This is a genomic window from Eubacterium sp. AF16-48, assembly GCF_003479405.1.
GTDB classification, from domain to species: domain Bacteria; phylum Bacillota; class Clostridia; order Lachnospirales; family Lachnospiraceae; genus Eubacterium_G; species Eubacterium_G segne.
The window spans coordinates 288,358-346,028 of record NZ_QUHB01000001.1 but is presented as its reverse complement, the minus strand read 5'-3'; the positions used below and the strand labels follow the sequence as shown (position 1 = coordinate 346,028).

The following is a 57,671-nucleotide window of genomic DNA, read 5'->3' as shown; positions in this document are numbered from 1 at the left end:
CTTAGAAAAATGTATTTGGATTTTTTTAAGTCAAAGGATCATTTTGTAAGAGGAAGCTATTCATTAGTTCCTCACAACGATAACAGTCTTTTACTTATAAATGCAGGAATGGCTCCACTTAAGCCTTATTTTACAGGACAGGAGATTCCACCAAAGAGAAGAATGGCTACATGCCAGAAGTGTATAAGAACAGGTGATATTGAAAATATTGGAAAAACTGCGAGACATGGTACATTTTTTGAAATGCTTGGTAACTTCTCTTTTGGTGATTATTTCAAAACAGAAGCTATTCACTGGTCATGGGAGTTCCTGACAGAGGTAGTTGGCTTAGAGCCTGACAGATTATATCCTTCTGTATATTTAGATGATGATGAAGCCTTTGATATTTGGAATAAAGAAATCGGAATTTCAAAGGATAGAATATTTAAGTTTGGAAAAGAGGATAATTTCTGGGAGCACGGAGCAGGTCCTTGTGGTCCATGTTCTGAAATTTACTATGACCGTGGAGAAAAATATGGATGTGGAAAGCCGGGATGTACTGTCGGATGCGATTGTGACAGATTTATTGAAATCTGGAACAATGTATTTACGCAGTTTGAAAATGACGGCAAGGGAAATTATACAACATTAAAGAATAAAAATATTGATACAGGAATGGGACTTGAAAGACTGGCAACAGTTGTTCAGGATGTAGACTCAATTTTTGATGTTGATACAATTAAAGCACTTAGAGATAAGGTTTGTGAAATTACCGGGAAAGAATACAAGAAGGAATATAAATGGGATGTGTCCATCAGAATTATAACAGACCATATCCGTTCAGCAACATTTATGATTTCAGACGGAATTATGCCTTCAAATGAAGGACGTGGATACGTTTTAAGAAGACTTATCAGACGTGCTGCAAGACATGGAAGATTGTTAGGAGTTAAGGGACAGTTTTTGGCAAAACTTTCAGAAACAGTTATTGAAAGCTCAAAAGACGGTTATCCTGAACTTGAAGAAAAGAAGAGCATGATTTTCAAGGTTCTTACAGAGGAAGAAAACAAATTTGATAAGACTATTGATACAGGACTTAGCATTTTAGCCGACATGGAAGAAGAAATGAAGGCAAAGAATGAAAAAACTTTGTCCGGTGAAAATGCATTTAAGTTATATGATACTTATGGATTCCCACTTGACCTTACACAGGAAATTCTTGAGGAAAAAGGATTTGATGTGGACGAAGACGGCTTTAAGAAGGCAATGGAAGTTCAGAGAGAAACAGCCAGAAAGGCAAGAAAAACTACTAACTACATGGGTGCTGACGAGACAGTATACGAAAGTCTTGATACATCACTTTCAACACAGTTTGTAGGTTATGATAAATTAATTGAAGATTCAGTTATTACTGCTCTTACAACAGAAAAAGAAGTTGTACAGGCATTAGCTGATGGCGACAAAGGTACTATTGTTGTGGAACAGACACCTTTCTATGCTACAATGGGTGGTCAGGTAGGTGACAAAGGTATCATTAAAACAAACGAAGGAACATTTGTTGTTGTTGATACAATTAAGCTTCACGGCACCATGGTAGGACATGTAGGTTATGTTAGTGAAGGTATGATTCAGGTAGGCGATAAGGTAACTTTAAAGGTTGATAGTGCAAACAGAAATGCAATAGCTAAGAATCATAGTGCAACCCACTTACTTCAGAAGGCATTAAAGCTTGTTTTAGGAAATCATGTTGAACAGGCAGGTTCATATGTTGATGCTGAGAGACTTAGATTTGACTTTACTCATTTTCAGGCTATGACACCGGAGGAAATTGAAAAGGTTGAAGCCTTAGTTAATGAACAGATTGAAAATGGACTTGATGTAGTTACTGAAGAAATGAGTCTTGAAGATGCCAAAAAGACAGGAGCAATGGCATTATTTGGTGAAAAGTATGGTGACAAAGTAAGAGTAGTATCTATGGGAGACTATTCTATTGAACTTTGTGGTGGTACTCATGTATCAAATACAAGCACAATTTCATATTTTAAGATTATATCTGAATCAGGAATTTCAGCAGGTGTAAGACGTATTGAGGCTTTAACAGGAACAGGTCTTATGAAGCACTATGCAGATGTTGAAAAGAAACTTCACGAAGCTGCAAAGGTAGCTAAGACAGAACCAAACAATTTGGTTAAGAGAATAGAAACATTAAATGAAGAAATTAAGGCTTTATCTTCTGAAAATGAAAAGTTAAAGGCAAAAATGGCAAACGCATCAGTTGGTGATGTTATGAGTCAGGTTGTTGAAGTAAATGGTGTTAAACTTTTAGCAACAAAGGTTGCTGACGTTGACATGAATGGATTAAGAAATCTTGGCGACCAACTTAAGGATAAGATGGGCGGCGGAGTTGTTGTTTTAGTGTCAACTACAGGCGACAAGGCTAACGTAATTGTTATGGCAGATGACGATGCTATATCAAAGGGTGCCCATGCAGGAAATATGATAAAAGAAATTGCCAAACTCGTAGGAGGTGGCGGCGGTGGTCGTCCAAACATGGCACAGGCAGGTGGAAAGAACCCGGCAGGTGTAGATGAAGCCGTAGCTAAGGCAAAGGAAATTCTTGAAGCACAGATTGGATAGATACTTTTCAGGCTTTAACCTGGAATATCGTGAAAAAGCTATTGACTGTAAAGAAAAATATGGTATAATATTTTAAGTGTTTAGGCACAAATACCTACAGTTTTAGGAATCTATAACTGAAGGGAGGTCAGGAAGAGAATGTCAAGCGTTATCGTTAAAGAAAACGAATCAATCGACAGTGCATTACGTCGATTCAAGAGAAATTGCGCTAAAGCTGGTATCCAGCAGGAGATTCGTAAGAGAGAACATTACGAAAAGCCAAGCGTAAAGCGTAAGAAAAAATCAGAAGCAGCTAGAAAGCGCAAATATAATTAATTATAAAAAAAGTGCTGTTGCGACAGTGATTTACATCACGACTGCAACGCACTTTTTTTCTATGTTCTAACAGCATAAAGATTTCATAGTATATATTGGGGGGATAATATATGTTTAACGTTGATAATGAATATGATATTCCAAGGGATGTAATTAATAATGAATGTTTATGCCAAATTACCGGAAGACGGGAAGTTATAGTTGAAAATTATAAAAGAATTAAAAATATCAGTGAAGAAGAAATTGAAGTAATATGCAAAAAATATAATATCCGTGTTATGGGAGAAAAACTCATCATAAGTTATTATAACAGTGATACCATGGTAATAGGCGGGTGTGTAAATGAAGTTCTCTTTTGTTAATTTGTTTTTTTCATGTTTTGAAGGAAAAAAATTCCACTACATAGTTATAAAAATTAATGAAAATCACATTTACAGATTTATAAATAATACAGGGAAAATAAAATTAAGGGATATACATTCAAAAGATGGAATTACGGAAATAACATTTAATTATAAAGATAAAAACAAAGTTCTTGATATTGCTGAAAAAATGGGAATAAAGATACTGGATATAAAAGAGAAAGGAACATATACATATATTACAAGGCTGCCTGTGATAAAGTCAGTGACATTTATTTTGGCAGTTTTTACATTGTTATTAATTATTAATTCTCACTTTATCTGGAATATTGATGTGGAGGGAAATTACAGTTATACATCAACTCAGATTATGAGGTTTTTAAAAAAGATGGATATAAAAGAAGGAATGAGAAAGAACCGGATAAACAGTGATGAAATAGAGAAAGAAATAAGAAGAAAATACAATGACATAAGCTGGGTTTGCGCAGAAGTAAAGGGAACAAATCTTATTGTCCATATAAAAGAAAACTATATCACTGAAATTTCCGCAAAAGAAGACAAAACTTATGACCTGATTGCTAACAGGGACTGCACCATAAAGTCCATTTTAGTGAGAAAAGGAAAAGGAGTGGTAAAAGCCGGTGATAAAGTAAAAAAAGGAGATGTTCTGATATCCGGTATTGTAGATGTTTTTAATGAATCCGGGGAAAAAATATTTACAAAATTATGTAATGCAGATGGTGATGTTGTGGGAATAACTAATCTCTCTTATAATGATAAAATTTCCGATACATATTTTGTTAAAAATATTAAGCATAAAAGGACTTACTATGCACCTTTAGTAGCGGGATACACGTGGAATATAAAAGAAAATGACAAAAATGAAACTGTTGTAAAATCGGAAAGAAATTTTAAAGCATTTGGAAATTTCTATTTGCCCTTTGGGATGGAAAAATATGTGGTTACAAAGTTTGAAAAAGAGAAGAGAAATTACACAAAAGAAGAAGCTAAGAAAAAACTATATGATAGATTCAATTACAAAATGTCCATATTAGAGCAAAAAGGGTACAAAATATTAGAAAAAAATGTTAAAATAGACAAGAAAAAAAATCATTATGTTTTTTCGGGGACGATTAAGTGTTTAGAACCTTTAGGAAAGGTTTCTTATATTGAAAGCGAAAAAATAAATGAGATTGAATCAGAGAATAATAAAGAAACCACAAAATCTGATTAAGAAAAATCATGAAGGGAAAAATATGAGCGTAATAGAAAATATAATAGATATTCCAATGGAACATGAAAAGAATGTTTTCGGACAGTTTGATTACAATATAAAGAAAATCGAAAAAACATTACATGTTACCATAATTTCAAGAGACGGACAGCTTAAAATTATTGGAGGGGAAGTGGCAGCTAAGAGAGCACGTCATGTATTTGAACAATTAATGGAACTGTCAAAGCGGGGCAATGAGATAACAGAACAGAATGTTGACTACGCTTTATCTTTAAGCTTTGACGAAAAAGAGTCTGTAATGCTGGAATTAGATGATGATATTATTTGCAGAACGGTTATGGGAAAGCCTGTTAAACCCAAAACATTAGGACAAAAATCCTATGTAGACCAGATAAGAAAGAAAATGATAGTGTTTGGCATTGGCCCGGCAGGAACCGGTAAAACTTATCTTGCAATGGCAATGGCAATAAACGCCTTAAAAAACAATGAGGTAAACAAGATTATTCTTACAAGACCGGCTATTGAGGCGGGAGAAAATCTTGGATTTTTACCGGGAGATTTGCAAAGCAAAGTAGATCCTTATTTAAGACCTTTATATGATGCACTATATCAGATAATGGGAGCAGAAAGCTTTATCAGTAATAGCGAAAAGGGAATTATTGAGGTGGCACCTCTTGCCTATATGCGTGGCCGTACTTTAGATAACGCTTTTATTATTTTAGACGAAGCACAAAATACAACTCCGGCCCAGATGAAAATGTTCCTTACCCGTATTGGATTTGGCTCAAAGGTAATTGTAACAGGAGACAGAACCCAGAAGGATTTGCCAAGGGACACGGTTTCGGGTCTTGAAGTTGCCCTCAGGGTACTTAAAAATGTAGACGATATTGGATTTTCATTTCTTGACAATAATGATGTTGTAAGACATCCTCTGGTACAAAAAATTGTAAAGGCTTACGAGGAATACGAAAAAAAAGGAAAGGGTAAAAAATAGACATGTCAGTTTTTATAGAAAATGAATATGGTAAAAATATTGATATTGATTACGATACAATAATAAAAAAGGTAGCGGAAGAAGCAATTGACTTTGTGAAATGCCCCTTTGAATGTGAGGTTAATGTTACCATTGTGGACAATGACAGCATTAAGGAAATAAATAAAGCTCAAAGAGATATTGATAAAGAAACGGATGTTTTATCGTTCCCGTTAATTGACTATGATTCTCCTGCTGATTTTACCAATGTTGAAGACGATATTAACTATTTTAACCCGGATTCAGGGGAATTAATGCTGGGAGATATTGTAATATCCTACGACAGGGTTATAAGTCAGGCTTATGAGTATAATCACTCAAAAGTAAGAGAAATTGCTTTTCTTACGGCTCATAGTATGCTACACTTATTCGGTTATGACCATATTAAGGAAGATGAGAGAGAGGATATGGAAAACAAACAGAATATTATTCTTAATAATTTAGGGATTACAAGGGAGATTTAAAATGAACAAAAATAAAAAATTAATAGTAACTTTGGTTATTGCAGGTATAATTACGGTGGCAGTAGGCGGAGTGGCACTGCTTGCCATGTTTGTTATACCTAACAAAAAAGTAGAAAAAACAGAAGTGACAGAAACAGAAGAGACTACTGTACAAACTGTTGAAACCACAACGGCAGATCCTTATGTAGGTAAAACTCCAAGTTTTTTAACGGGAGAATATGTAAAGGATAAAACAGCAAAAAGAAGACCTGTGGCATTAATGTATAACAACATTATAAACGCCATGCCACACTCAGGAATAAGCAATGCAGATGTTTGCTATGAAGCACCGGTAGAAGGTGGAATTACCCGAATTATGGGAGTTTTTCAAAATTATGATAAATTAAAAAAGATGGGTTCAGTTAGAAGCTGTCGTATTTACTACTGTGCTTTTGCTTTAGAGTGGGATGCTATTTACAGCCATTATGGTCAGTCACAGTATGCTTTGGGATTTTTAAAAAGTGACAAAATAGACAATGTAGGCGCCCTTAATGCGGAAAATTATTTTTACCGTACCACAGACAGAGTGGCACCTCACAATGCTTTTACATCAGGAAAGAATTTAAATAACGCAATAAAAGCTCTTAAATACAGAAAAGAATACAAAAAAGGCTACAAGGGTCATTTTAAATTTGCAAATTTTGGTGAGAAGGTAGACCTTAACAGTAAGAAAACAGCTAAAACCGTGGAAATGGGATATGTTATAAATAAGCCGTGGTACAAGTTTAAAAATGGTCAGTATTACAGATATCAGTATGGAGAAAAACATATTGATGACCAGAACAATAAACAGCTTCATTGCTCAAATATAATAATTCAATTTGTGGATTCCACATTATATCCTGACAATAAGAGTCTTAATATTACATTAAACGGTTCAGGAAAAGGCTGGTTTATTACCAACGGAAAAGCAGAAAAAATTACATGGAAAAAGGACAAGCAAATGTCCGGACAAACAAAATACTTTGATGAAACAGGAAAAGAAATTGTTTTAAATACAGGAAAAACATGGGTGCAGATAGTTCAGAATGAATATGCAGATAATGTTGTCATCAAATAGAATAAGGATAAATAAATGAGTAACAAATCAAAAAGTAACAGTTTTATAATTCAGGGAAGCATTTTAGCATTTGCAGGAATATTAGTAAGAGTAATAGGTCTTATTTACAGAATACCCCTTAACAGAATTTTAGGGGAAAGCGGAATGGGATATTACGGCACGGCATTTGAGATATACAATGTTCTTATTTTGCTGTCATCCCAGAGTATGCCTCTTGCAGTGTCTAAAATAGTTTCAGAAAAGTTAGAAAAAAAGCAGTACAAAAACGCCCACAAGGTGTTTAAAGGTGCTTTAATTTACGGTATCACAATAGGTGTTATATTTGGAATGCTGGCGTTTTTTGGTGCTGACTGGATTTCCGTTAAAATATACAAATTACCTCAGGTTGCAATTCCTCTTAGAATATTGGCACCTACTCTTACGGTAGCCTGTGTTTTAGGTGTTTTAAGAGGGTATTTCCAGGGAATGGGAAATATGATACCAACCTCAGTATCACAGATTTTTGAACAGATTGTAAATGCTGTTGTAAGTGTTATTGCAGCCTATGAATTAGGTGCATATGGATATTCATTGTCGAAAATGGCTGATGAATCTGAAACATTTAGGGCTTCATATTCTGCTGCCGGTGGTACCTTAGGTACATTATGTGGTGCTGTTACTGCACTTATTATAATGATTATTATTTTGTACCGTCATTTTGGAAGCATTAATTCAAATATCAGAAAAGATATAACCAAGTCCGTGGACAGCTACGGTACCATAACAAAGGTGATTGTTTTTACCATTACACCGGTACTTATAAGTACAACAATATATAATATAGGAAACCTTTTGGACAATCCTATATTCCAGAATATAATGTATAGTATTTCGCCTGAAAGCACTGAGGCACAGCGAAGTGCGGTATATGGAAATTATACGGGAATTTACAGAACCCTTACAACAATGCCTATTGCCATTGCATCGGCATTATCCACTGCAATAGTTCCTTCACTGGTTCGTTCATATGTTGCAGAGGATAAGTCCGTAGTAAAAAACAAAATAGATATGGCACTTAAATTCTCCATGATAATTGCCTTCCCATGTGGTATGGGATTGTCGGTGTTGGGAGTGCCTATTAATAAGCTCTTGTTTGGAAGCAGCGGAGACGGTGCAGCACCTATGATGGTGTTTAGTATTTTCACAGTAATAGCATTTTCACTGTCTACCATTAGCAATGCAATACTTCAGGGAATAGACAAACTTAAGGTGCCAATTAAAAACTCAGCCATTTCTTTAGGCTTACATTTAATTATTTTGCCTTGTCTTTTAATTGTGTTTAAATTAAATATTTATGGGGTGGTTATTGGTGATATTTTGTTTGGAGCAACTGTTTCTGTGTTAAATGCCATGTCAATTAAAAAGTATTTAAATTACAGACAAAACATGTTTGAAACCTTTGTAAAGCCTTTTATTTGTGCAGGAGTTATGGGAGCAGGCTGTTTTGGAATATATAAGTTATTTAATGGTTTAATTAAAATTAATGCTATAAGTACAATAATTGCTATAATGGTTGCAGTGGTTATATATGCTCTAATGCTGGTAATTACGAAAACAGTAACAGAGGATGAACTTTTATCCATGCCAAAAGGGGCAATGATCGCTAAACTTATGAAAAAAATTCATATGATATAAAAAATCGTATAAAAAATACAAAATATGTAAAAAATATATGCAAGGAGTGATTTATTATGAGCAAACGAGCATATATTTTTTGTTTAGTGGTTTTTATAATTGGATTTTTGGCTGCTTATATCGTGGGAGTGGAAATAGGCACTAAGGAAGGTGACAATTTAAAGGAAAAGGTTGTAAATGTTTCACCGAATAACAAAAGTGATTCAAAGGAAGTGGAAGGCTACTGGGTTAAAGATTTAAATGATAAAATTGTTGTTTATAAAAAAGATGGAAAAACCGTTGTAGCTGAAACGGATATTGTTGTGTCAAGGCTTCCCGAGGCAGACAGAAAAGTCCTTGAAAATGGAATTTATATTGAAAATGCCGAAAAACTGTTTAAGTTTTTAGAGGCAAACACCAGTTGAAAAAAGGAATTAAAATGAAAGTAGTGATAATAGGAGCCGGAGCCGCCGGACTTATGGCGGCAATTACGGCAGCTGAATGTGGTCATAAGGTAACGGTTATAGAGCACGAAAACAAGCCGGGAAAGAAAATAAACGTAACCGGTAATGGAAAATGTAACATTACAAACAGTGCTCTTACACCGGATAAATATTATGGCAATAAAGATTTTATAAACAACGTAATAGAAAGATTTAATTATAAAGATGCTCTTAATTTTTTTGAAAATATGGGAGTTTATTGTTATGAAAAAAACGGCTTTTATTATCCTTTAAGTAATCAGGCTGTTACGATTACTAATGCACTTTACAATGAAGCATTGTCTTTAGGGGTTACAATAAAAACAAATAATAATGTGAAAAGTGTAACAAAAAAAGATGATGGCTTTGTACTGGATATAGGAATTGATTTGTTTTGTGACAAATTAATAATTGCAACAGGGGGAATGGCGGCACCTAAAACAGGTAGTGACGGTAGCGGATATGAATTAGCAAAAGCCTTAGGTCACACCATTGTTAAGCCTTGTCCTGCACTTACAGCCTTAGTATGTGATGAAAAGTTAAAAAAGGCATCAGGTGTAAGAGTGAAGGCAAAGGTACAAATTAAAGATAAAAACATAAAGGATTTAGGGGAACTTCAGATTACAGACTATGGAATATCCGGTATTCCGGTATTTAATATAAGCAGAAGTGTTAATGAGAAAGAAAATGTAATTATTGATTTTGCTCCTGATTATACATATGACGAAGTGAAAATATTATTGGAAAAAATCCTTAAAAGAAGAGATAAAATGCCGGTATTAACGGCACTTAACGGATTGTTTAACGAAAAGCTGGCAGCCGTATTTCTTAAAGAAATAAAACTGCAAAGTAATGTTAAATGTACTGATGTTATAGATAAAATTACTATGTTATGTGATACTATAAAGTCCTTTGAAGTTACCGTAAAACGAAAAAAAGGATTTGATTTTTCTCAGGTAACATCAGGAGGGGTTAATACTTCTGAAATTAATAAAGATACAATGGAATCCCTTATTTGTCCTAATCTTTATTTTGCAGGAGAAATAATTGATGTTGACGGAAGATGCGGTGGTTATAATCTTCAGTTTGCCTGGAGTAGCGGATATATAGCAGGAGAAAGTATAAGTAAATGAAGTTTTTAAAGGTTTCAAATATAAAGTTGAGTATAGATGAAAAGGAACAGAAGGCATTTGAAAAAGCTATAAAAATAGCAGGAATACATAGTGACGACGTAATAGAAAAAAAGATATTAAAATATTCCATTGATGCCAGAAAAAAGCCGGAAATCAACAAGATTTATACGGTTTTATTTAAGGTAGAAAACTATAATAAAACAAGAAAAAACGTTACGGTGACAGATAAGGAAAAAAAGTATGATTTTGCTCCCACAGGAACCTGCTCCATAAACAAAAGACCGATAATTGTGGGATTTGGGCCGGCAGGAATGTTTTGCGGATATATGCTGGCAAAGTATGGTTACAAGCCTATAATTATTGAGCGTGGAAGCAGAGTGGATGAGCGCATTAAAAAAGTAAATGCTTTCTGGAATGGTGAAAAACTGGATACTTCCTGTAATGTGCAGTTTGGAGAAGGTGGCGCAGGAACTTTTTCAGATGGAAAGCTTAACACAGGTATTAAAGATAAAGAAAACAGAATCGGTTTTGTATTAAATACCTTTGTTAAATTTGGCGCTAATCCTAAAATTGAATATGATGCAAAACCACATATTGGAACGGATGTTTTAAGCGAAGTTGTAAAAAATATGCGTCATGCCATTGAAGATATGGGAGGGACCTTTTATTTTGACACTACAGTTAGTGAAATCCTGTTAAAAAATGGCAGGGTTAATGGGGTTAAATTGTCAAATGAAGAAGTAATTGATACGGATATTTGTTTATTGGCAATAGGACATAGTGCCAGAGATACTTTTGAGATGCTTAACAGACTAAACATCCCTATGGAAGGAAAGCCTTTTGCCATGGGAGTAAGGGTTGAACATCCCCAGAAAATGATAAATAAAAGCCAGTATGACTTTGAAGACAACAGGTTAGGAGCTGCAAATTATAAGCTTACTTACAAAACAAAAAAAGACCGTGGAGTATATTCGTTTTGTATGTGCCCCGGTGGCTTTGTGGTAAATGCTTCATCAGAGGAAAAGGAGATAGCAGTAAACGGCATGAGCTATTCTAAAAGAGACGGCGAAAATGCCAATAGTGCTATAGTTGTGGCATTATCACCAAAGGATTTTAGAAGCAGTCATCCATTGGCAGGAATGTGGCTTCAAAGAGATATAGAAAGGGCTGCCTATAAACAGGGAAAGGGCAATATTCCCCTGCAAACATATGGGGATTTTAAGAAAAAAATAAAGTCAGAGAAAATTGGAAAGATTATTCCTCAAATTAAGGGGGGATACACTATGGCGGACATTAATAAGGTATTGCCGGATTTTGTGTGTGAAGCCTTAGTGGAAGGCATTGATTATTTTGGAAAGGTAATTGATGGATTTAACAATGAAGATACTGTTTTATCAGCACCGGAAAGCAGAACTTCGTCTCCTGTAAGAATTATCAGAAATGATGATTTTGAATCAGAAATCAAGGGGCTATATCCAATAGGAGAAGGTGCAGGATATGCCGGAGGAATAACATCTGCGGCAATAGATGGAATTAAGGCATTTGAGGCATTGGCAAAAAAATACAGACCTTTGCAATAATGACTTTTTTGAAAAAATGTAGTATTATATAAAGATGTGTTAAATGTAGAAACATTGTTAAGGAGAGGCATTATGAATATACGTTTTTTGGCGCAGTCAGAATACTTTAACGGATTACATTTAAAAGATGATATTATTTTGGAAAAGGAATATGAACAGGGTCCTTTTACTAATCTGCCAAAGGTGAGATATTTTCTGTATTATCTTGAGGAAAATGTAAGAAAGGAAGTTATGCCATATACTGACAAGGTAGATGTTTTTAATATTACCAATTGTCAGTATGAATCAGATTATCTGTATTTTACTGAGTACACTGATATGTTAGACGGCGGCTACACTTTTAATATTATAAGATATAATATAACAGACCATACTCATACAAAGATTATTTCTCTAAAGGACAATATTAATTTGTATCCTGACAATAAGCAGATAAAAATCTTTATTTTAGATGAGTCAAATCTGATTATTCAAAGAGCTCTTCCAAAGGTAAGTGCCAATGGACTGTTAAAGGAATTTTTTGATTTTACCTTGGTTTTATTTGATTTTGTTAAAAATAAGCAGATTGTAATTGAAGACGAAAATCTGAAAAATAACGGTATTGAGTTTGTCCTTCCATACAATGAGACAAACTGCATAATGAAAACGGGATATTCGGTTTTTGAAAACGACAGACATTTAAACCTTGAGAAGGAAGAGGCAGCTGTTGAGAACCTTATAATTGTAAACATTAAGCAGTTTATCAGTGATTTAAAGTTAGAACAGCAAAATATGGTTATGAATTCCATAGACCAGGCTTACTATGATACAACGGTAATTAATGCAAAAATCATTGATAATTTTTTGATTTATTCAAAGTTTAACTATGAAAAAAATGATGAAATAATTGTTTTTTACGATTTAACTTCAAAAAAGGAAGAAGAGAAAATTTATACCTGCATTAATAAAACCACAACAGGGGAGTATCTTCTTAAAAATGCAACAGTTATAGATAATAAGCCTTATATGATTAAGAAAAATTCTTCAGGCACCCAGTTCTTTAACTTAATTACAAATGATGTGGATGCAACATATCCTGAGGATTTAAATATAAAATTTGTAAATAACAACACGGTTATTTCAACATTTGCAGATAGAACTTTATTTGGCAAGGAAATTAAGTTAGTGGGAATACATAAGTTCCCGTCAAAGAAAATTATTTTACAGGAAAGGGGAGAATATATAGGCAGTGTTGCTTCTAACAACGAGACTACATATATATTCCTAAAATAAAATGGACAAAAACAAAATTAACAGAATTAATGAATTATATAAAAAGTCAAAGACAACAGGACTTACTGAGGCTGAAAAGGAAGAACAGCAGAAACTTAGAACAGAATATAGAATGGCAATTATTGGTAATTTAACAGGAGAGCTTAATACTATGAGCATTAAGTATCCTGACGGAACAATTAAAAAAGTACAGCCTAAAGGGGATGGACATTAATTTAAAATGACAACAAAAGACTCTTTACGAAAAGAAATACAAAATAAAAGAAAAGAAATGCCTAAAAATCAGGTAGACATATTAAGTAAAAAGATATGTGAAAGGTTAATAGACAGTTCCGTTTACAGGGAAGCTAGGTCAGTGTTTTGCTATAATTCTATAAGAAATGAAGTGGATTTATCATTTCTTATAGAAAAGGCAATTGCAGATGGAAAGAGGGTTTCTCTGCCCAAGGTTCTTGATAAGGCAGGCATTATGAAGTTTTATGCCATTGACAGGTTATCAGGGCTTAAAAAGGGGGCTTATGGAATATTTGAGCCTGATGAAAAAAATGAAGAAACTACGGCTGATTTAATATTAGTTCCGGGAGTGGTTTTTTCTGAAAGTGGTGACAGAATAGGTCAGGCAGGAGGCTTTTACGACAGATACCTTAAGGATTACCCTATTAAGTCTGTGGGAATATGCTATGATTATCAGATTTTTGAGGAAATACCCACAGAGGACCATGATGTGAAAATGTATCATATTATTAGCGAAAAAAGATTTATAAATATTAATTAAAACAGGAGATTAGAATGAGTTTTACTAACGAGACGGAAAAGCAGAAATATTATATACAGAAATGTAAGGAATTAGTGAAAATAAAAGAACAGCAATATGGCAGAAAACTTTCAGCATGTGTTGTCACTTTCGGCTGTCAGATGAATTTTAAGGATTCAGAGAAACTGATGGGTATACTTAGTGAAATAGGTTACGAAGAAACTGACGATGAACATGCTGATTTGGTGTTGTATAATACCTGTACCGTAAGGGAGAATGCCAATTTAAAGATATATGGAAGGTTAGGCTATCTTTCAAAGATAAAAGAGAAGAATCCTGAAATGATTATAGGTTTGTGTGGATGTATGATGCAGGAGCCGCAGGTAGTTGAAAAGTTAAATAAAAGTTACAGATTTATTGATATAATTTTTGGAACCCACAACATATTTTTGCTGGCACAGCTTTTATACGAGAGACTTATAAGCGGACACAAGGTTGAAGATATATGGGATGGAACAACGGAAATAGTTGAGGAGCTTCCAACAGTGAGAAAGTATGACTTTAAATCCGGTGTAAACATTATGTACGGCTGTAACAATTTTTGCAGTTACTGTATTGTTCCCTACGTAAGAGGCCGGGAAAGAAGCAGAAATCCAGAAGATATTATTGATGAAATTAAGCAGTTAGTAGCTAACGGTGTTGTGGAAATAATGCTTTTAGGTCAAAATGTTAATTCATATGGAAAGACTCTTGAAAATCCCATAACCTTTGCACAACTTTTACAGCGGATAGAGGATATTGAGGGACTTAAGAGGATTAGATTCATGACTTCCCATCCAAAGGATTTGTCAGATGAATTAATAAAGGTTATGGCGAAATCAAAGAAAATATGTAAGCAGATGCATTTGCCCCTTCAGTCTGGAAGCAGCCGTTTACTTAAAATCATGAACCGACATTATAACAAGGAACAATATTTAACCCTTGTGGAAAAATTAAGAAAAGAAATACCGGATATTGGTATTACAACAGATATTATAGTGGGATTTCCGGGAGAAACAGAAGAAGACTTTGAAGAAACCCTTGATGTTGTAGAAAAGGCACAGTATGATTCAGCCTTTACATTTATATATTCTAAACGTTCCGGAACACCTGCTGCAAAAATGCCTGACCAGGTGCCGGAGGATGTTGTAAAAGATAGATTTGACAGACTTTTAAGTTTGGTAAATAGCATCTCAAAAGAAAAAACAAAAGCTTTAGAAGGTAGTGTTCAGGAAGTTTTGGTAGAAGAAGTAAATAAAAAAATTCCGGGATATGTTTCAGGAAGATTAAGCAACAATTCAGTTGTACATTTTCCGGCTGATGTATCTCTAATCGGAAGTCTTGTAAATGTTAAATTAGAAGAAGCAAAAGGTTTTTACTATATGGGAGAAATGGTGGATTAATATGGCTTTACCACAGATGATGCAGGACGTATGGGATAATCACTTAAGTGAACTTACGCCTATGATGAAAATGTATTTAGAAACAAAAAAGCAGAATGATGACTGTATAATATTTTATCGTTTAGGGGATTTTTATGAAATGTTTTTTGACGATGCAATAACAGCATCAAAGACCATGGAAATTACCCTTACGGGAAAAAGCTGTGGATTAAAGGAAAGGGCACCTATGTGCGGTGTCCCATATCATGCAGTGGATACTTATATAAATAAGTTGGTTACAAGAGGATATAAAGTCTGCATAGTTGAACAGACTGAAGACCCGGCACAGGCAAAGGGTCTTGTTAGAAGAGAGGTTGTAAGAATTGTCACACCGGGAACTAACTTAAATACCACGGCAATGGATGAGGGAAAGAATAATTATCTTATGTCCATTGCTTATGTAGGGGGAAAATTTGGTATTTCAATAGCAGATGTAACTACAGGAGATTACTATGTTACGGAAGTGGCAACTGAAAGAAATGTTTTAGATGAAATAAACAAGTTTACCCCTAGTGAAATAATATGTAATCACTCATTTTTAATGTGCGGTATGGATATAGAAGATATAAAAAATCGTCTATCCATATCTGTTTTTGAGTTAGAGGAATGGTATTTTGATGAGGAAAACTGTTCAGATATTCTTAAAGAACATTTTAATATAATAGACTTATCAGGGCTTGGTATTTCTGAAATGAGTTTAGGAATTATTGCCTCAGGCTCACTTCTTAAATATCTTTATGAAACTCAGAAAAATTCCCTTTCACATTTGTCTAAGCTTATCCCGTACTCTACTAGTACCTTTATGATTTTAGACACTTCCACAAGAAGAAATTTGGAACTGTGTGAAACTTTAAGGGAAAAGCAAAAAAGAGGTTCCCTGCTGTGGGTTCTTGATAAAACAAAAACTGCCATGGGAGCAAGAACTTTAAGAAATTATATTGAGCAACCCTTAATAGATAAAGAAGAAATTATAAACAGACAAAAGGTGATTGAGGAGCTTAACAATTCCCTTATTACCCGTGATGAACTTAGGGAATATCTTGCTCCTATTTATGATTTGGAAAGATTACTTAGCAAAATTTCCTACAGGTCTGCAAATCCAAGGGATTTAATTGCATTTAAAACATCATTGGAAATGTTACCTCATATTAAGAACATCATAAAAGATTTTAAGTCTCCACTGTTTCTTGATATATTAGGCAGATTAGATACATTAGAGGACATAACAAAGCTTATTGCTGAATCAATAAATGATGACCCTCCTATTAATATTAAAGAAGGTGGAATAATCAGAAGTGGCTACAATGAGGAAATTGATAAATTAAGAAGTGCCAAAACAGAGGGTAAAACATGGTTAGCTCAGCTTGAAGCAGATGAAAAGGAAGCTACAGGCATTTCTAAGTTAAAAATTAAATATAACAAGGTTTTCGGATATTATATTGAAGTTTCAAATTCATTTAAGGATTTAGTGCCGGATTATTATATTAGAAAACAAACCCTTACTAATGCAGAAAGATACACTACAGATAAGTTAAAGGAACTTGAAGAGGTTATTGTAGGGGCAGAGGACAAGCTGTTTTCTCTTGAATATAATATATTTACGGCTATTCGTGATGAAATATTTAACCAAATAAACAGAATACAGCAGACTGCAAAGGCAGTGGCTCAAATTGATGTTTTTGCATCCCTTGCCTTTGTTGCTGAAAGAAATCATTATGTGAAGCCGAAAATAAATGAAAAGGGTGTAATCGACATAAAAGACGGAAGACATCCTGTAGTAGAGAAAATGATTCCTGAGAATATGTTTATAGCTAATAACACATATCTTGACATGAATCATAACAGATTATCCATTATTACAGGTCCTAACATGGCAGGAAAATCTACATATATGAGACAGACGGCACTGATTGTGCTAATGGCTCAAATAGGGTCATTTGTTCCTGCCAGTGAAGCTAATATATCCATATGTGATAAGATTTTCACAAGAGTGGGGGCTTCAGATGATCTGGCAAGTGGTCAAAGTACATTTATGGTGGAAATGACAGAGGTGGCTAACATATTAAGAAACGCCACATCAAAGAGCCTTTTGATTTTAGATGAAATAGGAAGAGGAACCAGTACCTTTGATGGATTAAGTATAGCATGGGCTGTTGTTGAACATATTTGTGACAAGAAAATTCTTGGGGCAAAAACATTGTTCGCAACCCATTATCATGAACTTACGGAGTTAGAGGGAACGCTGCCGGGAGTTAACAATTACTGCATAAGCGTTAAGGAGCAGGGAGATGATATTGTATTCCTTAGAAAAATCGTAAAAGGTGGAGCAGATAAAAGTTATGGTATTCAGGTAGCAAAATTAGCGGGAGTTCCTGACAGTGTATTAAACCGTGCAAAACAGCTGGTGGTGGAATTAAGCAATGCGGATATTTCCGCAAAGGCAAAGGATATTGCTGCGGGACTTCAGCCGGGAAGTAATGTTTTACCGGGAATAAATGATGATGCGGAAGCACATCAGATGACCTTATTTGATACTATTAACGGTGATGAAATTATAAAAGAAATTGAGGAACTAAATTTAGGTGAAATGACACCTATAGAGGGACTTAATTATTTATTTAAGCTACAAAATCAGTTGAAAAACAGATGGTAGTTATTTTAGGAGTGTTACATGAAGAAAATTCAGGAACTTGACCAAAGTACAATTAATCAGATTGCGGCAGGAGAAGTGGTTGAAAGACCTGCATCGGTAGTAAAGGAATTGTTGGAAAATGCCATTGATGCAGGCTCTACAATGATTTCCGTTGAAATAGAAGACGGCGGACTGTCTCTTATCCGAATAACGGATAATGGCATGGGTATTGACCCGGGAGATATAAGAATTGCATTTAAAAGGCATACTACCAGTAAGATTAGAACTGCCGTTGATTTATTAAGTGTATCATCCCTGGGATTTAGAGGTGAAGCTTTGTCAAGTATAGCTGCAGTATGTCAGGTAGAGCTTATTACAAAAACTGCTGAAAACCTTACAGGATACAGGTACAAAATTGAAGGTGGAAAAGAAACACTGTTTGAGGAAATTGGTGCGCCGGAAGGTACAACTTTTATTGTAAAAAATATATTCTTTAACACTCCTGCTAGAAGAAAATTTTTAAAAACAGCCCAGACAGAGGCAGGATATGTTTCAGACATTGTGGAAAAAATTGCCCTTTCACATCCGGAAATATCCATTAGTTTTAAAAGCAACAGACAGTTAAAAATCCATACTGCAGGAAATGGCAATTTGAAGGATGTCATATATAATGTTTATGGTCGTGAAATTACCGGTAATGTAATTGAAATAAATCAGGAAAATGATTTTATGAAAATGACAGGATACATTGGAAAGGCAATAATATCAAAGGGAAACAGAACCTTTGAAAATTATTTTATAAATGGCAGATATATAAAAAGTAACATTCTTTCTAAAGCCATTGAGGCAGGTTACAAATTTATATTAATGCAGCATAAGTACCCTTTCACTGTATTAAATTTTGAAATTAATCCGGAATATCTGGATGTAAATGTTCATCCGTCAAAGATGGAACTTAGATTTAGAAAAGGTGAAAGTATATATCCCTGGGTGGAGGAATGTATTAACAATGCCTTAATTGAAAAACCGAATATTATTGATGTTGAATTAGAAAAAATCAAGGAAATACAGGATGAAATTAAATATGTTCCTGAGCCCTTTGAGATAAACAGACAGCATATTGAAGAAGCAAAGGCTTTAAGTGTAAATAGTCAAAGCAATATAGGCAGTACTAATTATAAGGCACCGGATCACGTTTTAGGTGATTTACCTGAGCATTTAGATGTAGGGGAAGATAATAATTACAAGGCAAATACAGATAGGGTAAATACAGACAGGGTGGCTGTTACACCTAAAAATAATATGGTTCAGCAGCAAATCACGGAGGTTTATGATGATTTTTTAAGTGAGGTGGCTAAGCCTAAGCATAGAATTATAGGGCAGGTGTTTAAAACATACTGGATTATTGAATATGAGGATAAAATGTATATTATAGACCAGCATGCTGCCCACGAAAAAGTAATGTTTGAGTCTCTTATGAAGAAATTTCATGAAAAAAACATAAGCACTCAGTTTATTAATCCACCAATAATTCTTTCTCTTTCCATGAACGAGGCTGCATTATTAGAGAAATATATGGGGAATTTTAAGGAAATAGGATTTGAAATTGAGCATTTTGGCGGGCAGGATTACGCAGTAAGGGGTGTGCCTTCAGATTTGTATTCCTTAGATAGTGAAGAGGTATTAATGGAAATAATTGATAATCTTTCTAATGAAAATACAAAGCTTGTGGCAGACAGCATTACAGACAAAATTGCATCCATGTCCTGTAAGGCTGCGGTAAAGGGAAACAGCAATATGTCATTTAACGAGGCAGATGCATTAATTACCCAGCTACTTGCCCTTGAAAATCCGTATAACTGTCCTCATGGAAGACCAACAATTATTTCCATGAGCAAATACGAGCTTGAAAAGAAATTTAAACGAATAATTTAAGGAAAAATAGCAATGAAGAAGAAACTTATTATTGTTACAGGTCCCACAGCTGTAGGGAAGACAGAATTAGCCATTGACTTAGCTAATAAGGTTAATGGTGAAATTATAAGTGCTGACTCAATACAGGTATACAGATATATGAATATAGGCTCTGCGAAGGTTTTACCGTCGGAAACTAAGGGAATAAAGCACCATCTTATTGATGTATTAAATCCCGATGAGGAGTTTAACGTTCATACATTCCAGCAAATGGCAAAGGAGTGTATGGATGACATATATAAGCGGGGAAAGATTCCCATTATTGTGGGAGGAACGGGATTTTATATTCAATCTGTTCTGTATGATATAAAATTTGATGAAACAGGAAATGAACATGAATACAGAAAAGAATTTGAGGAACTTGCAGCACAAAAAGGAAATCAGTATATTCATAACATGCTAAGAAGCATTGACCCGGTTTCTGCTGACAATATTCATTATAACAATTTAAAACGTGTAATAAGAGCATTAGAGTATTTTTATGAAACAGGAAAACGTATGTCAGAGCATAATGAACAGCAGCATGAAAATGAATCACCATACGATTTTGTTTATTTTGTTTTAAATGATGACAGGGATGCCCTTTATTTCAGAATAAATAACAGAGTAGACAATATGATTAAAGAAGGTCTTTACGATGAAGTAAAGGGTATTCTTGATTTAGGATATAGTGAAGATTTAACCTCCATGCAGGGAATCGGATACAAGGAAATGGCACAATGTGTAAATGGAAACATAAGCCTTGAAGATGCCATTTATCAGATAAAATTAAATACAAGGCATTTTGCTAAAAGGCAATTGACATGGTTTAGGAGGGAAAGAGATGTTACCATGATAAATATTAATGAGTTTGCATATAACAGACAGAAGGTTTTAGATGAAATGCTTATGATTTTGGAAAAAAGAAACATAATAAGAAAAGAGGATTAAAATGGCAGACATTAAGGAAATGTATAAAAACTTCGGCATTTCAGAGGATGTGTATAATTATTCAGTTAAAATTACAGATGCTTTGAAACAAAGATTTCAAGAAATAGACATAATTGCAGAGTACAATCAGTTGAAGGTGGTTAATTCCATGCAGAAAAATCAGGTATCAGAGGCACATTTTGCCCAGACTACCGGATATGGATATAATGATTTAGGAAGGGATACTTTAGAAAAGGTATATGCAGATATTTTTCACACGGAAGATGCTTTGGTAAGACCACAGATAACCTGTGGAACTCATGCATTAGGTCTGGCACTTTCCGCTAACTTAAGACCCGGAGATAAAATGGTTTATATTTCTGGTAAGCCTTATGATACTTTAGAAGAGGTAATTGGAATAAGGGAATCAAAGGGAAGCTTAAGGGAGTATGGAGTTACATACGATCAGGTGGATTTACTTGATAACGGAGATTTTGATTTTGACGGAATAAAAAATAAGCTTACCTCTGATGTTAAATTAGTTGGAATACAACGGTCAAAGGGATATGCCACACGACCTACACTGTCAGTAAAAAAAATAGGTGAAGCAGTTTCTTTTGTAAAAAGCATTAACCCGGATATAATTGTAATGGTTGATAATTGTTACGGTGAGTTTGTGGAAACCATAGAGCCTTCTGATGTAGGGGCAGATATGGTGGTTGGCTCATTAATAAAAAATCCCGGAGGAGGACTTGCTCCAATAGGTGGATATATATGCGGAACAAAGGACTGCGTGGAAAATTGTGCCTACAGACTTACAACACCGGGACTGGGAAAGGAAGTTGGAGCTAATCTTGGAGTTATGACTTCATTTTATCAGGGCTTGTTTTTAGCACCTACAGTTGTGGCATCAGCTTTAAAAGGAGCCATTTTTGCGGCAAATTTATTTGAAAAATTCGGATTTAAGGTAATACCTGACGGAAAAGAAAGCAGACATGACATTATTCAGGCTATAGAATTTGGTAAGCCTGAGGCAGTAATTGCCTTTTGCAAAGGAATACAGGCTGCTGCACCTGTGGATAGCTATCTTACACCGGAACCTTGGGATATGCCAGGATATGATGCACCGGTTATAATGGCCGCCGGAGCATTTGTTTCCGGATCATCTATTGAACTTAGTGCAGACGGACCTATAAAACCGCCTTACGCAGTGTATTTTCAGGGTGGCCTTACATGGCAGCATGCAAAGCTTGGCATACTTAAGGCATTCCAGAATATGGTAGATGACGAATTAATTCATTTAGTATAAGTTTTTGTTATTATTTGCCTTTTATTGTAAAAAACGTATACACATAATTTTTATTGTGTTACAATATCATATGCTTTGAGTTCTAAATTTATTTATATTTTACTTTGTACCTGGAGATGAAGAAAGGAAGATATGAATAAAATTAAAGATATGCCAAGAAGTGAGCGACCATATGAGAAGTGTTTTGAAAATGGCCCTGAAACATTGTCAGACTGTGAACTTTTGTCTGTTATTTTAAGGACGGGAGTTAAGGGAAGCAGTGCATATGATTTGGCAAAAGAAATTATTACGCAGCAGGGAGATGGTACTAATCTCCTGAAAATAATGCATACTACAAAGGAAGAGCTTTTACACATTAAAGGTGTGGGAAGGGTAAAGGCAGTTCAGATTTTATGTATTGGTGAACTGGCAAAGAGAATTGCGTCAATGCCTTTTGTGGATAATGTGAAGTATGATTCACCGAAGAAAATCGCCGGATATTACATGGAAAGGCTAAGACATTTAGAACAGGAAACTTTACATGTTATGTTTCTTGATACTAAATGTAAGCTGATTAAAAGTAAGGAGATTACAAAGGGAACCATTGACAGGTCCATGATTTCCCAGCGGGAAATTTTTGTGGAAGCACTAAAATGTAATGCAGTAAATATTGTGCTGGTGCATAATCATCCCAGCGGTGAACCTACACCCAGCAGGGATGATATTAGAAGTACAAAAAAGATAAAAGAAGCAGGCGATATGGTAGGAATAAGGCTTTTAGACCATATCATTATTGGAGATAATAAATTCTCAAGTTTAAGGGAATTGAAAGTTATATAGAAATTTAACTTGAAGGGATATACTATGAGTCGTAGTGTTTTTGGTATTGATTTTGGTACAAGTAATATAAAAATATATAATGGAATTACTAGAACCACTTTAAATGAAAAAAATATTATTGCCATTAAGAATAAGGACATTTTATTTGAAATTGGCGATGAAGCCTATAAAATGTATGAGAAGGCACCTGAAAATATTCAGGTTATTTTCCCTATTAAATACGGGGTTATAGCAGATTTGAAAAGCATGAAAATGCTTTTTGAACAGTTTTATAAGAAAATGACAGGACCTAGAGGCAGCAAAATGGGAAGATTCTGTATAGCTGTTCCGGCAGATATTACGGAAGTTGAAAAAAGAGCTTTCTATGATGTTGTTGCCAAATCAGACATAAAGGCAAGAGAAATCAAAATAGTGGAGAAGCCTATAGCAGATGCCGTAGGTCTTGGTATTGACATGACCAGTGCCAGAGGTAACATGATTATTAATATTGGAGCTGACACTACGGAAATATCAGTTATTTCATTAGGTGGAATTGTTGTAAGCCGAATTATAAAATTAGGTGGCAACAGACTTGATCAGATGATTTGTGATGTGGTAAAGCGTAAATACAATATTTTAATTGGTTTAAAAACTGCCGAACAGATTAAGAAAACATTATCAGATGCCATGTATGATGAAGATAATGAAGAGGAGGGTGATGACATTTTATATGTTTATGGAAGAAATGTTATTACTGGTCTTCCTTCTGAACGTGGAGTTTCTAAGGACACCATATATGAGGCAATTAAGCAGTTCTTTGATGATATTACAGATTCCATTAAGAATCTTTTAGAGAGAACACCGCCTGAATTGTCAGCAGATATTATAGATACAGGTATTTTCCTTACAGGAGGATCTTCTTCAATTAAAAATTTAGATAAACTCATTGCAAAGGAGACAGATCTTAAGGTTAATACAGTTGAAAATGCAGAGGATTCAGTTATAAGAGGCATATCAATTATTATGTCTGATTCAAGATACAGGAAACTTATGTATGAGCCAAGAGAAAGCTCATTTTAACAGTTACAGTTACAATTTTTATTATTATATATAGGATGAAACAATGAAAAGACAATCAAAATTTAGTGTGAAACCAAAGATTTTAATATTTGTTCTGACGTTAGTATGTATTGCGTCCCTTATTTTGTCATTTGCTTTTTCAGGTTTTTCAAAACCTTTTAAAGCTGTAGCCGGTGTGGCTGTAGTTCCTCTTCAAGCAGGAATTAATAACATTGGCGGATGGATTACTGACAAGGAAGAGCTTTTAAAAACAGTAAAAGAGTTAAAAAGCAGTAATTCCAAGCTAAAAAAACAGGTGGATGAGCTTACTCAGGAAAACAGCCTTTTAGCCCAGAACAAATATGAACTTACAAGACTTAGGGAACTTTTAAAACTAGATGAGGATTATTCACAATATGAAAAAGTGGCTGCTAATGTCATTGGAAAGGATACGGGAAATCTTTTTGACATCTTTATTATTAACAGAGGTTCAGATGACGGTATTCAGGTGGATATGAATGTTATAAGTGGAGGTGGTCTTGTAGGTATTGTTTATGATGTTGGAAAAAACTATGCAAAGGTACGTTCCATAATTAATGATGAAAGTAGTGTAAGCGTTTCCTTTGCCAATACTTCAGATACAGGAATTGCCAGTGGTGATTTAAAACTTATGGAAGATAACGTTATGAATATCACAGAGGTATCTAAGGATGCAAAAATAGCTGAGGGAGATATGGTTGTCACATCACAAATTAGTGATAAGTTTCTTCCAAACATCTTAGTAGGGTATCTTACAAAAATATCCAAGGATGCCAGTGGGCTTACCCAGTCAGGTCAGATGAAACCTGTTGTGGATTTTGAACATATAAGTGAAGTTTTGGTAATTAAGCAACTTAAAGAGGAATTGAAAGATTAATTAATGGTATTGTAGGAAATAATTATGAAACATAGAATAATTAAAATATTAATAACAGGTGGAATTATTACATTGTCATTTGCCCTGCAAAGTTCTTTTTCATTGTTAAATTACAGAAGCGTGGCAACTCCAAATCTGCTTTTAATTACAACATGCATATTTGGATTTATGAGGGGCTGTAATTACGGAAGTGTAACAGGATTGTTTTGCGGACTGTTAGTAGACATATTTTTTGGAGATGTAATAGGTTTATATGCCCTTATATACATGTATGTAGGATTTTTCGGTGGTTTGTTTAAGAAAATGTTTTACAGTGACCACGTATTTATGCCTTTATTGCTGGTGTTTTCCGGTGATTTTGCATACAATATGGGCTGTTATACATTTAGACTGCTGTTGAGAAACAAGTTGGATTTCTCATATTATTTCTGGAACATTTTCTTTCCGGAAATGATTATTACCACATTTGTAACCCTTATAGTTTACAAGTTATTTTATTTATTAAACGAAAAAGTATTAACACAAAAACAGGAGAATAAATTAAGTTTTGATAGGTGATTTTTTATATACGGTATCTAAAATAATTAAATCAAGAATATTCATTGTAAGTTTAATCATTATCGCTTTGTTTTCAACTTTGCTGTACAGAGTATTTGATTTACAGATTGTAAATGAAAATTACTATATGAGTACATATATCCAGCAGGCAGAGAGAACTGTTTACACTCAGGGAACCCGTGGAAAGATATATGATGTTAACGGAAAAGTTTTAGCTTATGATGAATTAGCATATACGGTAAGAATGGAAGATAAGCTTGACAGTTCTAATGAAAAGAACCAGCTTATGAATGACATTGTTTACAAGGCAATTAATGTTATAGAAAAGTATGGCGATAAGGTTATTGTGGATTTCCCTATAATCTTAGATCAGGATGGAAAGTGGAAAGAGAATTTCTCTTCAGATGCTGCAAAGAAGCTTTTTCTTAAAAATATATTCGGAGAAAAGATGAAATATAAGGATAGGGATTTTTCCAATGCATCTGCAGGGGAACTTATTTCTCACCTTAAAAATGTATTTTTTGAGGTTAAGTTAGATGTTGATGACGAAATGCTTCTTAAGATTTTGTCCATCAGATACAATGTTTTTGCCAATTCTTATCAGAAGTATGTTGGTGTAACCATTGCAAAGGACATTAATGAAAAAACTGTTGCTGCCATTTATGAAAATGAGGCAGATTTAACAGGTGTTATGGTAGAGGAAAAAACTGTAAGAAAATACAATGACAGTGAATATTTTGCACCAATTTTAGGATACACAGGAACTATTTCCGATACCCAGATTGAAGAATATGATAAAAAAGGTAAAACATATACTTCCAGTGATATTGTGGGAAAGGCGGGAATCGAATCTTCTTTTGAAAAGTATCTTCAGGGAAAACATGGCGAAGAAAAAATATTTGTAGATAATACAGGTAAGAAACTTAGCACTATTTCTAAGAAAGATTCAAAAGCAGGAAAAGATGTATATCTTACCATTGATTCTAAGCTTCAGAAAGCTGTTTATACTATGCTTGAAAAAAGGATAGCATCTATCCTTATATCAGAAATTCAAAATTATGACATAGATGAAGATCAGGAAACTGACGAGAAAATACACAACATTTCAGTTAAGAAGGTTTATGCCCAGTTAATGACTAATAATGTTGTAAGTATTAAGCATTTAGCAAAGAAAAGTACACCTAATGAGAACAGGGTTTACAGTAAATATAAGGACAGTGTTAAAGTGGCTGTTGCAGAATTAAAACAGCAGTTAAACTCAAAAAATGGCAAGGTTTATAATGATTTAAGTAAGGAATATCAGAAGTATTACGATTATATATATGATTTATTAAAGAATGACGGAATACTTCTTACATCTGTTATTGACACAAAAGACGAAACCTACAATAAATATGTTGACGGAAAAATCAGCATGAATGAGTTTATAAGATATGCAATTAAACAAAACTGGATTAGTCTTGATAATTTAGATGTAAAGGATTCTTATTTATCAACAGAGGAGACTTATGATTTAATTACAAAGTATATTATTTCTGATTTAATGAAAAATACGTCCTTTGGTAAGGAAGTTGTATATTATCGCATATTTGACGGAACTATTTCCGGTAGCGAAGTATGTATGCTTTTATATGATCAGGGAGTTTTAAAGAAGGATGAAGCAACATACAGCAGACTTTCAACATATGACACATATTATACTTATACATTTATTATAAATCAGATTCAGAAGTTAAATATTACACCGGCACAGCTGGCATTAGATCCGTGTTCCGGTTCAGTAGTAATAACTGACCCGTCAACAGGAAAGGTTAGGGCATTGGTTACTTATCCAAGCTATGATAACAATATGCTTTCCGGTTCAGTGGATCCTGATTATTGGGCTAAGTTAGTAGATGATCAGTCAGAACCTCTTTATAACCGTGCAACCCAGGGAGCCTCCGCACCGGGTTCAACATTTAAAATGTGTACAACAATGACAGCCATGGAAGAAGGGATTATTTCTCAGGGCGATACTGTTGTGGATGAAGGTGAGTTTAAGAAAATCACTCCATCACCTAAATGTTGGATATTTACCTCAGGTGGCGGTGCAACTCACGGTAGTATAAATGTTATGCAGGCACTGGCGCAGTCATGTAACTATTTCTTCTATGAAATGGGATACAGATTGGGAACTAACAGTAAGGGTAACTATGATAGTGCCTTAGGTCTTAGTAAAATAGAAAAATATGCCAAGGTTTTAGGACTTGATATGAAGTCAGGTGTGGAAATTACTGAAAGAGATCCGCATTTTTCAACGGAAAGTGCTGTCCATTCAGCTATCGGACAGGGTAGTAATGCTTATACACCGGTGCAGCTGGCAAGATATGTTTCAACAATTGCTAATGGTGGAAAGAATTACTCTCTTACATTGTTAGACAAGGTGGTTTCATCTAAAGGTAAAACCGTCCTTAAAAAGAAGTCAAAGCTTACAAATACAGTAGATGCTTCTGGTAGTACATGGGACGCAATTCATACAGGAATGCGTGAAGTTATTACTGAAGGTACTGTTTATAAATATTTTAAAGATACAAAAATTAATATTGCAGGTAAGTCAGGTACGGCGCAGGAAAACAAGAAGCGTAATTCCCATGCTTTGTTTGTTGCATATGCTCCATATGATAATCCGGAAATAGCAACATCTGTTATTATTCCTTTTGGTAACTCATCCCATGACTCTGCAGAGCTTGCAAAGAACGTTATTCAGTATTATTATGGTGAAATTACTGATAAGGATGTTAAGAAGAATGTTAAAAAGGATGATTCTAATAATGTAACCCAGGATTAAAAGCCTAGGTTATGACTCCTGAATAAAATACAAAAGATAGTATATTATTTTATTTTAGGAGGAAGAAATGGGAGAAGTAATAGTTGTTACATCAGGTAAAGGCGGTGTTGGAAAAACAACAATTACCGCAAATTTAAGTATTGCCCTGGCAAAAATGGGGAACAGTGTTTTAGCCATTGATACAGACATTGGACTTAGAAATCTAGATGTTGTTATGGGACTTGAAAATTACATTGTATACAATCTCGTAGACGTTATTGAAGGCAATTGCAGGCTGAAACAGGCAATAATAAAGGACAGAAAACATAGCAATCTTTATCTGCTGCCCAGTGCCCAGTCAAGGGACAAGGATGCAGTTACAAGGGAGCAGATGATAGAGCTTACAGCCTGTTTAAAGGAAGAGTTTGACTATGTTATTATCGACTGCCCCGCAGGAATTGAACAGGGCTTTAAGAATGCCATAGCAGGCGCTACAAAGGCTATTGTAGTTACTACCCCGGAGGTTTCATCCATAAGGGATGCAGACCGTATTATCGGACTTTTGGAAAAAGATGGAATTGAGCCTATATATCTTTTGGTAAATAAATTACGTCCGGAGCTTATCAGACGTGGAGATATGATGTCCAGTGAAGATGTGGTGGATATATTAGGTACTGAAATTATCGGATGTGTAAATGATGACATAAATGTTGTTATTGCCACAAACAGAGGTGAGGCTGTGGTTGACTTAAACACGGTTTCAGGAAAGTCCATAACAAAAATTGCTGAAAAACTCTGTGGAGTAAGAGGAACAGAAGATAAAACAGAAAGCAGAATTTCTTTTTGGTTTATCAGAAATATTTTTAGCAGGGGGGAGTCCAGATGATTTTTAGTAGGTTATTCTATAGAAAACGTTCAGGCAAAGTTGCAAGAGAGAGACTACAGATTTTATTAGTTACTGACAGATTAGGATGTAATCCTGATACCACAGAGGCTATTAAGAATGATATAATAAAAGTAATAACAAAGTACATAGACATCGATGTAGAAAACTGCCATATAGAGATACAGCATGAAAAAGGACCGTGTCTTATGGCTAATATACCAATTAAGGAAATTAAAATTTAACAATTATAATTGAGGTTACAGTTAATGTTTAGAAAAATACGAAATACAATAAAAAGTTACAAATTATCTAATTTTAATTTTAGATTACTTATATATGTTATTTCTATTACAGTCATTGGAATTTTATGTATAGGTAGTGCTACTGAAGGGGAGAATTTTCAAACTAAACAGATAGTAGGTCTGGCGCTGGGATTAATAGCGATTTTGGTATTATCATTTATTAGCTATAAATTAATTTTCAAGTTTTACTGGGCCATATACCTTGTTACATGTATCCTGCTTCTTTTGGTACTGGCAGTTGGTACTGTAAATAAAGGTGCTAAAAGATGGATTAATTTAGGCTTTACAGAGTTTCAGCCGTCGGAAATTACAAAAATATTTTTAATAATATTTATTGCCACGTACCTTTATAAAAGGCGTGAAACCCTTGATACCTTTAAAACATTAGGTGGTGCAGTTTTGTTTTTAGGCGCTCCAATGGTACTTATATTGGCACAGCCCGACTTATCAACAACTATTGTAATAGCAGTAACCATGGCAGCTATATTGTTTTTATCAGGAATTAACCATAAAATTGTAACTGCAGTTATTGTAATTGCAATACCGGTATTTTGTATTTTCGGATATTTTGTTGTTCAGCCGGATACAGGAAAGAAAATATTAAGTGAATATCAGTATAACCGTATTGTAGGTTTCTTCCAGGACGATAATGAAACAGCCAAAAAGATACGATATCAGCAGGAAAATTCCCTTTTGGCAATTGGTTCAGGTGGTTTAACAGGAAAGGGATTATATAATAATACGGTAACATCAGTTAAAAACGGTAAACTCCTTTCAGAGTCCCATACAGACTTTATTTTTACAATAGTAGGTGAAGAGCTGGGATTTGTTGGAGCGGCTGCAGTAATTCTTTTGTTATTTATGATTGTTCTTGAGTGTTTTATAACAGGCTCCAGAGCCCCCACGTTTTCCGGAAAACTGTTTTGTTTCGGATTTGGGGTGTTGACTGCAATTCAATCCTTTGTAAATATTGCAGTTGCTACATTCTTATTGCCTAATACAGGTGTGACCCTGCCTTTTGTAAGTTATGGTCTTACATCGCTTCTTAGTATGTATATTGGTGTGGGAATAGTTCTAAATATTGGATTACAACGGACGAAAGCAAGAGTTTAAGAATCAAATAAACAAATTTTTTTGAAAAATTTTAAATTTAACATAATTTTTGTGGAAGTTTTGGAAATATTTAGGTATACTATTCTTATGGAATGGAGGATAATATGAACATCGGATTAATAGCACATGATTCAAAAAAGAAATTAATGCAGAATTTTTGTATTGCGTATAGAGGAATTTTATGTCAGCACTCATTGTTTGCCACAGGAACTACAGGCAGACTTATTGAGGAAGCTGCCAACTTATCAGTTTATAAATATTTAGCAGGTCACTTAGGAGGAGAACAGCAAATGTGCTCCCAGATAGAGCAGAACGATTTGGATTTGCTTATTTTTCTTCGTGATCCTTTTAACCCAAAATCACATGAGCCTGATATTCACAAGGCAGTCAGACTGTGTGATATGCATAATATTCCTTTAGCAACAAATATTGCAACTGCAGAGCTACTGATTAAATCACTTAACAGAGGAGATTTAGAGTGGCGTGAAATTTACAAAAATTAGTAAATATTTAAATAAAACATCCATATATTATAGATTTAAACTATAGTATATGGATGTTTTATTACTGTTTGTCTTATAAGCTTATAAAGTATGTTTAAAACACTTAAGAAATATTATCTGTTTTCGCCAAAAGAGCATACTCTGCCAAAAAGACTAATGGTATACAAGCCGGATATTCCAACTATGGCATATACAATTCTTGAAAGCCATGTCATCTGACCAAAGAGAAAAGCTACAAGGTCAAACTTAAAAAAGCCGATTAGTCCCCAGTTAATGGCACCGATAATAACAAGTGTCAGTACAAAATAATCAAAACCTTTAGATTTCATGTATTTACCTCCTTTAATGACTGCTATTATTTTTTCCAAAATAAAAAAAATAATACATTTAAAAATGTTTTAAAATATTGACTTAGTAATAAGAATATTAGATAATGAAAGTTGAATTTTAGGAGAAACATAATGGAAAAGCAAAAAAGAAAAAGAAAAAAAAAGGTAGTTAAATTTAACTCACCTATTAGCATAAATATAGGAATAGTTGTATTTGGTCTTATACTTGTTTACATATTGATAAATGCTGTTATTTACTTTACAACAGAAAAAACAAAATATTATGAGGTTGTTACAGGGTCAAATGCAAAGGGAATTAACACTTCCTACGTTGGTATAGCAATGAGAAATGAAATAATTGAATATGCTAATCAGACAGGTTATGTTGATTATTTTATCAGGGAAGGCTCCCGTGTTTCAAAAAATTCCACCTTGTATAGTATTGATTCCACAGGAAATTTAAATCAGCTACTGTCAAAGGCAGGAGAGGATTACTCTAATATGACAGATGAAAACATGCAGACGATTTCCAATTTGCTGTATGATTATAGCAACAATTATGACGACATGGATTTTTCTGATGTTTATGATTTTAAAAGTACATTAAAGGGTTCCATTGTGGACTTGCTTAATATGAACTCGTTACAACAGTTAGCAAAGAAAAACGGTGGAAATTTTGCCATAGAAAAGTCAGCTGCTACAGGAATTGTTCTTTACAGGGTTGATGATTTTGAAACGTTAACGTCAAAAAAACTAAAGGCATCAATGTTTGATAAATCATTATATAATTCAGCTTTATTTTCGTCAGGAGATAAAATAGAAAAAGGCGCACCGGTTTACAAAACCATCAATTCCGATGAATGGAGCATAGCAGTTCAGTTGACTAAAAAGACTGCCCGTGAATACAAAAAAGAGGCAAAGGAAAGAAAGTCTGATTATGCCAATATAAAAATAAAATTTTTAAAAGACGGTTTAAATACCACTGCCAACATCAAGGTAGTCAGAGGCACTGATAAAAAATATTATGGAGTAATTACTCTTTCAAAATATGTTGTTAGATATGCTACAGACAGATATATTGATATTGAAATTGTCAATACTCCAAAAAACGGATATAAGGTGCCAAAGTCATCTATCGTATCAAATGATTTGTATGTTATTCCGGCAAAATACAGTACAAAGGGAAAGAATGACAATAATGTAGGCTTTAACGTTCAAAGCAGTGACAGAAACAAGGGAGAATCTAAGATATATTATCCTCCTATTGCATATGCAGATGATGAGAATTATTATGTATCCAGGTTGTATTTTAATGACGGAGAAGTTATTACGAAGCCTGACTCCCACGAAACATATGTTATAGGTCATACCAGAAAGTTTATGGGTGCCTATAATATAAACAATGGTTATACTGTTTTTACCGTGGTATCTATTTTAGACAGCACAGATGAATATAACATTATTAAGATTATGGATTATAGCCTGAAGATTTATGACCGGATTGTATTAGATGCATCTAAGGTGACGGAAAATCAGGTTATTTACCAATAGATATAACAGGAAGGTGAAAAGAAATGATAAATGAAAATATCAGCAAGGTAAGAGAAAATATTGTTAAGGCATGTGAAAAGGCAGGAAGAAATCCTGAAGAGGTAACCCTTATTGCAGTAAGTAAAACCAAACCGGTTTCTGCCATAGAAGAAGCTCTTTTGTCAGGGACATTAGATTACGGGGAAAATAAGGTCCAGGAATTATGCGATAAATATGATGTTTTACCGAAAAATATCAGATGGCACATGATAGGTCATTTACAGAGAAATAAAGTTAAATATTTAGTTGGTAAAACGTATCTTGTTCACTCTGTTGATTCTTTAAGATTAGCAGAACAGATTGAAAAAGAGTTTGCTAAACATAATCAGGTTTGTGATATATTAGTGGAAGTAAATATAGCTCAGGAGGAAAGCAAATTTGGCATAAATGCAAAGGAGACAGAAGAACTTATAAGAAAAATTGCAAAATTTGAACATGTAAGAATTAAAGGGCTTATGACAATTGCACCATATACGGAGGATCCTGAAAGTAACAGAGAATACTTTAGGGAAATTAAGAAATTATCAGTTGACATAAGAGATAAAAACATTGATAATGTTAGTATGGATGTTCTTTCAATGGGAATGACAGGTGACTATATGGTGGCTGTGGAAGAAGGTGCTACCATGGTTAGAGTTGGAACCGGAATATTTGGTGAGAGAAATTATAATATATAAATTTAATGATAGATATAGGAGAGAATGATGTCAAAATTTGGGGATAAATTTAAAAATATTTTCACCGTGGATTATGAAGATGATTACGATGATGATTTCTATGATGATTACGAAGAGGATAATGCAGAGGAAGCAGAGCCGGTAGTAAAGAAAAAACGTGAAAGAGTGGTAAGGGATGATGACTTTGAATCAGCACCGTCACCTACACCTTCAAGAACAAGAACTACCCGTTCAACATCTTCCGCAAGAAATAGTGGAAGAAGTACAAGAAGCAGCAAGGTAGTACCAATGAGAAGTAACAGTGATATGGAAGTATGTGTTATTAAGCCGACAGCTTATGAGGAAACAAAGGATATTATCGATACATTATTAGATGGAAAGTCAGTGGTACTTAACTTAGAAGGAATGCGTTTAGAACTGGCACAGCGTATAGTTGATTCTGTCAGTGGCGGATGTTATGCCATAAGAGGAAATCTTCAAAAGATTAGTGGGTACATATATTTAGTAACTCCAAGCTCTGTTGACATTACAGGGGATTTCGCAGACAGTATCAGTGACAGAACTAGTGATTACAATTCAGCATCCTATGAATCCAGGAGAAGTTATTACGGTGAATAGATTTGAATAAAGAAGAACATTTTCTAATAAACAGGTTTAATGAGCTTGCAGATGTGGCATTTAATAGAAATATATATACCAACACCGAGTTTTTAAACATAAATGAAATAAATATATTAGAATCAGTGAAAAATAAATTACCTCCTGTTAGAATTAACCTTACAGGGGGTAATAATTATGCAGAAAGAAAAATTGCCATATTTTCTCCAATGGAGATATATTATCAGGAGGAAATTCCAGTTTCCATAATAAAAATTGCACCAAAGAATTCCAAATATGCTGACAATCTTACTCACAGGGATTATTTAGGTGCTATTTTAAATTTAGGAATTGTAAGAAGTAAAATAGGTGATATTTTTATAAAGGATAACATTGCATATATTTACTGTATGTCAGATATTGCAGAATATATAAGTGAGAATCTCACAAAGGTCAAACATACTTTTATTGATAATGAGGTTTTACCGGTTAATAACAGCGTGGATATTAAACCTACATTAAAGAATATAACAGGTACCATTTCCAATGTAAGGCTAGACAGCGTTATATCCACGGCTTTTAATATGTCCAGAAACAGTATTATTGTCTATATCGAAAACGGCAAGGTGTTTGTTAATGGAAAATTAATAACATCTAACGGTTACAGTATTAAGGAAAATGATATTATTTCCGTAAGAGGGTTAGGCCGTTTCGTTTTCAACAGGGTGTTAAAGGAAACTAAAAAAGGAAGAAATCTTATATCCATAGACCTTTATGTTTAAAATTATATTTTCAGATTAAATTGAAAGGACGTTTCAGCAATGAACAAATATAAATACTGGCTTAAAATTGCCTTATTTGAGATGATTTTGATTATATTCGACCAGATAACCAAGTATTGGGCTGCAATCAGCTTAAAAGGCAAAAATGAATTTAATATAATTAAAGATGTTTTGTGTTTTCATTATTTGGATGGTGGAAATACAGGTGCAGCATGGGGAATGTTGTCTGGAAAGACTTTTTTATTTGTAATTTTTACTTTAGTGGCAATTGCATTTATTGTAAAAATTATGTCAAATATTTTCAGATTAATGCGATCTGATAAAAGCACAAAACTTGTGGCTCTAAATTATGTTTTTGCAACACTTATGGCAGGGGCGGTTGGCAATTTGATTGACCGCGTTTTACACCAGTATGTAATAGATTTTATATATTTTAAGCTGATTAATTTCCCAATATTTAATGTTGCAGATATTTATGTTACAGTTTCATGTTTCATTATTATTGTTATGTGCGCTTTTATTATAAGCGAAGATGATTTTAACAATATTATTTCTTTAAAAAGAAATGACAGCAGATAGGAGAAGCAGATAATGTGTGAAAAGATATGCATCAATGAAGAGACCCAGGGAAAGAGAATTGATAAGTTTTTAGGCAAGGCACTACAGGATACTTCCAGGTCATATGTACAAAAACTTATAGATGATAAAAATATTTTAGTGAATGGCCGGGAATGTAAATCTAATTATAAACTTAAATTAGGTGATGTTATATCCGTTGATATTCCGGAACCGATATTTGCCAGCATTAAAGCCGAGGATATCCCTTTGGATATTTTATATGAAGATGATGATGTTTTAATTGTAAACAAGCCTAAGGGCATGGTTGTACATCCTGCACCGGGACATTACACAGGAACATTAGTTAATGCTTTAATGTTTCATTGTAAAGATAATTTATCCGGTATTAATGGAGTCTTAAGGCCGGGGATTGTTCATAGAATCGATAAAGATACTACAGGCGCACTTATAATATGTAAAAATGATTACAGCCATAATTTTATTTCACAACAGCTTAAGGTTCATTCCATTACACGAAAATATGTAGGGATTGTCCAAGGCAGATTTGATGAAACTGAAGGCGTTATAGATGCACCAATTGGCCGTCATCCAAATAATCGGAAACAAATGTGCATTAATGAAAAAAACGGAAAGCCGGCAGTTACCCATTATAAGGTTTTAAAGCAATTAGATAAATATGCCTTTATGGAATTTCAGTTAGAAACAGGACGTACACATCAGATAAGAGTTCATATGGCAAGTATAAATCATCCTTTATTAGGTGACAGCATTTATAACCATAATAAATGCCCATATAAGCTTCAAGGACAATGTTTACATGCAAGGGTTATAGGTTTTGTACATCCTACAACAAAGGAATATATGGAGTTTGAGGCTCCAATACCGGAATATATGATTAATCTTATTGAGAAAGTGCTTTCATAGCACTTTTTTGTTATATCTTTATTCGTTAAACTTGTGTTTTGCGAATAGTTGTATTATAATAATTGAAAAAGTAAGAAAAAAATTTTTAGTACTATTTTTGCTTTTGGTGAGGTAATTTATGAAGCTTCAGAAATTATATAGTTATGTAAGACGTGCCATGGATGATTATTCTATGGTTGATGACGGTGATAAAATTGCTGTTGGTGTATCAGGTGGCAAAGACAGCCTGGCACTTTTATATGCATTAAGTGGTTTAAGAAAATTTTATCCTAAAAAGTTTGATATTGTGGCTTTGACGGTTAATTTAGGATTCGAAAATCAGGACTTTAATCTTATAAAAGATTTTTGTAAGAATTTAGATGTGGAATGTAAAATAATTGACACGGAAATTGGTGATATTGTATTTCATAAGCGAAAGGAATCTAATCCCTGCTCTCTTTGTGCCAAAATGCGCAAGGGTTCTCTTAATGATGTGGCAAAGAAAATGGGATGTAATAAGGTGGCATATGCCCATCACAGAGATGACATGATTGAAACAATGCTTATGTCACTGATTTATGAAGGGCGCTTCCACTGCTTTAATCCTGTTACATATCTTGACCGTATGGGGCTTAATGTTATACGTCCAATGATGTATGTTTCGGAGATGGATGTGATTGGTTTCGCCAATAAATATAATCTTCCGGTGGCTAAAAATCCATGTCCGGTGGACGGTCATACTAAAAGGGAATATATTAAAACTCTAGTCCGTCAGTTAAACAGGGAAAATCCTAATTGCAAAGACAGACTTTTTACTGCTGTTTTAAATGGCGGTTTTGATTAGATTTCAGGAGGAACAATGGCTACACAAAGAAATTATCATGATCAGGTTATTGTAGATAATAATTTAAAACTTAGGGAGTTGCTTAAAAGTCTTCCAGCGTTTTGTGGGGAGTTTTTTAGAGGAATTGAGCCTACTACTTCTTCTAGGACAAGAATTGCCTATGGATATGATTTATCAGTATTTTTTAATTACTTAAAATCAAATAATCCGAAATTAAAGAATGTTAATATTCATGATATAACCCTTGATGTGTTAGATAAGGTTACAGCTACTGATATTGAAGAATATTTGGATTATCTTAAGTTTTATATAGATTCAGATGGTAAGGAACACACTAACAAAGAATGTGGAATTAAAAGAAAATTAGGTTGTCTTAGAACCTTATATAAATTCTTTTATAAAAAAGAAAAAATAAGCACTAATCCTGCTTCTATTGTTGATATGCCAAAAATCCACGAAAAAGAGATTGTACGACTTGATGCAGATGAGGTAGGCAATCTTTTAGATGAGGTGGAAACAGGGGATAAATTAACGGATAATCAAAAGTATTTCCATGAAAAAACAAAGATTCGTGATGTGGCAATTTTAACATTGATGTTAGGTACAGGTATTCGTGTTTCTGAATGTGTGGGAATAGATATTGGAGATGTTGATTTTAAAAATTCAGGAATTAAAATCAGGCGAAAAGGCGGAAACGAAACTGTTGTATACTTCGGCAGGGAGGTTGAGGAAGCTTTACTTGATTATATAGAGGAAAGAAAGCATATTATTGCTGTAACAGGCCATGAAAATGCACTATTCCTCTCTCTACAGAAAAAACGTATGAGTGTGCGTTCAGTGGAAAATTTGGTAAAAAAATATTCTTCCTTAATTACTAATTTAAAGAAAATAACTCCTCATAAGCTTCGGAGCACATATGGTACATCTTTATATAAGGAAACGGGAGATATATATTTGGTTGCAGATGTTTTAGGACATAAGGATGTAAATACAACCAGAAAACACTATGCAGCTATTGAAGACGAACGACGCCGTAAGGCAAGAAATGCCGTCAAGTTAAGAAAAGATTAAAAGAAAAGACTAATTTTAAGAAGAAAATAATTTAGTTTGTATTTGGGGAAATAATACCGGAAGGGATAAACATCCTTCCCGGTATTATAATGTGGATGTAAAATAACATATGGATAACTTATTCTACTACCACAGAAACAAAAATATATAAATAAAAAGATTATTTATATTCATTAGAATAATATGAAATAACAATGTAGTTTCCGGCTGTAATGTTATCAGAGGAAAGTTCATTGTTTTTCTTTACCTCAGATATGTATTCAGGAACAGAAACATTGCTATTGGCAGTGTATTTCTGTGCTATGGATGTTAATGTATCTCCAGGCTGAACTTCATAGCTGGTGTAATATTTGTATGAAGGGTTATCTCCCTGTACAGTTGCGTTTACGTTAACGAAACTAATGGCTGTAACAACAGCTACTGCCAATAATGCAATAAAGCTACAGGATAAAATAATTCTCTTCTTTAATTCAGCAATGCGGGTACGTTTCTGTTGTGCAACAACTTCCCTTCTGTTGTAATTCATTGATTCTTTCATATGTAAATCCTCCGTCGAATAATTGTATTTATAAAAAGTAGTGAACATTTGTTCGTATCTTGTATTGATATAATATCACCAGAACAAATGTTTGTCAACAACATTTTCGAATATTTGTTCGATTTTGTTATTGCCTTTTCTTTTCATATATGATAATATTAACATATATTAAGTACATTAAACGGGACTTACAAATATGAAAAGGAGATTTTTTTTATGGCTGGAAAGATTACACCAAAACAGCAACAGATATTAGATTATATAAAAGATGAAATTTTGTTAAAGGGATATCCTCCTACTGTTAGGGAAATATGCGAGAAGGTATCCTTAAAGTCTACTTCTTCTGTTCATGCTCATCTTAACAGTTTAGAGGAAAAGGGCTATATCAGAAGAGACCCTACTAAGCCAAGGGCAATTGAAATTATAGATGATGAATTTGGATTGTCCAGAAGGGAAATGACCAATATACCTGTTATAGGACGGGTGGCTGCCGGAGAACCACTGCTTGCTGTGGAGAATATTAAGGATTATTTTGCCATACCTACAGAGTTTTTGCCTAATGCAGAGACATACATATTAGAGGTTCATGGAGACAGTATGATTAATGTAGGTTTTTTAGAGGGAGATTATCTTATTATAGAAAAAACTGATACTGCTAAGAACGGAGATATCGTTGTGGCTTTAATAGATGATTCTGTTACAGTTAAGCGTTTTTACAAGGAAAACGGATATATCAGACTTCAACCTGAAAATGACAACATGGATCCTATTATTGTGAATGACTGTATTATTGTTGGAAGGGCACATGCACTTTATAGAAGAAATATTATGTAAAATTAGATGGTTAATTTATTATTGAGATTAATGAGCTCTTATTCATAAAAAATCCGGTGTTAAACATTTCTGCTTAATACCGGATTTTTGCTGTTCTATTTAATTTTGAAATTAGTAGGCAAGACATTTATCAAGAGAATCAATGATACCTTCTTTATCCATATCATGACCGATAAATACCAATTTAATCATTCTGTCTCCTACTTTTTCATCCCAATCATCTATAAGTGTAGGGTCTTCCTGCATCATTTTCTGACGAACCTTTTTAGGAGCTGTAGCAACCCACTGACCTGCATTGGAAATGTTGCACTGCTTTCCTGCCTGCTCAAAAAGATAAGCATTATTGTTATCTTCAGCTGCCCAGATGAGACCTTTACTTCTTATAATTGTTTTTGGCATATTGTCAAGCCAGTCCTCAAATTTTTCCTTTTCAAAAGGAGTTCTTCTGTAGTAAACGAATGAGCCGATGCCGTACTCTTCCGTTTCACCCTCTCCGTGATGGTGATGATGGTGGTGACCGTGTTCGTCATGGTCGTGATCATGCTCGTCATGATGATGCTCATCGTGTTCATGCTCATCATGTTCCTCCACTTCCTCATGGTGCTTGCGGCGTTCATCTTCCTCACTGTAATCGTATGAATCTAATTCCTGAATCCAGCCGGCAGACATACTTGCATCTTCAAAATCAAATCTGTTAGTGTTAAGAATTTCATCAACGTCAATCTGTCCGTATGTTGTTTCAAACATAACAGCTTTTGGCTGAAGCTTTCTGATAATTGCCTTAACCTTGGCAAGCTGTTCAGGTGTAACTGTATCAACTTTATTTAAAATAATGGTGTTACAAAATTCAATCTGCTGAATTAAAAGATTTTCAATATCTTCATCATCTATGTCATCTTTTACAAGATTTTCACCACAACCAAACTCATCTGCCATCCTTGCAACGTCAACTACTGAAACAATATTGTCTAAGCGGGCAATTTTTGCTCTCTTGTCATAAGAACCGTCTAACATCGTAATGGATTGAGCTATAGGAATTGGTTCGCAAATACCACTGGCTTCAATTAAAATATAGTCAAACTTTCCTGAACCAATTAAATCAACAATCTGATTAATAAGATCAACTTTTAAAGTACAGCAAATACAACCGTTTTGCAGTGGAACTAAATTGTCATCTTTCTGGGTAACCTGTCCGCCCTTGGCAATTAATGAGGCATCAATGTTTACCTCGCCAATATCATTTACAATAACAGCAACCTTATATCCCTTCTGATTTGAAAGAACCTGGTTAAGTAATGTTGTTTTGCCGGCTCCTAGGTAGCCTGTAAGTAATGTGACAGGAACTAATTTTCTTGCTGTCTTTTCCATATTATCTACTTCCCTTCGTTAATAATTTATTTATATAATATTGCAGTATGCTGCAAAGATATAATCCTCTTAAACCATTATATGGTAATACAAAAATATACATATAATGTTAAGTAAATGTTAAATATCTATTTTAAAATATAGGCTGTGTAACCTTTCATTTCAAAATCAGGTTTTACAGCTATATTATTACCTGAAATCAAATCTGTAAAAGTGTCTTTTTCTGAATTAAAGGAACAGCTGAAACTGTTCTCATCTGCATTAATTGCCACATAAATATTTTCACCATTACAGCTTCGTTTAAATATACATTGTCTGTTTGTAAGAACAACTGATGTAAAATCTCCATAATTTAATGCCTGCTGACTCTTTTTTATGTGGGATAATTTTGCAATATAGGCACTTAATTCATTGAAAACAGGTTTATCAAAGCTTGGTCTTAAAGCAGGATCTCCCTGATTTTTATCTGCCCTTTCACCCCACTCGCTTCCATAATAGATACAAGGAATACCAGGCATGCCAAATAAAAGTGCATAAATAAGCGGCAGATGATTTTCGTTGGAAAGAATACTTGCCACTCTTGTAACATCGTGGTTATCTACAAATGACAACAAGTGTTTTCCTTTGTAAAGAGTCCAGTTCTCCGGCCCAAACTGACGAAGGAGTGAATGATTAATTTCAAACATATTCATGCTGTTAAAGCTGGAATAAAGTCCCTTGTAGCATTCATAATTAGTGGCACTGTTAAGCATTTCAGGATTCATGCGCTGGTTATAATCTCCGTGAAGCATTTCTCCTACTAAAAAGAAATCATCTTTAAGACTATCAACATGTTTTCTTAATCTTCTTAAGAAGTCAAAATCAAGACAATATGCTACATCAAGACGTATTCCGTCAATGTCAAACTCTTTTATCCAGAAGGTTACGGCATCTAAAAGATATTCTACTACATCGTTGTTGTAAAGATTAAGTTTTACAAGGTCATAATTGCCTTCCCAGCCTTCGTACCATAAACCGTCATTGTAGTTTGAATTCCCGTTAAGATCAATATTAAACCAATGAAAATAAGGTGAGTTTTCCCGGTTCTTTATCACATCCATAAATGGCGGAAAACCACGTCCTACATGATTAAAAACGCCGTCAATAACTACTTTTATTCCGTTGGAGTGCAACTGACTGCACAATTCCTTAAAATCGGAATTATCCCCTAATCTTACGTCTAATTGCTTATAATCTCTTGTATTGTATCCGTGAGTATCAGATTCAAATATAGGTGAAAAATAAATGGCATTGGCACCTATTTCTTTGATATGGGGAATCCATGAGGCAACCTTTGTAATACGATGGGTTAAAACTCCGTCATTTTCAAAGGGTGCACCGCAAAATCCTAAGGGATAAATCTGATAAAATACACTCTCATATGCCCACATTTATATCTCATCTCCTAAAGTTCGTTTATATTAACGGTTTTGCCATCCCGCCAGATTCTTTCCAAATCATAGAATAGTCTGTCGTCCTGATTAAATACATGAACTACAATATCCTTATAATCCATTAAAATCCAGTTGGCATTATTATATCCCTCAATGCTTTTTGGGTGAACATCTTCTTTACCTAATTGCTCAACAACATTGTCAGCTATGGCTTTTATCTGGTTAATATTACTTCCACCGGCTATTATAAAATAATCAGCCAAAACTGAAATTTCCGAAATATCAATTATGGAAATATCCATTCCTTTTTTATCATCAATTGCATTATAGGCAATTTTTACCATTTCCTTTGAGGTCATGTATTAATTCTCCTTATTTTCGTTAATTGCATTTTTATAATAAGAATATGCTTTACTTGTGTTATCATCAATTAAATCAGCTGAATTTACCTGTAAATAATCCATGGTGTCTTTTAATATGTCATACACAAGTAAATCTAAATTTTTTAAAGAAATGCTTCTTAAATAATCTAAATTAGGCTGCTTTGTCCGTCCCGGTTCAATGTAATCTGCTGAAAAAATTATTTTTTCCAAATCAGTCATATCTTCCCTGCCTGTAGTATGCCAACGGATGGCAGATAATATTTCAGGGTCGGTAATATTATACTTCTTTTGGGCAATAAAAGCTCCTACCTTAGCATGTAACAAATCAGGCTTTTTCTTTTCTGAATCAGATACTTCTATATTGTTTTCATAACATATATTTAAAAGCTCAGAATCACTCATGTATTTGGCACAATCATGAAGAATACCTGCAAAATAAGCTTTGTTAGGGTTTAACTTAAAATGTTCCGCCATGGTTTTGGCTGTGTCTGCAACTCCTAAAATATGTTTAAAACGGGAAGGTTTCAATAAACTTTCCAAATCTTCCTTGATTTTATTAATGGACCATGCCTTATTTACATTGTTATTGTTGTTGTATAAATTATTTTCTACAATATATTCGTATACAGGTTCAGGGACCATGGATTTTATGGCTTCATAACTGTTGCAGCGGATATAACTTGAAGAAATATCAACTGCAGGCATGGAAAGAATACCAATATGAGTATTGTACTCCTTCTCTATTTCAGAAATATTAACATCCATTTTTTTTGAACTTTCGTCGTCACGCTTAACGGCAATAAGCTTAGCAAACTTTAATATAACGTCAGGTCTGTACCAGCTTTTAAAAGAGGCAATGGAATCACTTCCCATAATAAAATAATATTCATTTTCAGGGTGAAGCTCCTTTAACATATGAAGAGTGTCTGCTGTATATGTTACATCATGACTGTTAAGCTCAAAATCGGAAAATCTGATTTTGTCCAGTGAACCAATGGCAAGCTTAATCATATTTGCCCTGTGAAAATTGCCTGTTATTTTGTTCTTATCCTTATGAGGAGGATAAGGAGTTGGCATAATTAATATTTCATCAAGATTAAATTGCTTAAGCGCTTCTTTTGCAATTGTAATATGAGCATTATGAATGGGATCAAAAGTTCCTCCCAGTATACCGACTTTCATTACGCACTCCTTTAATTACGGTAAAATGATTTTTCTGTTCTTTTCTTCTTTTGCAGGTCTGTATAATACAATTTTACGACCAATAACATGAACCACTTCTGACTTTGTTCTTTCAGCTAAAACCTGAGCAACCTGATGGCAGTCATCAAAGCAGTTCTTTAATATGTTTATTTTAATTAATTCTCTTTTTTCCAAGGCTTCATCAATGGCTGATGTAAGTTCCGGTGTTACGGAGGACTTACCAACCTGAAATATAGGCTGTTCCATTGCTGAAATTTTTCTTAAATATGCTCGCTGTTTACTATTCATTTTTTTCTCCATTTATTTGTAATAATCAAACTGGTGACCATAAATTTTTACTGTATCACCGTCTTCTATACCGAGATTTTCCAATTCTTCCAATATGCCATTATCCTTCATAAAGTTCTGGAAGAACATAAATCCTTTTTCCGAATCAATATTTGTATAACCAAGCATACGTTCAATTCTAGGTCCCTCAACAGAATAAAGTCCGTCTTCGATTTTTTCTACCGTGTATGGTAATTCAATTCCTAACTGGTAATCTTCAGGGTTATATTCCTGTTCATATACTGTTGGGGCATCATCAAACTGATCAAGCATTTCCCTTACATAGAATAATAATTCTTTAAGTCCCTTACCGCTTACGGCAGATATTGGAAATACTTTAATTTCCGGTTCAAATTCTGCCTTGATTTTATCGATAACCTCGTTAGTGTCACCATATATAGCATCGATTTTGTTGGCAGCTATAACCTGAGGACGGGTAAGAAGTTCAGGGTTGTATGCTTCAAGCTCCTTATTAATAGCCTTAATATCAGCTATAGGATCACGTCCCTCTACGGAAGCTGCGTCTATCATATGAATGATTACTTTGGTTCTTTCAATATGCTTTAAGAATTTGTGACCTAATCCTACTCCTTCAGATGCCCCTTCAATTAATCCTGGAATATCTGCGATTACAAAACCCCTTCCACCATCTAAATCCACAACACCAAGGTTAGGATTTAATGTTGTAAAGTGATAGTTGGCAATTTTCGGGTCTGCATTGGTAACTCTTGATAAAAGAGTTGATTTACCTACATTTGGAAAACCTACAAGTCCTACATCGGCAATACTCTTTAATTCAAGGGTAACATTTAATTCCATGCTTTTCTGACCCGGCTGGGCATACTTTGGAACCTGCATTGTAGCTGTGGCGTAATGCTGATTTCCCTTACCACCACGTCCGCCTTTAAGTACAATGACACGTTGATTTTTGCCACTCATATCTGCAACAATTTTGCCGGTTTCAGCTTCTCTTATAATGGTACCTTCAGGAACTCTTATAATAAGGTCTGCACCATTCTTACCTGTTTTATTCTGTTTTCCGCCTTCCTGTCCCGGTTCCGCTTTGTAGTTATGTTTATGTCTGAATTCATAAAGAGTATTAAGTCCTTTATCAACTTCAAATATTACATCTCCACCTTTTCCGCCGTCGCCACCGTTTGGGCCACCGTTTGGTATATATAATTCTCTTCTAAATGAGACGTGTCCGTCTCCACCTTTTCCGGATTGGATAAAAATTTTAGCAAAATCTGCAAACATGATAAATCCTCCATTATTTAAAATAGGCTCCAAATCAAAACCTGATTTGAAGCCCAATACTGTTCGTGTATAAATTATTCAGCTACCGGATAAACAGAAACCTGTTTCTTGTCTCTGCCTTTTCTTTCAAATCTTACGATTCCATCAGCTGTAGCAAATAATGTATCGTCACCACCACGTCCTACGTTAACGCCCGGGTGAATCTTTGTTCCACGCTGTCTGTAAAGAATGTTTCCTGCTAAAACAAACTGTCCGTCTGCTCTTTTAGCACCAAGTCTCTTTGACTCTGAGTCTCTACCGTTCTTTGTAGAACCCATACCTTTTTTATGAGCGAAGAACTGAAGGTTCATCTTCATCATAGCTATACCTCCTTATAATCTAATGATATAAAATCTTTGTATTCTTTTTCCAAATCCCTAAGTCCTAAAACAAGAGATTTAAGTAAAATTTCTGCTTCCATGCCGGGCTTGTCGTCTAGCATATAATCAATAACGCCGTCATCCTCATGTTGAAAAACACTGAATCTTTCTTCAGTAAGTTCTTCAATGGAATTCATGCAGTTAATGGTTAAAGCAGAAATGCCTGCACATACAATGTCATATCCGGCTTCCGAATATCCGCTGTGTCCGCTTACACGAAAACCAACATAATCATTATTACTGCAATAAATAGTAATGTTTGTCATATCTTATACCTTCACTATGCATTGATCTTGTCAATCTTAAGCTCTGTATACTGCTGTCTATGACCATTCTTTTTATGATATCCGGTTTTTCTCTTGTACTTGTAAACGATAACTTTCTTAGCCTTGCCATCGCCAACAACTGTAGCTTCAACTGATGCACCGTCAACTGTTGGGTTACCAACCTTAACATCATCACCGCTAACCAAAAGAACCTGATCAAAAGTAAACTTGTTTCCAGCTTCAACGCCGAGCTTTTCAACTCTAACTGTTTCGCCTTCAGAAACCTTATACTGTTTACCACCTGTTGCTATAACTGCGTACATTATGGGCACCTCCTATTACTCATTACTCGCCAGCTTCGGTGACTGCATATGCAGTACTTATAACCACACTGAGCGGCATACCATTGTATAATAACATCATAAGATGTAGATGTCAATTGATTTTTGACGATATATTACATGATTTAGGTTATTAATTTATTTTTATACTGTCATTTTGAGATATTGGAATAACTAAATAGGTTTCACCGTCAATATCTTCCTGGCGTATAAGTTCACGCTTCTCATCGTTTACCTTAATTATTATATCACTTCCCTCTGTATCATAGGCCTGGGCAATTTTTCTGTTAAGCTCTTTTATTTCTTCTTTTAAAAGCACTTTTTCGTTATTGTCCTTTACTGCCTTTACTGCTTTATTAGGAATAATATCTCCTAAAAGAGGCAGTTCGTCTTTATCTATTGCAGTAATATATTCTTTACCGATTTTGTCGGCTTTATTCTCTTCTATTCCTGCATAAGTCAGGGCACTTTTTATATTTTCTTCGTTTACTACTGTTTCAGGCTCTGAATCAGAAATCTGCGCCAGTTCAATATTAACTGATTCCATAACCTCTTTTAAATCATCCTCAGAAGTTACATCAGATACCATATCGCAAAGTACGTTCTGCTTCTGGACAAAGGTAAGTTTCTCACGGCATCCCAGTATATCCTGAATTAACTCATTATGAGGATTCTTGCTGTCAGCCGTGTACATTAATACTGAATGAATGTCACTGCTTCTTTCGTTAAATGCCGGGAAAATAAATCCTGTTTCAGGCATTCCAACCATCCACTCCCTGTTAAGGGTTCCAATGCGCATATCGCTTTTGTTATATCCAAGTCCCGGCTTTGATAAAATCATAGGACAAATGGCACATATTATGTACTCATACACTTCTTCTGATTCATCAAGCTTGTTATTATCTGTTGTTTTAGTCATAACGTCATATACATCATGGAACAGTAAAATAAGATAGTTGCCTAAAGAGTCATATTTTTCTATAACCATGTCATAGAAAGCATCCAATAATCCCTGATCCTTTAAACCGCTTTTCTTAATTCCTAAAAGGAACTGCTGATGGCCTCCCGGCTGTTCTTCTTCAAGTGGGAAATCCAGTTCAAGTATATTATTTCCAACATTTGTGGATAAAACTTTTTTTGCAATTTCTAAATATTTATAATATTCTTCATCTTCCAAATTTAAAAATGTTTCATCTAATTTTATAACTTTATTTTTTGAATCATTTACATAACATCCACACATTTTTGTAAATGTGCAGCTGTCTTTCTTTAGTCTTCTTCGTAATTCACCAATAGATTTTTTATCCATTATAGCCTCCCTTGGTTGTTGTAGTTTATTTGTCGTTAGTTATGTCACCGCTACCCTTTAAGTCTATTTTATCACCTAAATATTTAGGTTCCGGACGGGCAATGCACTTGCCAAATGCCTTTATCCTTGCAATATATTCCCTAAACTGCCAATATATCATTTTTTTGCTGTAGTACCGTAAATCCGATGATACACCATAGGCATCAAGTCCTAAGCTTTTGGCAATATAAAGAGCCCTGTACAAATGATATTTCTGGGTAACAATAATCACTTTTCTGGCACCAAAAATTTCCTTTGCACGATACATTGAATCGTAGGTTTCAAAACCTGCGTGATCCATAAATATATCCTCTGAAGGAACACCTTCGTTAATTGCGTAATTTTTCATGGTATTTACTTCGTCATAATTTTCTCTGCCATGATCCCCTGACATAAGTATTTTACCGGCTGCATTGTCCTTATATAATCTGTCACCGATTATAATTCTATCTTCAAGCATATTAGTAGGTGAGCCGTCTTTTCTCACTCCGGCACCTAAAACAATAATGCAGTCAGCATCCATATCTTTAGCATCCTCTAATGAAATGACATTTTCGGATACAGAGTTAGTCATGTACAGATTTATACCAACAACTGCTAACAGTGTTACGAGACAAATAAAAAGTATCCATAGGAAAATTTTTATCAGCATTTTTTTAAATCCACCTTTTTGTTTCTTGTCCACTTTAGTACCTTTTTGGTCTTTGCACTTTTTCATTCTGCTTTCTCCTTTAGATTTAACCTAAATTATTACGGTACTGTGAAGGAGTAAGACCTGTAATACTTTTGAAGGTTTTCATAAAGTGTTTTTCATGGTCGTATCCTACAGCCTGAGAAATTTCATTTATTTTCATATCTGTTTCAGTAAGAAGTTTTTTTGCTTCTCCAACACGGATGTTTTTTAAGTAGTTGACAAAATTAGTTCCGGTATACTGCTTAAATGTATAAGAAAATAATGAATAATTCATGGATATATAATTAGAAACAACAGCCATATTCAAGTCTGTAGCATATTTTTCCTTTATATATTCAATAGCTTTTTGCATTTTTATATTAGTTTTGTGTTCGTCTATATCCTGACCTACAAGTTCGTTAAAATGGTTAATCCATTCTTTTATCACATCCATGTATACATCAATGGTTTCAAAGGCATATATATCAGCTAATTCATTAATGTCCTCTTCTTTGTTGGCTAAAACATTTTTATAAACCTTCATTGTGGTTCTTATAATTATTTTCATTTGCTCCTGAAACTCATTAATGTTGTATTTGCCGGACTTTACACCTTCTGAAAATGCAGTAAGCTGTGATATAGCTTCCTCTAACTTGTTTGAACAAATAAGATTGGCTGTCTGCATCATATATTTAACACCATATTCAAAGTCTTTAGGAAGTTCTTTGAAACCATCTGCATCTACTAACTTTTCGCATTTTTCAAAGGAAAATCTTCTCATTTGGGCAGCTTCGCAAAAAGCCTGTTTAACGTCAAAGAAATTTTCATATACTAAACTTACACCAACATAGTAATGCTGAAGTTTGGCTTTAACATCGTTAAAATATTGGGCATCAGTAATAATAAAGTTAAGAGAGTCACGCCCCTGAACATAGAAATACTTATCCTTTTCCGTAAATTCATTATCGTCTTCCTTTGCACTAAAACAAAATACTGCATACTTATCAAAAGGAATGTATTTGTGTATTATATGGCATGTGTTTTCAAGTTCTGCCACGGTAATATCATCGCAGAAAATCATATATTTAAGCTGCTGGAAGGCTACGTTACGCTCCTGCATGTATTTTTCCTGTTCTGCTTCATAGATGTCTTCAAACTTAACTAATGTTTCCGTGATTTTTTTTCTATCTACAGGTTTTAAAATATATTCCTGAACTCCGTTTTTAAGCATACCTACCGCATAGTCGAAATCATCAAATCCACTTACTGCGGCTATTAAAGGCTTCTTCTTAAATTCTGAAGCTTTGCTTACTAATGTAATTCCATCCATTTTAGGCATTCTAATATCTGTAAACATTACGTCCACTTCCTGATTTTTTAGAATTTCAAGAGCAGCTTCACCGTTGTTACATTCAATAATATTTTCTATTTCCACACCGCTTCTCTCAATCATAGAGCGAACGCCCTGCCTTATTAATTTCTCATCTTCAACTAAAAGTAAAGTTTTCATTATTGATTCTCCTTGTCAAGTGGTATTTTTATAAGCACTTTTGTGTATACGCCTTCTTTTGAAAAAATCTGTAAACCGTATTCGGCTCCAAAATACATTTTTAGTCGTTTAGAAACGTTATATAAAGCACGTCCGTGTTCCTTAGATTCATCAACTCCATCAGCGGCATTTATACGTTCTCTAAGTTCCTGTAATTTCTCTTCGGACATACCTGCACCGGCATCGGATACTTCTATATTGACTACATTATTTTCTTCAAATGCCTTAATATAAATATAAGTGTCTTCTGCCATATTTTCAATACCGTGGTATACGGAATTTTCTACTAAAGGCTGTAGAGACATTTTAGGTATTCTAAGTTTCATATATTTATCAGGTATATTAAGAGACAAATATATTTCGTAGTCAAATCTTAAATTTAGAAGATTTAAATAATTTTGTATGTAATGAATCTCCTCGCTTAATTCTACCATACCTGAGGTCCATTTCATACTATATCTGAACATTTGCCCCAGGGATGTAATGGCATCTGATATTTCAAACTCAGACTTAATTTCAGCCATCATTTTTATTGTTTCAAGAACATTATACATAAAATGAGCATTTATCTGATTTTGTAGGGATTTAATCTCTGCATTTTTTACCAGCAGCTGTTTTTGGGTATTTTCCCGGTTTAACTCATCAAGGGAAACAACCATTTTGTTTATTTGTTTACCAAGCTCTGATATTTCATCATTTCCTGATTCTGTAAGTTTAATGTTCTCGCCATTTTCAATTTGGGCAACTTCACTGGTTAGAATATTAAATCTTCTAAAAATATTTCTTATCATAAAAAATACAATAATTATGAATATTGCCGTTGAAATAAGCATAACGTACAAGTAAGGTATCTGGCTCATATAAAAGGAGTCAACGGTATCTTTTATTCCTTTTATATGTACAAAACATCCATTCATGGAAGGTAAATCAGATACAGAAACAATACAGCTTTGATTGTTAAAAGTTGCAAAAACTGACTTGTTTTTTAATTTATATGTAAATTCAAACAGTTTTTTTCTGTTTTTATCAAAAATCTTTTTGTTTTTGTCTGAAGAATAAATGCCACCGTTATTGTCCACAAAACAGCATAGTTCACTGTTATTTTCGTCAAAATATCCTGAAAACATATTTTCAAGAGGCGTTGATATTTCTAAAATAGCAAGGAGTCTGCCGTTGTCATCTTTTATCTGGCTTACTAAACCTATCAGGTGAGAGTTTTTATTTACACTATCAGGAAACACCTTATCTAAATAATCTATCTGCCATGGACTGTATTTATAAGTATCTGCCCAGTCCATATTTGAAAGACGGCTTATTTTGTAAAATGATGGTTTTTTCTCTGTAATGTCAGCGTTTACAAAAAGCCGCACCTGATATATGTAAGGATTAATAGTGGTCATGGTTTCAAGGGCAGACAGTTCTTTTTTGTAAAAATTGATTTTTTCAGAAGAACTTAATTCCTCACCTTTTTGTCTTAACTTTATATAATCCTTAATGGAGTCATTTTGTTCTATTGTCTGTTTGGCTAAATTACAAACTTCCTGTATATCATTGGCATTTTGCAAAAAAGTTTTCATATAAATTTTTTCGTCTTTTAATGCAATATCTTTGGCATTGCCGCTCATGTTTATAAACATAATAATAGTCCAGGAAACGGCACATAAAATTATAAATGTGGTAATTATAATAATTACTTTGCCGCTTAGGGAGTTTATATGCATTTTAAATTTGATTTTATTAGAAACACGTTTCATTTATTTATCTAAACCTAACTTTTCTATATTTTCCTGTATTTTTAATGTAAGGGCACTTAACACCCTTTCGTATCCCATCTGATATCTTTCTTTCATATAGTTGTTATAAATTTTATCAAATTCCCTGTCGGATTTTGATAGTAATAAAAGAGGTAAAACGTCACCCCATTTTTTTTCGGCTTTGTTTTTAATTTTTCCAACATCTGTTGAAGTGTCAAAAACAATGGTATATTGCCCAACGTATGTGGTATAAGGATATGACCATTTTTTTAGCTGGGTAACGGGATTATCAGGATCATCCTTAATCCACTGGGATGCCATGGCATCATTTTGCATCATCCAGTAACAGGAATCACCTCCATATATACTGTTGTATTTTTTACGGTCAGTGTATAGAAGCTTTCTAACGTCATCCTTTATTTCAGGAACACCATCTTTGTTGTAGTCCCACATCTCACCCTGGGTTCCTAACCATGTCATTTTCTGCCCTTCTTCACTTAAAAGGTATGTGAGAAGTTTTATGGCAGCCTTAGGGTTTTGGCACTTCTTTGAAATCATGGTTACAGTCCAGCCATTTACGCTTGTTCCCGGAAGAGTGTAGTCGTCACCGGAAAGATTTTTCGGACCGTCAACGGCAATGTATATGCTATCGGGATTGTTTTTATAAAGATTTTTTTCCTGATCAGATAAATCCGTATATTGATATATCATGCAGAAGTATTGTCCGTTATTAATTTTTTCAGATTTCTGGGTTCGACTCTCAACAAAAATTTCATCCTTTAAAAGACCTTCTCCGCCAAGTTTTCTAAAGGCTTTAAGCCATGTAATATAGTCCTTGTTTTTTAAACGGTCAATGGCATTCCCTTTTTTGTCAACGTAAGGAACTGCTAAGAAATCCAAAAGATAATTATCAAAGGAATCACAGCCTATATCGTTAAATTCAGTACAACCTACAGGAATCATTTCATTTCCGTCAATTGTAGGAAACATTTTGGCTGCTTTTTCTACTGCTTTAACAAAGCCTTCAGGTGTAGTCATATCAGGACTTCCAATGGCTTCGTAAATATCCTTTCTTACAAGAAAGGCTTCATTGGAAGCTAAATTATCATATTTTTCGTAATCTGACGGAGAACAGGCTGAATTTGGATAGCCGTATAAATGTCCGTTAGGTCGTGAGTGCCACTTTACAACCTGCTCATTTACAACGTTATAAAAGTAAGTATCGTATTCATCTGCAAGTTTATCCAGAGCATATACTTTCTTATCGTTTATCATTTCACTTATTTCAGGTTCCCACCATCCCAGAGTTATTAAATCAGGAAGGGAATCAGAGGCAATCATTGAATCCAGCTTCTCATTGGGATTGCCGGTTGGTGTAATAAAGCTGATGTTACACTTGGTTTTCCTGGTAATGGCCTTTGATACAATGTTATTACCCCAGTCTGTATTAAACCACGAAAAATTTATATACCATGACAAATCTGTATATTTTTCTGCTTTTTCTTTTTTTCCACAACTGCAAAACAGCGATAATGCCAGTGCAATGCATAACAATACACTAATTATCTGTTTATTTTTCATTACTTATCACCTACTATTTCCTTTAATGGCTTTTCTTTTTTTTGGCGGGAAATTTCCATTAAGCCTAAATGTGTCATTCCCCATATATTACATTTAACGTAATCACAGTCAACATATGATTTTAAGATATCTTCAAGATTTTGGCAACTTTCTTTTTTAGACATATTTATAAAATCTACAATTATAATTCCTGAAATATTACGAATCCTAAGCTGCTTAGAAATTTCAAGGGCTGCCTCAAGATTGATTTTTTCAAATGTTTTTTCTTTGTTATTATGAAATTCTGCTTTTCCCGTATTTACATCTATTACAGTTAACGCTTCTGTAACTTCAATTACCAGATAAGCTCCTGACTTAAGCCATACTTTTTTTGATAATGCATTTTTCAAATGTTTTCCTAAAGCATATTTGTTACATAAGCTTATGGAAGTATCTGTAAAATAAGTTGCAGATATCCGGCTATTTGTAAGAAATTTATAAACATTTTCATTGTCTGTTTTTATTTCTCCTGAATATTTATTTATAAATTCATTACATGCATTAACAATTTTGTTGTTTTCAAAAAGCAAAGCTTTAGAAGTTGAAAAATTAAATTTCCTTAATATATCTTCATATTGTTTCTTTAATAAATCAGCCTGAGCTAATATATCCTCCATGGAACAATCGGCTCCGGAAGTTCGTAAAATAAATCCATATTCCCCGGTGTCAAGAGAGGAAAGGGACGACTTTAACCGGTTGCGTGTGTCATTATCCGTGATTTTTCTTGATATGCTTATTCCACTGCCACCTACTACCATTACCAAATTATCAGAAGAAAGGTTTAGCTTTAAGGTAAGGGCATAGTCCTTGGTTTTTATTTTGTCTCCTGCAACCTGAACTAAAATTTTGCCCCCGGACTTTGGCTTTTTCTCTATATTTTTAAGGGAAAGAAATCCTTTTAAATTGTCCCCGAATTCCACGAAAGCTGCATCAATATTTTTTACAACATCCTTAACATATCCGCAATAGATATTACCTATTAATGAATTGTCACTGAAATTTTGAATACGATACAATTCATCATTAATAAAATAAAATCCAAGTAATATGTTATTATAAAAATCACTTATAATCAGCCTGTTATCCAATGTTTTCTCCTATATCACTACCAATATTATCTAAGGAAATGAGCTTGCCATCCTCAGTGCAATACATATCAAGACGCTCATAAATATATGAGGTATCACTTTTTTGTGTGAAATTTTCAAGGGCTGTAACTACTAATTCTGGTTTCAGATTTTGAGCACTTCCCTGGGCAAGCTTTATAAAAATGCCATTATCCTCTTTTTTGATGGAATATATCAATGGCTTTATATCTACTTCCTTCTCACTTTTCTTAGTCTTCTTAATTACATTGATGGAATCCTGATTTATAAAACCGGTAATATCATCGTCTGTAAATATATCTGTATATACAAAATAATCTGCAGCAGACATAACAGCCATGGCATTTTTGGCATTATCAGGAAGTAATTTATAGCTTAAAACTTTTACTCCTTCAACGTTTTGCTCGTTTATTCTTTCTATTGCCTCTTTAGTGGAAAGGGTGGAGTTTACTTCCATATCAAAGTATTCACCTTTACTTAAAACACCTACACTAAGAGGTGCTGCAAAAGACATTTTCTGGTGAGGTGAAAAACCTTCCGAATATGCCACATCAATTTCACCACGGCGCATTACTTTTTGAAAATATCTAACCATATCCAAATGACCTATAAATTTCATTTGTTCCTGTTTTGAAAAACGCACTCTAATTTTCATGGCAAATACCTCCTCCAAAAGATGCTGCTCCACATCCGGAACATTTCATACGACAGTTAGGAGTTACGGTTTCATTATGGGCATTATGCCATTCTCTAAGTAAGAAATTTTTAGTTACTCCTGTATCAATGAAATCCCAAGGGAAAATTTCATCTTCTTTTCTTTCTCTTGTTACATAAAAATCAACATCTATATTTGTTTCTTTAATGGCTTCCTGCCATAATTCTTCATTATGAAATTCTGACCAGGCATCATATATTCCACCTTTTTCATATACATAAAGAATGGTTTTTGCCAGTTTTCTGTCGCCTCTTGCCAGTAAACCTTCAAGTACACTTATATCTGACTCATGCCAATGATATTTAATACTTTTTCTGTTTAACAGAGTTTTTAATTTGTCATTAATTCTTCGTGCCTTATCCAGAAAATCTTTGGAGGTACACATAGGTGCCCACTGAAATGGTGTAAAAGGCTTAGGCACAAAGAAAGATGTGCTGGCAGTAATCTGGCATTTTCCGTTTCTCTTTTCTTTTGGCACTGTTTCATAATATAATTCAGCTATTTTTTCGCATAAATCCATTATTCCGTCAACATCGTCGTTAGTTTCAGTTGGCTGACCTAACATAAAATAAAGCTTTACTTTATTCCAGCCACCTTTAAATGCCTGTTCACATCCATTTAAAATATCCTCTTCCGTAAGTCCTTTATTAATAACGTTACGCATTCTTTGGGTACCTGCTTCCGGGGCAAAGGTTATGGAGCTTTTCTTTACATCCTGTACCTTGCTCATTACGTCTAAAGAAAAGGCATCAATTCTAAGAGAAGGCAGGGAAATATTTATATGTCGTGATTTACACTCTTCTATTAAGAAATCAATAAGCTCTTTTAAATGACTGTAGTCACTGGTGCTTAAGGAACTTAAGGAAATTTCTTCCTGCCCTGTGGTTTTTAGCATGGTTGTAGCTAAATATTTTAATTTTTCAAGGCTTTTTTCCCTTAACGGCTTATATACTGAACCTGCCTGACAAAAACGACACTCTCTTATACAGCCTCTTTGTACTTCAAGAACACATCTGTCCTGTGTTACCTTAATAAAGGGAACAAGAGGCTTTTCAGGGTATTCTACTTTGTCAAAATCAAGTACAATATCTTTTCTTACGCCACCTTTGGCATGAGGGTTATTAGGAACCATTTCTTTAATGGTGCAGTCTTCATTGTATATCACATCATAAAATGCCGGGACATACATACATGGAATTTCCGCAGCCATTTCCAAAAACTCTTTCCTTGTACCACCGTTTTTCTTGTTTTCTTTATATAAATCAAGGAGGTGATAAAATTCAGTTTCCCCTTCGCCCATATAAAAAATATCAAAAAAATCTGCTACCGGTTCCGGATTGTAAGAACATGGACCGCCACCCATAACAATAGGCTCATCCTCACCTCTGTCCTTTGAAAGTAAGGTCACCTGACTTAAATCAAGAAGCTGTAATATGTTAGTGTAACACATTTCGTATTGTAATGTTATGCCGATAAAATCAAAGTCCTTTACACTATCCTGGGATTCTAGGGCAAATAATGGGATATTTTTCTCACGCATTATTTTATCTAAATCAACCCATGGGGAGTATACTCTTTCACAGTACACATCATCTCTTTTATTTAATAAGTCATAAATAATCTGTATACCTAAATGGGACATACCTATATCATATACATCAGGAAAGCACATGGCGTATCTGATATCTACACTTTCAGGGTCTTTAACTACCATGTTTACTTCATTTCCAATGTAACGTGCAGGCTTTTCTATATTTAACAATATTTCATCTGATAAAGCTAATTTTCTCATATTTCTCCTAGACTTTTATATTAATTCTGTAGTTTTTGTGATATTAATGTGTTATACTATTTAGCTGTAAAAATAAGTTTCACATATGCTTTAATTTAGTATTATACCATTCCTTATAATACTATATAGA

General features: G+C 34.1%; 56 protein-coding genes (1 of these 56 running past the window's edge). 37 read left to right on the top strand and 19 right to left on the bottom strand.

The features are described from left to right. The 28 genes from alaS to DWW68_RS01430 form a co-directional block, all read left to right on the top strand. Window positions 1–2,616 carry the 3' portion of an alanine--tRNA ligase gene (gene alaS / locus DWW68_RS01565; protein WP_207721415.1) on the top strand. It extends 24 nt beyond the left edge of the window, so only the last 2,616 of its 2,640 coding nucleotides appear in the window; the start codon falls outside the window, past its left edge; the stop codon is at window positions 2,614–2,616. Window positions 2,617–2,754: 138 nt separating this feature from the next. Continuing rightward, window positions 2,755–2,931: a 30S ribosomal protein S21 gene (rpsU, locus tag DWW68_RS01560; RefSeq protein ID WP_005362674.1), complete on the top strand. Its 177-nt coding sequence runs from the start codon at window positions 2,755–2,757 to the stop codon at window positions 2,929–2,931. Window positions 2,932–3,041: 110 nt separating this feature from the next. Then, window positions 3,042–3,293, top strand: a complete 252-nt coding sequence (locus DWW68_RS01555) for a YabP/YqfC family sporulation protein (protein WP_021953085.1) — start codon at window positions 3,042–3,044, stop codon at window positions 3,291–3,293. Then, complete coding sequence (locus DWW68_RS01550; protein ID WP_118588630.1) at window positions 3,274–4,527, top strand: sporulation protein YqfD; 1,254 nt, start codon at window positions 3,274–3,276, stop codon at window positions 4,525–4,527. Before DWW68_RS01555 ends, DWW68_RS01550 begins: the two co-directional genes overlap by 20 nt. Before the next feature lie 22 nt (window positions 4,528–4,549). Continuing rightward, window positions 4,550–5,521: a PhoH family protein gene (locus tag DWW68_RS01545; RefSeq protein ID WP_118588711.1), complete on the top strand. Its 972-nt coding sequence runs from the start codon at window positions 4,550–4,552 to the stop codon at window positions 5,519–5,521. A gap of 2 nt (window positions 5,522–5,523) precedes the next feature. Beyond that, entirely contained in the window at window positions 5,524–6,024 is a 501-nt protein-coding gene (gene ybeY / locus DWW68_RS01540) for an rRNA maturation RNase YbeY (protein ID WP_118588629.1), read from the top strand. A 1-nt stretch (window position 6,025) separates the two neighbouring features. Next, entirely contained in the window at window positions 6,026–7,123 is a 1,098-nt protein-coding gene (locus DWW68_RS01535) for a DUF3048 domain-containing protein (protein WP_118588628.1), read from the top strand. Between the two features lie 15 nt (window positions 7,124–7,138). Next, window positions 7,139–8,797 (top strand): polysaccharide biosynthesis protein, encoded by a 1,659-nt coding sequence (locus tag DWW68_RS01530; protein WP_118588627.1) that lies wholly within the window; start codon window positions 7,139–7,141, stop codon window positions 8,795–8,797. Between the two features lie 56 nt (window positions 8,798–8,853). Beyond that, the gene (locus DWW68_RS01525; protein WP_021953079.1) at window positions 8,854–9,201 is read left to right on the top strand and encodes a hypothetical protein; all 348 of its coding nucleotides are present in this window, start codon (window positions 8,854–8,856) and stop codon (window positions 9,199–9,201) included. Between the two features lie 14 nt (window positions 9,202–9,215). Next, complete coding sequence (locus DWW68_RS01520; protein ID WP_243052980.1) at window positions 9,216–10,391, top strand: NAD(P)/FAD-dependent oxidoreductase; 1,176 nt, start codon at window positions 9,216–9,218, stop codon at window positions 10,389–10,391. Beyond that, window positions 10,388–11,971, top strand: coding sequence for an FAD-dependent protein (locus DWW68_RS01515; RefSeq protein ID WP_118588626.1), 1,584 nt, complete (start codon window positions 10,388–10,390; stop codon window positions 11,969–11,971). The genes DWW68_RS01520 and DWW68_RS01515 overlap by 4 nt, the downstream gene beginning before the upstream one ends. A gap of 72 nt (window positions 11,972–12,043) precedes the next feature. Further along, the gene (locus DWW68_RS01510; protein ID WP_021953076.1) at window positions 12,044–13,243 is read left to right on the top strand and encodes a hypothetical protein; all 1,200 of its coding nucleotides are present in this window, start codon (window positions 12,044–12,046) and stop codon (window positions 13,241–13,243) included. 1 nt (window position 13,244) lies between these two features. After that, complete coding sequence (locus DWW68_RS01505) at window positions 13,245–13,457, top strand: DUF896 domain-containing protein (protein ID WP_021953075.1); 213 nt, start codon at window positions 13,245–13,247, stop codon at window positions 13,455–13,457. 6 nt (window positions 13,458–13,463) lie between these two features. After that, window positions 13,464–14,018, top strand: coding sequence for a 5-formyltetrahydrofolate cyclo-ligase (locus tag DWW68_RS01500; RefSeq protein WP_118588625.1), 555 nt, complete (start codon window positions 13,464–13,466; stop codon window positions 14,016–14,018). Between the two features lie 14 nt (window positions 14,019–14,032). Further along, entirely contained in the window at window positions 14,033–15,439 is a 1,407-nt protein-coding gene (gene miaB, locus DWW68_RS01495) for a tRNA (N6-isopentenyl adenosine(37)-C2)-methylthiotransferase MiaB (protein WP_118588624.1), read from the top strand. Between the two features lies 1 nt (window position 15,440). Beyond that, window positions 15,441–18,131: a DNA mismatch repair protein MutS gene (gene mutS, locus DWW68_RS01490; RefSeq protein WP_021953072.1), complete on the top strand. Its 2,691-nt coding sequence runs from the start codon at window positions 15,441–15,443 to the stop codon at window positions 18,129–18,131. A gap of 18 nt (window positions 18,132–18,149) precedes the next feature. After that, window positions 18,150–20,045 (top strand): DNA mismatch repair endonuclease MutL, encoded by a 1,896-nt coding sequence (mutL, locus tag DWW68_RS01485; RefSeq protein WP_118588623.1) that lies wholly within the window; start codon window positions 18,150–18,152, stop codon window positions 20,043–20,045. A gap of 12 nt (window positions 20,046–20,057) precedes the next feature. Further along, complete coding sequence (miaA, locus tag DWW68_RS01480) at window positions 20,058–21,014, top strand: tRNA (adenosine(37)-N6)-dimethylallyltransferase MiaA (protein ID WP_118588622.1); 957 nt, start codon at window positions 20,058–20,060, stop codon at window positions 21,012–21,014. Next, a complete protein-coding gene (locus DWW68_RS01475; protein WP_347497827.1) occupies window positions 21,010–22,302 on the top strand; it encodes a methionine gamma-lyase family protein in 1,293 nt (430 codons plus the stop codon). The genes miaA and DWW68_RS01475 overlap by 5 nt, the downstream gene beginning before the upstream one ends. 132 nt (window positions 22,303–22,434) lie before the next feature. Next, window positions 22,435–23,121 carry a DNA repair protein RadC gene (gene radC, locus DWW68_RS01470; RefSeq protein ID WP_118588620.1) on the top strand — a complete coding sequence of 229 codons (687 nt, stop codon included), beginning with the start codon at window positions 22,435–22,437 and terminating at the stop codon, window positions 23,119–23,121. Between the two features lie 24 nt (window positions 23,122–23,145). Further along, window positions 23,146–24,180 carry a rod shape-determining protein gene (locus tag DWW68_RS01465; protein WP_118588619.1) on the top strand — a complete coding sequence of 345 codons (1,035 nt, stop codon included), beginning with the start codon at window positions 23,146–23,148 and terminating at the stop codon, window positions 24,178–24,180. Between the two features lie 43 nt (window positions 24,181–24,223). Then, window positions 24,224–25,075, top strand: coding sequence for a rod shape-determining protein MreC (mreC, locus tag DWW68_RS01460; RefSeq protein WP_118588618.1), 852 nt, complete (start codon window positions 24,224–24,226; stop codon window positions 25,073–25,075). Window positions 25,076–25,099: 24 nt separating this feature from the next. Then, complete coding sequence (gene mreD / locus DWW68_RS01455) at window positions 25,100–25,633, top strand: rod shape-determining protein MreD (protein WP_118588617.1); 534 nt, start codon at window positions 25,100–25,102, stop codon at window positions 25,631–25,633. Then, a complete protein-coding gene (locus DWW68_RS01450) occupies window positions 25,623–28,460 on the top strand; it encodes a penicillin-binding transpeptidase domain-containing protein (RefSeq protein WP_118588616.1) in 2,838 nt (945 codons plus the stop codon). Before mreD ends, DWW68_RS01450 begins: the two co-directional genes overlap by 11 nt. 67 nt (window positions 28,461–28,527) lie before the next feature. Continuing rightward, window positions 28,528–29,325, top strand: coding sequence for a septum site-determining protein MinD (minD, locus tag DWW68_RS01445; protein WP_021953063.1), 798 nt, complete (start codon window positions 28,528–28,530; stop codon window positions 29,323–29,325). Further along, window positions 29,322–29,567: a cell division topological specificity factor MinE gene (gene minE, locus DWW68_RS01440; RefSeq protein WP_021953062.1), complete on the top strand. Its 246-nt coding sequence runs from the start codon at window positions 29,322–29,324 to the stop codon at window positions 29,565–29,567. The genes minD and minE overlap by 4 nt, the downstream gene beginning before the upstream one ends. A gap of 24 nt (window positions 29,568–29,591) precedes the next feature. Next, a complete protein-coding gene (locus DWW68_RS01435) occupies window positions 29,592–30,740 on the top strand; it encodes an FtsW/RodA/SpoVE family cell cycle protein (RefSeq protein ID WP_118588615.1) in 1,149 nt (382 codons plus the stop codon). A 104-nt stretch (window positions 30,741–30,844) separates the two neighbouring features. Next, a complete protein-coding gene (locus tag DWW68_RS01430; protein WP_021953060.1) occupies window positions 30,845–31,243 on the top strand; it encodes a methylglyoxal synthase in 399 nt (132 codons plus the stop codon). A gap of 113 nt (window positions 31,244–31,356) precedes the next feature. On the opposite strand, the gene DWW68_RS01425 is transcribed toward DWW68_RS01430, so the two are convergent. After that, on the bottom strand, window positions 31,357–31,572 hold the full coding sequence (locus DWW68_RS01425; protein WP_021953059.1) for a DUF378 domain-containing protein: 216 nt from the start codon (window positions 31,570–31,572) through the stop codon (window positions 31,357–31,359). A gap of 132 nt (window positions 31,573–31,704) precedes the next feature. Here DWW68_RS01425 and DWW68_RS01420 point away from each other — a divergent pair, with 132 nt between their 5' ends. From DWW68_RS01420 to DWW68_RS01385, 8 genes are all read left to right on the top strand, one after another. Then, on the top strand, window positions 31,705–33,123 hold the full coding sequence (locus DWW68_RS01420) for an HlyD family efflux transporter periplasmic adaptor subunit (protein WP_021953058.1): 1,419 nt from the start codon (window positions 31,705–31,707) through the stop codon (window positions 33,121–33,123). Between the two features lie 23 nt (window positions 33,124–33,146). Continuing rightward, window positions 33,147–33,839 carry a YggS family pyridoxal phosphate-dependent enzyme gene (locus DWW68_RS01415; protein WP_118588614.1) on the top strand — a complete coding sequence of 231 codons (693 nt, stop codon included), beginning with the start codon at window positions 33,147–33,149 and terminating at the stop codon, window positions 33,837–33,839. A 24-nt stretch (window positions 33,840–33,863) separates the two neighbouring features. Continuing rightward, on the top strand, window positions 33,864–34,457 hold the full coding sequence (locus DWW68_RS01410) for a cell division protein SepF (RefSeq protein WP_347497791.1): 594 nt from the start codon (window positions 33,864–33,866) through the stop codon (window positions 34,455–34,457). A 2-nt stretch (window positions 34,458–34,459) separates the two neighbouring features. Continuing rightward, window positions 34,460–35,218: a YlmH/Sll1252 family protein gene (locus tag DWW68_RS01405; RefSeq protein ID WP_118588613.1), complete on the top strand. Its 759-nt coding sequence runs from the start codon at window positions 34,460–34,462 to the stop codon at window positions 35,216–35,218. 39 nt (window positions 35,219–35,257) lie between these two features. Next, on the top strand, window positions 35,258–35,797 hold the full coding sequence (gene lspA / locus DWW68_RS01400) for a signal peptidase II (RefSeq protein WP_021953054.1): 540 nt from the start codon (window positions 35,258–35,260) through the stop codon (window positions 35,795–35,797). Between the two features lie 12 nt (window positions 35,798–35,809). Beyond that, a complete protein-coding gene (locus DWW68_RS01395; RefSeq protein WP_021953053.1) occupies window positions 35,810–36,721 on the top strand; it encodes an RluA family pseudouridine synthase in 912 nt (303 codons plus the stop codon). Between the two features lie 118 nt (window positions 36,722–36,839). Next, complete coding sequence (locus DWW68_RS01390; RefSeq protein WP_118588612.1) at window positions 36,840–37,544, top strand: tRNA 2-thiocytidine biosynthesis TtcA family protein; 705 nt, start codon at window positions 36,840–36,842, stop codon at window positions 37,542–37,544. 15 nt (window positions 37,545–37,559) lie between these two features. Next, window positions 37,560–38,615 carry a tyrosine-type recombinase/integrase gene (locus DWW68_RS01385; RefSeq protein WP_118588611.1) on the top strand — a complete coding sequence of 352 codons (1,056 nt, stop codon included), beginning with the start codon at window positions 37,560–37,562 and terminating at the stop codon, window positions 38,613–38,615. 160 nt (window positions 38,616–38,775) lie between these two features. Here the strand turns inward: DWW68_RS01385 and DWW68_RS01380 are convergent, their stop codons facing one another. Further along, window positions 38,776–39,153 (bottom strand): LysM peptidoglycan-binding domain-containing protein, encoded by a 378-nt coding sequence (locus tag DWW68_RS01380; protein ID WP_021953050.1) that lies wholly within the window; start codon window positions 39,151–39,153, stop codon window positions 38,776–38,778. 216 nt (window positions 39,154–39,369) lie between these two features. On the opposite strand from DWW68_RS01380, the gene lexA reads away from it, so the two are divergent. Then, the gene (lexA, locus tag DWW68_RS01375) at window positions 39,370–39,987 is read left to right on the top strand and encodes a transcriptional repressor LexA (RefSeq protein ID WP_021953049.1); all 618 of its coding nucleotides are present in this window, start codon (window positions 39,370–39,372) and stop codon (window positions 39,985–39,987) included. Between the two features lie 111 nt (window positions 39,988–40,098). On the opposite strand, the gene DWW68_RS01370 is transcribed toward lexA, so the two are convergent. The 17 genes from DWW68_RS01370 to DWW68_RS01290 all read right to left on the bottom strand — a co-directional run bounded on the left by DWW68_RS01370 (window position 40,099) and on the right by DWW68_RS01290 (window position 57,541). Beyond that, a complete protein-coding gene (locus tag DWW68_RS01370) occupies window positions 40,099–41,355 on the bottom strand; it encodes a GTP-binding protein (protein WP_118588609.1) in 1,257 nt (418 codons plus the stop codon). A 128-nt stretch (window positions 41,356–41,483) separates the two neighbouring features. After that, window positions 41,484–42,785, bottom strand: a complete 1,302-nt coding sequence (locus DWW68_RS01365) for an alpha-amylase family glycosyl hydrolase (RefSeq protein WP_118588608.1) — start codon at window positions 42,783–42,785, stop codon at window positions 41,484–41,486. A 14-nt stretch (window positions 42,786–42,799) separates the two neighbouring features. Next, complete coding sequence (gene rsfS, locus DWW68_RS01360; RefSeq protein ID WP_021953046.1) at window positions 42,800–43,147, bottom strand: ribosome silencing factor; 348 nt, start codon at window positions 43,145–43,147, stop codon at window positions 42,800–42,802. Between the two features lie 3 nt (window positions 43,148–43,150). Then, window positions 43,151–44,353, bottom strand: a complete 1,203-nt coding sequence (nadD, locus tag DWW68_RS13670; protein ID WP_118588607.1) for a nicotinate-nucleotide adenylyltransferase — start codon at window positions 44,351–44,353, stop codon at window positions 43,151–43,153. Window positions 44,354–44,368: 15 nt separating this feature from the next. Beyond that, on the bottom strand, window positions 44,369–44,662 hold the full coding sequence (gene yhbY / locus DWW68_RS01350) for a ribosome assembly RNA-binding protein YhbY (protein ID WP_021953044.1): 294 nt from the start codon (window positions 44,660–44,662) through the stop codon (window positions 44,369–44,371). Window positions 44,663–44,674: 12 nt separating this feature from the next. Next, window positions 44,675–45,958, bottom strand: coding sequence for a GTPase ObgE (gene obgE, locus DWW68_RS01345; RefSeq protein WP_118588606.1), 1,284 nt, complete (start codon window positions 45,956–45,958; stop codon window positions 44,675–44,677). 74 nt (window positions 45,959–46,032) lie between these two features. Next, a complete protein-coding gene (gene rpmA / locus DWW68_RS01340; protein WP_118588605.1) occupies window positions 46,033–46,317 on the bottom strand; it encodes a 50S ribosomal protein L27 in 285 nt (94 codons plus the stop codon). Window positions 46,318–46,319: 2 nt separating this feature from the next. Then, window positions 46,320–46,643, bottom strand: a complete 324-nt coding sequence (locus DWW68_RS01335) for a ribosomal-processing cysteine protease Prp (RefSeq protein WP_021953041.1) — start codon at window positions 46,641–46,643, stop codon at window positions 46,320–46,322. A 14-nt stretch (window positions 46,644–46,657) separates the two neighbouring features. Then, a complete protein-coding gene (gene rplU / locus DWW68_RS01330) occupies window positions 46,658–46,966 on the bottom strand; it encodes a 50S ribosomal protein L21 (protein WP_021953040.1) in 309 nt (102 codons plus the stop codon). A 151-nt stretch (window positions 46,967–47,117) separates the two neighbouring features. Continuing rightward, on the bottom strand, window positions 47,118–48,293 hold the full coding sequence (locus DWW68_RS01325; protein ID WP_021953039.1) for a DUF4317 domain-containing protein: 1,176 nt from the start codon (window positions 48,291–48,293) through the stop codon (window positions 47,118–47,120). Window positions 48,294–48,318: 25 nt separating this feature from the next. Beyond that, window positions 48,319–49,050 carry an ElyC/SanA/YdcF family protein gene (locus DWW68_RS01320; protein WP_243052978.1) on the bottom strand — a complete coding sequence of 244 codons (732 nt, stop codon included), beginning with the start codon at window positions 49,048–49,050 and terminating at the stop codon, window positions 48,319–48,321. 19 nt (window positions 49,051–49,069) lie between these two features. Beyond that, the gene (locus DWW68_RS01315) at window positions 49,070–50,515 is read right to left on the bottom strand and encodes a response regulator (RefSeq protein ID WP_021953037.1); all 1,446 of its coding nucleotides are present in this window, start codon (window positions 50,513–50,515) and stop codon (window positions 49,070–49,072) included. Then, the gene (locus tag DWW68_RS01310; RefSeq protein WP_158576781.1) at window positions 50,515–52,191 is read right to left on the bottom strand and encodes a sensor histidine kinase; all 1,677 of its coding nucleotides are present in this window, start codon (window positions 52,189–52,191) and stop codon (window positions 50,515–50,517) included. The genes DWW68_RS01315 and DWW68_RS01310 overlap by 1 nt, the downstream gene beginning before the upstream one ends. 117 nt (window positions 52,192–52,308) lie before the next feature. Then, window positions 52,309–53,889: an extracellular solute-binding protein gene (locus DWW68_RS01305; protein WP_118588603.1), complete on the bottom strand. Its 1,581-nt coding sequence runs from the start codon at window positions 53,887–53,889 to the stop codon at window positions 52,309–52,311. Beyond that, window positions 53,889–55,016, bottom strand: coding sequence for a ribonuclease E/G (locus DWW68_RS01300; protein WP_118588602.1), 1,128 nt, complete (start codon window positions 55,014–55,016; stop codon window positions 53,889–53,891). Before DWW68_RS01300 ends, DWW68_RS01305 begins: the two co-directional genes overlap by 1 nt. Continuing rightward, a complete protein-coding gene (locus DWW68_RS01295; RefSeq protein ID WP_118588601.1) occupies window positions 55,009–55,689 on the bottom strand; it encodes a TIGR03936 family radical SAM-associated protein in 681 nt (226 codons plus the stop codon). The genes DWW68_RS01300 and DWW68_RS01295 overlap by 8 nt, the downstream gene beginning before the upstream one ends. Then, complete coding sequence (locus tag DWW68_RS01290; RefSeq protein WP_118588600.1) at window positions 55,679–57,541, bottom strand: TIGR03960 family B12-binding radical SAM protein; 1,863 nt, start codon at window positions 57,539–57,541, stop codon at window positions 55,679–55,681. The genes DWW68_RS01295 and DWW68_RS01290 overlap by 11 nt, the downstream gene beginning before the upstream one ends. Window positions 57,542–57,671: the final 130 nt, after the last annotated feature.

Excerpts from the sequence above, each read along its gene's own strand:
- rpsU (WP_005362674.1), top strand. The coding sequence starts at position 2,755 with ATGTCAAGCGTTATCGTTAAAGAAAACGAATCAATCGACAGTGCATTA.
- DWW68_RS01555 (WP_021953085.1), top strand. The coding sequence starts at position 3,042 with ATGTTTAACGTTGATAATGAATATGATATTCCAAGGGATGTAATTAAT.
- DWW68_RS01550 (WP_118588630.1), top strand. The coding sequence starts at position 3,274 with ATGAAGTTCTCTTTTGTTAATTTGTTTTTTTCATGTTTTGAAGGAAAA.
- DWW68_RS01545 (WP_118588711.1), top strand. The coding sequence starts at position 4,550 with ATGAGCGTAATAGAAAATATAATAGATATTCCAATGGAACATGAAAAG.
- ybeY (WP_118588629.1), top strand. The coding sequence starts at position 5,524 with ATGTCAGTTTTTATAGAAAATGAATATGGTAAAAATATTGATATTGAT.
- DWW68_RS01535 (WP_118588628.1), top strand. The coding sequence starts at position 6,026 with ATGAACAAAAATAAAAAATTAATAGTAACTTTGGTTATTGCAGGTATA.
- DWW68_RS01530 (WP_118588627.1), top strand. The coding sequence starts at position 7,139 with ATGAGTAACAAATCAAAAAGTAACAGTTTTATAATTCAGGGAAGCATT.
- DWW68_RS01525 (WP_021953079.1), top strand. The coding sequence starts at position 8,854 with ATGAGCAAACGAGCATATATTTTTTGTTTAGTGGTTTTTATAATTGGA.
- DWW68_RS01520 (WP_243052980.1), top strand. The coding sequence starts at position 9,216 with ATGAAAGTAGTGATAATAGGAGCCGGAGCCGCCGGACTTATGGCGGCA.
- DWW68_RS01515 (WP_118588626.1), top strand. The coding sequence starts at position 10,388 with ATGAAGTTTTTAAAGGTTTCAAATATAAAGTTGAGTATAGATGAAAAG.
- DWW68_RS01510 (WP_021953076.1), top strand. The coding sequence starts at position 12,044 with ATGAATATACGTTTTTTGGCGCAGTCAGAATACTTTAACGGATTACAT.
- DWW68_RS01505 (WP_021953075.1), top strand. The coding sequence starts at position 13,245 with ATGGACAAAAACAAAATTAACAGAATTAATGAATTATATAAAAAGTCA.
- DWW68_RS01500 (WP_118588625.1), top strand. The coding sequence starts at position 13,464 with ATGACAACAAAAGACTCTTTACGAAAAGAAATACAAAATAAAAGAAAA.
- miaB (WP_118588624.1), top strand. The coding sequence starts at position 14,033 with ATGAGTTTTACTAACGAGACGGAAAAGCAGAAATATTATATACAGAAA.
- mutS (WP_021953072.1), top strand. The coding sequence starts at position 15,441 with ATGGCTTTACCACAGATGATGCAGGACGTATGGGATAATCACTTAAGT.
- mutL (WP_118588623.1), top strand. The coding sequence starts at position 18,150 with ATGAAGAAAATTCAGGAACTTGACCAAAGTACAATTAATCAGATTGCG.
- miaA (WP_118588622.1), top strand. The coding sequence starts at position 20,058 with ATGAAGAAGAAACTTATTATTGTTACAGGTCCCACAGCTGTAGGGAAG.
- radC (WP_118588620.1), top strand. The coding sequence starts at position 22,435 with ATGAATAAAATTAAAGATATGCCAAGAAGTGAGCGACCATATGAGAAG.
- DWW68_RS01465 (WP_118588619.1), top strand. The coding sequence starts at position 23,146 with ATGAGTCGTAGTGTTTTTGGTATTGATTTTGGTACAAGTAATATAAAA.
- mreC (WP_118588618.1), top strand. The coding sequence starts at position 24,224 with ATGAAAAGACAATCAAAATTTAGTGTGAAACCAAAGATTTTAATATTT.
- mreD (WP_118588617.1), top strand. The coding sequence starts at position 25,100 with ATGAAACATAGAATAATTAAAATATTAATAACAGGTGGAATTATTACA.
- minD (WP_021953063.1), top strand. The coding sequence starts at position 28,528 with ATGGGAGAAGTAATAGTTGTTACATCAGGTAAAGGCGGTGTTGGAAAA.
- minE (WP_021953062.1), top strand. The coding sequence starts at position 29,322 with ATGATTTTTAGTAGGTTATTCTATAGAAAACGTTCAGGCAAAGTTGCA.
- DWW68_RS01435 (WP_118588615.1), top strand. The coding sequence starts at position 29,592 with ATGTTTAGAAAAATACGAAATACAATAAAAAGTTACAAATTATCTAAT.
- DWW68_RS01430 (WP_021953060.1), top strand. The coding sequence starts at position 30,845 with ATGAACATCGGATTAATAGCACATGATTCAAAAAAGAAATTAATGCAG.
- DWW68_RS01425 (WP_021953059.1), bottom strand. The coding sequence starts at position 31,572 with ATGAAATCTAAAGGTTTTGATTATTTTGTACTGACACTTGTTATTATC.
- DWW68_RS01420 (WP_021953058.1), top strand. The coding sequence starts at position 31,705 with ATGGAAAAGCAAAAAAGAAAAAGAAAAAAAAAGGTAGTTAAATTTAAC.
- DWW68_RS01415 (WP_118588614.1), top strand. The coding sequence starts at position 33,147 with ATGATAAATGAAAATATCAGCAAGGTAAGAGAAAATATTGTTAAGGCA.
- DWW68_RS01410 (WP_347497791.1), top strand. The coding sequence starts at position 33,864 with ATGATGTCAAAATTTGGGGATAAATTTAAAAATATTTTCACCGTGGAT.
- lspA (WP_021953054.1), top strand. The coding sequence starts at position 35,258 with ATGAACAAATATAAATACTGGCTTAAAATTGCCTTATTTGAGATGATT.
- DWW68_RS01395 (WP_021953053.1), top strand. The coding sequence starts at position 35,810 with ATGTGTGAAAAGATATGCATCAATGAAGAGACCCAGGGAAAGAGAATT.
- DWW68_RS01390 (WP_118588612.1), top strand. The coding sequence starts at position 36,840 with ATGAAGCTTCAGAAATTATATAGTTATGTAAGACGTGCCATGGATGAT.
- DWW68_RS01385 (WP_118588611.1), top strand. The coding sequence starts at position 37,560 with ATGGCTACACAAAGAAATTATCATGATCAGGTTATTGTAGATAATAAT.
- DWW68_RS01380 (WP_021953050.1), bottom strand. The coding sequence starts at position 39,153 with ATGAAAGAATCAATGAATTACAACAGAAGGGAAGTTGTTGCACAACAG.
- lexA (WP_021953049.1), top strand. The coding sequence starts at position 39,370 with ATGGCTGGAAAGATTACACCAAAACAGCAACAGATATTAGATTATATA.
- DWW68_RS01370 (WP_118588609.1), bottom strand. The coding sequence starts at position 41,355 with ATGGAAAAGACAGCAAGAAAATTAGTTCCTGTCACATTACTTACAGGC.
- DWW68_RS01365 (WP_118588608.1), bottom strand. The coding sequence starts at position 42,785 with ATGTGGGCATATGAGAGTGTATTTTATCAGATTTATCCCTTAGGATTT.
- rsfS (WP_021953046.1), bottom strand. The coding sequence starts at position 43,147 with ATGACCTCAAAGGAAATGGTAAAAATTGCCTATAATGCAATTGATGAT.
- nadD (WP_118588607.1), bottom strand. The coding sequence starts at position 44,353 with ATGAAAGTCGGTATACTGGGAGGAACTTTTGATCCCATTCATAATGCT.
- yhbY (WP_021953044.1), bottom strand. The coding sequence starts at position 44,662 with ATGAATAGTAAACAGCGAGCATATTTAAGAAAAATTTCAGCAATGGAA.
- obgE (WP_118588606.1), bottom strand. The coding sequence starts at position 45,958 with ATGTTTGCAGATTTTGCTAAAATTTTTATCCAATCCGGAAAAGGTGGA.
- rpmA (WP_118588605.1), bottom strand. The coding sequence starts at position 46,317 with ATGATGAAGATGAACCTTCAGTTCTTCGCTCATAAAAAAGGTATGGGT.
- DWW68_RS01335 (WP_021953041.1), bottom strand. The coding sequence starts at position 46,643 with ATGACAAACATTACTATTTATTGCAGTAATAATGATTATGTTGGTTTT.
- rplU (WP_021953040.1), bottom strand. The coding sequence starts at position 46,966 with ATGTACGCAGTTATAGCAACAGGTGGTAAACAGTATAAGGTTTCTGAA.
- DWW68_RS01325 (WP_021953039.1), bottom strand. The coding sequence starts at position 48,293 with ATGGATAAAAAATCTATTGGTGAATTACGAAGAAGACTAAAGAAAGAC.
- DWW68_RS01320 (WP_243052978.1), bottom strand. The coding sequence starts at position 49,050 with ATGAAAAAGTGCAAAGACCAAAAAGGTACTAAAGTGGACAAGAAACAA.
- DWW68_RS01315 (WP_021953037.1), bottom strand. The coding sequence starts at position 50,515 with ATGAAAACTTTACTTTTAGTTGAAGATGAGAAATTAATAAGGCAGGGC.
- DWW68_RS01310 (WP_158576781.1), bottom strand. The coding sequence starts at position 52,191 with ATGTTTATAAACATGAGCGGCAATGCCAAAGATATTGCATTAAAAGAC.
- DWW68_RS01305 (WP_118588603.1), bottom strand. The coding sequence starts at position 53,889 with ATGAAAAATAAACAGATAATTAGTGTATTGTTATGCATTGCACTGGCA.
- DWW68_RS01295 (WP_118588601.1), bottom strand. The coding sequence starts at position 55,689 with ATGAAAATTAGAGTGCGTTTTTCAAAACAGGAACAAATGAAATTTATA.
- DWW68_RS01290 (WP_118588600.1), bottom strand. The coding sequence starts at position 57,541 with ATGAGAAAATTAGCTTTATCAGATGAAATATTGTTAAATATAGAAAAG.